This window comes from Pseudomonas sp. NPDC077186 (assembly GCF_044543505.1).
GTDB lineage: Bacteria > Pseudomonadota > Gammaproteobacteria > Pseudomonadales > Pseudomonadaceae > Aquipseudomonas.
This window is the reverse complement of sequence record NZ_JBITWE010000001.1, coordinates 1,289,804-1,347,141: the sequence shown is the minus strand read 5'-3', so window position 1 is coordinate 1,347,141 and position 57,338 is coordinate 1,289,804. Positions and strand designations below refer to the sequence as shown.

The 57,338-nt window shown below is 64.6% G+C and carries 46 protein-coding genes and 1 other RNA gene (2 of these 47 running past the window's edge); 18 read left to right on the top strand and 29 right to left on the bottom strand.

Translation table 11 applies throughout. The features are described from left to right. Positions 1–7,881: the 3' portion of a calcium-binding protein gene (locus ACIGKL_RS06350; RefSeq protein WP_397485837.1), read on the top strand. It extends 1,719 nt beyond the left edge of the window; the window shows 7,881 of its 9,600 coding nt (coding positions 1,720–9,600); the start codon falls outside the window, past its left edge; the stop codon is at positions 7,879–7,881. A 341-nt stretch (positions 7,882–8,222) separates the two neighbouring features. Here ACIGKL_RS06350 and ACIGKL_RS06345 read toward each other — a convergent pair whose 3' ends face one another. From ACIGKL_RS06345 to ribBA, 6 genes are all read right to left on the bottom strand, one after another. Continuing rightward, the gene (locus ACIGKL_RS06345; RefSeq protein WP_397485836.1) at positions 8,223–8,708 is read right to left on the bottom strand and encodes a flavin reductase family protein; all 486 of its coding nucleotides are present in this window, start codon (positions 8,706–8,708) and stop codon (positions 8,223–8,225) included. Positions 8,709–8,977: 269 nt separating this feature from the next. Beyond that, a complete protein-coding gene (locus tag ACIGKL_RS06340; protein WP_397485835.1) occupies positions 8,978–10,126 on the bottom strand; it encodes an ABC transporter ATP-binding protein in 1,149 nt (382 codons plus the stop codon). Between the two features lie 17 nt (positions 10,127–10,143). Then, positions 10,144–10,953 (bottom strand): ABC transporter permease, encoded by an 810-nt coding sequence (locus ACIGKL_RS06335; RefSeq protein ID WP_397485834.1) that lies wholly within the window; start codon positions 10,951–10,953, stop codon positions 10,144–10,146. Positions 10,954–10,956: 3 nt separating this feature from the next. After that, on the bottom strand, positions 10,957–11,802 hold the full coding sequence (locus ACIGKL_RS06330; RefSeq protein ID WP_397485833.1) for an ABC transporter permease: 846 nt from the start codon (positions 11,800–11,802) through the stop codon (positions 10,957–10,959). An 80-nt stretch (positions 11,803–11,882) separates the two neighbouring features. Then, positions 11,883–12,908 carry a polyamine ABC transporter substrate-binding protein gene (locus ACIGKL_RS06325; protein ID WP_397485832.1) on the bottom strand — a complete coding sequence of 342 codons (1,026 nt, stop codon included), beginning with the start codon at positions 12,906–12,908 and terminating at the stop codon, positions 11,883–11,885. A 368-nt stretch (positions 12,909–13,276) separates the two neighbouring features. Next, complete coding sequence (gene ribBA, locus ACIGKL_RS06320; RefSeq protein WP_397485831.1) at positions 13,277–14,386, bottom strand: bifunctional 3,4-dihydroxy-2-butanone-4-phosphate synthase/GTP cyclohydrolase II; 1,110 nt, start codon at positions 14,384–14,386, stop codon at positions 13,277–13,279. Between the two features lie 81 nt (positions 14,387–14,467). On the opposite strand from ribBA, the gene ACIGKL_RS06315 reads away from it, so the two are divergent. Beyond that, entirely contained in the window at positions 14,468–14,755 is a 288-nt protein-coding gene (locus ACIGKL_RS06315) for a DUF1330 domain-containing protein (protein ID WP_148118863.1), read from the top strand. 301 nt (positions 14,756–15,056) lie between these two features. Here ACIGKL_RS06315 and ACIGKL_RS06310 read toward each other — a convergent pair whose 3' ends face one another. The 8 genes from ACIGKL_RS06310 to ACIGKL_RS06275 all read right to left on the bottom strand — a co-directional run bounded on the left by ACIGKL_RS06310 (position 15,057) and on the right by ACIGKL_RS06275 (position 21,974). Next, on the bottom strand, positions 15,057–15,620 hold the full coding sequence (locus ACIGKL_RS06310) for an NUDIX hydrolase (RefSeq protein ID WP_397485830.1): 564 nt from the start codon (positions 15,618–15,620) through the stop codon (positions 15,057–15,059). A 4-nt stretch (positions 15,621–15,624) separates the two neighbouring features. Further along, positions 15,625–16,377, bottom strand: coding sequence for a GntR family transcriptional regulator (locus tag ACIGKL_RS06305; RefSeq protein ID WP_397485829.1), 753 nt, complete (start codon positions 16,375–16,377; stop codon positions 15,625–15,627). A gap of 95 nt (positions 16,378–16,472) precedes the next feature. Then, on the bottom strand, positions 16,473–16,862 hold the full coding sequence (locus ACIGKL_RS06300) for a carboxymuconolactone decarboxylase family protein (RefSeq protein WP_148118861.1): 390 nt from the start codon (positions 16,860–16,862) through the stop codon (positions 16,473–16,475). A 17-nt stretch (positions 16,863–16,879) separates the two neighbouring features. Then, the gene (locus tag ACIGKL_RS06295; protein WP_397485828.1) at positions 16,880–18,319 is read right to left on the bottom strand and encodes an NAD-dependent succinate-semialdehyde dehydrogenase; all 1,440 of its coding nucleotides are present in this window, start codon (positions 18,317–18,319) and stop codon (positions 16,880–16,882) included. Between the two features lie 227 nt (positions 18,320–18,546). Continuing rightward, positions 18,547–19,032, bottom strand: a complete 486-nt coding sequence (locus ACIGKL_RS06290; RefSeq protein WP_350424482.1) for a flavin reductase family protein — start codon at positions 19,030–19,032, stop codon at positions 18,547–18,549. Positions 19,033–19,044: 12 nt separating this feature from the next. Then, positions 19,045–20,526 carry an aldehyde dehydrogenase gene (locus ACIGKL_RS06285; RefSeq protein ID WP_397485827.1) on the bottom strand — a complete coding sequence of 494 codons (1,482 nt, stop codon included), beginning with the start codon at positions 20,524–20,526 and terminating at the stop codon, positions 19,045–19,047. Beyond that, positions 20,523–21,356, bottom strand: coding sequence for an alpha/beta fold hydrolase (locus tag ACIGKL_RS06280; protein ID WP_397485826.1), 834 nt, complete (start codon positions 21,354–21,356; stop codon positions 20,523–20,525). The genes ACIGKL_RS06285 and ACIGKL_RS06280 overlap by 4 nt, the downstream gene beginning before the upstream one ends. Before the next feature lie 27 nt (positions 21,357–21,383). Continuing rightward, entirely contained in the window at positions 21,384–21,974 is a 591-nt protein-coding gene (locus ACIGKL_RS06275; RefSeq protein ID WP_397485825.1) for an amino acid synthesis family protein, read from the bottom strand. 303 nt (positions 21,975–22,277) lie between these two features. Here ACIGKL_RS06275 and ACIGKL_RS06270 point away from each other — a divergent pair, with 303 nt between their 5' ends. The 4 genes from ACIGKL_RS06270 to ACIGKL_RS06255 all read left to right on the top strand — a co-directional run bounded on the left by ACIGKL_RS06270 (position 22,278) and on the right by ACIGKL_RS06255 (position 25,276). Next, positions 22,278–23,867: a BCCT family transporter gene (locus tag ACIGKL_RS06270; RefSeq protein WP_397485824.1), complete on the top strand. Its 1,590-nt coding sequence runs from the start codon at positions 22,278–22,280 to the stop codon at positions 23,865–23,867. A gap of 133 nt (positions 23,868–24,000) precedes the next feature. Then, positions 24,001–24,537 (top strand): tyrosine-type recombinase/integrase, encoded by a 537-nt coding sequence (locus ACIGKL_RS06265; RefSeq protein ID WP_397485823.1) that lies wholly within the window; start codon positions 24,001–24,003, stop codon positions 24,535–24,537. A 48-nt stretch (positions 24,538–24,585) separates the two neighbouring features. Then, a complete protein-coding gene (locus tag ACIGKL_RS06260; RefSeq protein ID WP_397485822.1) occupies positions 24,586–24,951 on the top strand; it encodes a type II toxin-antitoxin system RelE/ParE family toxin in 366 nt (121 codons plus the stop codon). Further along, positions 24,944–25,276 carry an XRE family transcriptional regulator gene (locus tag ACIGKL_RS06255; protein WP_397485821.1) on the top strand — a complete coding sequence of 111 codons (333 nt, stop codon included), beginning with the start codon at positions 24,944–24,946 and terminating at the stop codon, positions 25,274–25,276. Before ACIGKL_RS06260 ends, ACIGKL_RS06255 begins: the two co-directional genes overlap by 8 nt. Before the next feature lie 243 nt (positions 25,277–25,519). Here ACIGKL_RS06255 and ACIGKL_RS06250 read toward each other — a convergent pair whose 3' ends face one another. Further along, the gene (locus ACIGKL_RS06250; protein ID WP_397485820.1) at positions 25,520–26,329 is read right to left on the bottom strand and encodes a hypothetical protein; all 810 of its coding nucleotides are present in this window, start codon (positions 26,327–26,329) and stop codon (positions 25,520–25,522) included. A gap of 246 nt (positions 26,330–26,575) precedes the next feature. On the opposite strand from ACIGKL_RS06250, the gene ACIGKL_RS06245 reads away from it, so the two are divergent. After that, the gene (locus ACIGKL_RS06245; protein WP_397485819.1) at positions 26,576–27,901 is read left to right on the top strand and encodes a type II toxin-antitoxin system HipA family toxin; all 1,326 of its coding nucleotides are present in this window, start codon (positions 26,576–26,578) and stop codon (positions 27,899–27,901) included. Then, positions 27,902–28,168, top strand: coding sequence for a helix-turn-helix domain-containing protein (locus tag ACIGKL_RS06240; protein ID WP_003459718.1), 267 nt, complete (start codon positions 27,902–27,904; stop codon positions 28,166–28,168). A 94-nt stretch (positions 28,169–28,262) separates the two neighbouring features. On the opposite strand, the gene ACIGKL_RS06235 is transcribed toward ACIGKL_RS06240, so the two are convergent. Next, complete coding sequence (locus ACIGKL_RS06235; RefSeq protein ID WP_397485818.1) at positions 28,263–29,636, bottom strand: DUF6538 domain-containing protein; 1,374 nt, start codon at positions 29,634–29,636, stop codon at positions 28,263–28,265. Between the two features lie 114 nt (positions 29,637–29,750). Then, positions 29,751–30,107: a transfer-messenger RNA gene (gene ssrA, locus ACIGKL_RS06230) on the bottom strand. A gap of 131 nt (positions 30,108–30,238) precedes the next feature. Between ssrA and ACIGKL_RS06225 the strand changes: the two genes are divergently transcribed. After that, positions 30,239–33,154 (top strand): ATP-binding protein, encoded by a 2,916-nt coding sequence (locus ACIGKL_RS06225; protein WP_397485817.1) that lies wholly within the window; start codon positions 30,239–30,241, stop codon positions 33,152–33,154. 44 nt (positions 33,155–33,198) lie between these two features. Here the strand turns inward: ACIGKL_RS06225 and ACIGKL_RS06220 are convergent, their stop codons facing one another. The 3 genes from ACIGKL_RS06220 to ACIGKL_RS06210 form a co-directional block, all read right to left on the bottom strand. After that, complete coding sequence (locus ACIGKL_RS06220) at positions 33,199–33,444, bottom strand: hypothetical protein (RefSeq protein ID WP_021445945.1); 246 nt, start codon at positions 33,442–33,444, stop codon at positions 33,199–33,201. 74 nt (positions 33,445–33,518) lie between these two features. Further along, on the bottom strand, positions 33,519–34,739 hold the full coding sequence (locus ACIGKL_RS06215; RefSeq protein WP_397485816.1) for an RtcB family protein: 1,221 nt from the start codon (positions 34,737–34,739) through the stop codon (positions 33,519–33,521). A 49-nt stretch (positions 34,740–34,788) separates the two neighbouring features. Next, positions 34,789–36,624, bottom strand: a complete 1,836-nt coding sequence (locus ACIGKL_RS06210; protein ID WP_397485815.1) for a DUF4105 domain-containing protein — start codon at positions 36,622–36,624, stop codon at positions 34,789–34,791. Positions 36,625–36,762: 138 nt separating this feature from the next. On the opposite strand from ACIGKL_RS06210, the gene ACIGKL_RS06205 reads away from it, so the two are divergent. After that, entirely contained in the window at positions 36,763–37,089 is a 327-nt protein-coding gene (locus ACIGKL_RS06205; RefSeq protein ID WP_397485814.1) for a TraR/DksA family transcriptional regulator, read from the top strand. On the opposite strand, the gene ACIGKL_RS06200 is transcribed toward ACIGKL_RS06205, so the two are convergent. Continuing rightward, complete coding sequence (locus ACIGKL_RS06200; RefSeq protein ID WP_397485813.1) at positions 37,086–38,066, bottom strand: magnesium transporter; 981 nt, start codon at positions 38,064–38,066, stop codon at positions 37,086–37,088. The genes ACIGKL_RS06205 and ACIGKL_RS06200 overlap by 4 nt on opposite strands. A gap of 147 nt (positions 38,067–38,213) precedes the next feature. Here ACIGKL_RS06200 and ACIGKL_RS06195 point away from each other — a divergent pair, with 147 nt between their 5' ends. The 7 genes from ACIGKL_RS06195 (at position 38,214) to ACIGKL_RS06165 (ending at position 44,711) form a co-directional block, all read left to right on the top strand. Further along, positions 38,214–40,703 carry a Lon protease family protein gene (locus ACIGKL_RS06195; protein WP_397485812.1) on the top strand — a complete coding sequence of 830 codons (2,490 nt, stop codon included), beginning with the start codon at positions 38,214–38,216 and terminating at the stop codon, positions 40,701–40,703. A gap of 165 nt (positions 40,704–40,868) precedes the next feature. Then, the gene (locus tag ACIGKL_RS06190; RefSeq protein WP_397485811.1) at positions 40,869–41,198 is read left to right on the top strand and encodes a hypothetical protein; all 330 of its coding nucleotides are present in this window, start codon (positions 40,869–40,871) and stop codon (positions 41,196–41,198) included. 204 nt (positions 41,199–41,402) lie between these two features. Further along, entirely contained in the window at positions 41,403–41,897 is a 495-nt protein-coding gene (locus ACIGKL_RS06185) for a TIGR00645 family protein (RefSeq protein ID WP_021443600.1), read from the top strand. Positions 41,898–42,038: 141 nt separating this feature from the next. Further along, positions 42,039–42,344: a DUF6482 family protein gene (locus tag ACIGKL_RS06180; protein WP_397485810.1), complete on the top strand. Its 306-nt coding sequence runs from the start codon at positions 42,039–42,041 to the stop codon at positions 42,342–42,344. Then, positions 42,338–43,876 (top strand): cryptochrome/photolyase family protein, encoded by a 1,539-nt coding sequence (locus ACIGKL_RS06175; RefSeq protein ID WP_397486258.1) that lies wholly within the window; start codon positions 42,338–42,340, stop codon positions 43,874–43,876. The genes ACIGKL_RS06180 and ACIGKL_RS06175 overlap by 7 nt, the downstream gene beginning before the upstream one ends. Further along, positions 43,873–44,019, top strand: coding sequence for a DUF2256 domain-containing protein (locus ACIGKL_RS06170; RefSeq protein ID WP_397485809.1), 147 nt, complete (start codon positions 43,873–43,875; stop codon positions 44,017–44,019). Before ACIGKL_RS06175 ends, ACIGKL_RS06170 begins: the two co-directional genes overlap by 4 nt. A gap of 62 nt (positions 44,020–44,081) precedes the next feature. Beyond that, positions 44,082–44,711 (top strand): FKBP-type peptidyl-prolyl cis-trans isomerase, encoded by a 630-nt coding sequence (locus ACIGKL_RS06165; protein WP_397485808.1) that lies wholly within the window; start codon positions 44,082–44,084, stop codon positions 44,709–44,711. A 114-nt stretch (positions 44,712–44,825) separates the two neighbouring features. Here ACIGKL_RS06165 and ACIGKL_RS06160 read toward each other — a convergent pair whose 3' ends face one another. The 8 genes from ACIGKL_RS06160 to ACIGKL_RS06125 all read right to left on the bottom strand — a co-directional run bounded on the left by ACIGKL_RS06160 (position 44,826) and on the right by ACIGKL_RS06125 (position 56,823). Beyond that, positions 44,826–45,053 carry a hypothetical protein gene (locus tag ACIGKL_RS06160; protein WP_074675630.1) on the bottom strand — a complete coding sequence of 76 codons (228 nt, stop codon included), beginning with the start codon at positions 45,051–45,053 and terminating at the stop codon, positions 44,826–44,828. Positions 45,054–45,220: 167 nt separating this feature from the next. Further along, positions 45,221–48,268 carry a multidrug efflux RND transporter permease subunit gene (locus ACIGKL_RS06155; RefSeq protein ID WP_397485807.1) on the bottom strand — a complete coding sequence of 1,016 codons (3,048 nt, stop codon included), beginning with the start codon at positions 48,266–48,268 and terminating at the stop codon, positions 45,221–45,223. Between the two features lie 101 nt (positions 48,269–48,369). Continuing rightward, positions 48,370–49,503 (bottom strand): efflux RND transporter periplasmic adaptor subunit, encoded by a 1,134-nt coding sequence (locus ACIGKL_RS06150; protein ID WP_397485806.1) that lies wholly within the window; start codon positions 49,501–49,503, stop codon positions 48,370–48,372. 141 nt (positions 49,504–49,644) lie between these two features. Further along, positions 49,645–51,267, bottom strand: a complete 1,623-nt coding sequence (locus ACIGKL_RS06145; RefSeq protein ID WP_397485805.1) for a methyl-accepting chemotaxis protein — start codon at positions 51,265–51,267, stop codon at positions 49,645–49,647. 325 nt (positions 51,268–51,592) lie between these two features. Beyond that, a complete protein-coding gene (locus ACIGKL_RS06140) occupies positions 51,593–52,696 on the bottom strand; it encodes a DUF1513 domain-containing protein (RefSeq protein WP_397485804.1) in 1,104 nt (367 codons plus the stop codon). Between the two features lies 1 nt (position 52,697). After that, positions 52,698–53,759, bottom strand: a complete 1,062-nt coding sequence (locus tag ACIGKL_RS06135; RefSeq protein ID WP_397485803.1) for an imelysin family protein — start codon at positions 53,757–53,759, stop codon at positions 52,698–52,700. A 10-nt stretch (positions 53,760–53,769) separates the two neighbouring features. Beyond that, positions 53,770–55,182, bottom strand: a complete 1,413-nt coding sequence (locus tag ACIGKL_RS06130) for a di-heme oxidoredictase family protein (protein WP_397485802.1) — start codon at positions 55,180–55,182, stop codon at positions 53,770–53,772. A 303-nt stretch (positions 55,183–55,485) separates the two neighbouring features. After that, complete coding sequence (locus ACIGKL_RS06125) at positions 55,486–56,823, bottom strand: imelysin family protein (protein WP_397485800.1); 1,338 nt, start codon at positions 56,821–56,823, stop codon at positions 55,486–55,488. A 189-nt stretch (positions 56,824–57,012) separates the two neighbouring features. Here ACIGKL_RS06125 and ACIGKL_RS06120 point away from each other — a divergent pair, with 189 nt between their 5' ends. After that, on the top strand, positions 57,013–57,338 hold the 5' portion of the coding sequence (locus ACIGKL_RS06120; protein WP_397485799.1) for a LemA family protein. Its footprint extends 247 nt past the window's final position; the window shows 326 of its 573 coding nt (coding positions 1–326); its start codon is at positions 57,013–57,015; the stop codon falls past the right edge of the window.

Genomic DNA, 57,338 nt, shown 5'->3' with positions numbered 1-57,338 from the left:
CTTTACGGCGGTGAAGGCAATGATCTGCTTAAAGGCGGTGCCGGTGATGACCACTATTACTACGATGCAGATGGTGGTTACGACATAATCGAAGACCAGCACGGCAGTAACACACTGCATATATCGGGTAGCCCAGTGAGTAACCTTATCACTGTGGGCGACTCCACCTACGAATTTGAAGATGAATTGTGTAATACCTATCACCGTGGTGAGAATGGCGACCTGCATGTCTTGGTCAAGGGGGAGGTGGGCGGCCAGATTACTATTCGCAAGTTTTTCACCAGCGCTGGCTTTGCCAATAGCTTCAATATCAGTATCACTGATAAAGACCAATCTGTTGTCACGCCCCCTTCAGCGGGCAATGGGCATGAGGTTGGTAATGGTGTGCTGGGTACGGCCTTTTATATAAATCCCAATGATGGCTCTGTTAGTGAAGTCAATTACCACGTGGCCGCCACTTTGCAGGCGCGGGAGGATTCCAAAACCAAGAAGGATGATCTGGGTAATAGTCTGGATCAGTCTTTCTTAAATGATGATCCAATCATATTTGATGGGAATCTTTTCGGCTCGCAACTCTTTGAAGGTGGGCGCGCCGATGACGTACTTGTGGGGCATAACAACCGCACCAATGAGTTGCTTGGTGGCGCTGGCAGCGACCATATAGTGGGTGGCAACGTTGGGGACAGCCTCTTTGCTGAAGAGCGCGATAGTCTCGGCCATGGTGGCACGGGTAACGATTATGTTAAGGCCGGCAGCGGCGTTGATAGAGTCAGTGGCGGTGGCGGCAATGACACCATCTACGGTGGTGACGGAGGTGACGGTCTAACGGGTGGTTCGGGCCGCGACCAGATCTATGGTGAGGCCGGAAACGATATCATTTTGGGAGATGGTTACTTTAAATATAACGATGACGATCCATTCTTGAGCCATAGCATCCGCTTGCAGGCTGACTTTACTGCAGACAAGTCCTCCTATGATGACTATCTCGATGGTGGAGACGGCGATGACTGGATCAACGGTGAGGCAGGCTCAGACACCATTATTGGCGGCGATGGTAATGATCGCCTGATTGGTGATCGTGAAACCAAGGAGAATTATGCCAAACGCCATCAATATTACGTAACTGACTACGTAGAAATGCCCATCGAAATGCATGGCGATGATCTGATAATCGCTGGTCGGGGTGATGATTATGCAATTGGTGGCGGCGGTCACGACATTATTTTCGGTGGTGAAGGTAATGATTACCTGTTTGGTGATGTTGAGGATGGTGAGGACACCCTGCACGTAGGTAATGACACCCTGTTTGGTGATGAGGGTGATGACCAGTTGGTTGGTGGTGGTGGAGATGATTACCTCGATGGCGGCACAGGTAATGATCGGATCTTCGGAGGGACCGGTAATGACACGCTCGTGGGGGGCAGTGGTGATGACGAACTCCAGGGCGATGATGGCGACGACTTGATTTATGGCGGGGACGGAGAAGACAAACTCTGGGGCGCTGATGGTAACGATACGCTCGATGGCGGCGCTGATAATGACCGCATTTTCGCCGGCGAAGGAGACGACCTGATCCACGGCGGGGATGGCGATGACTCAATTATTGCTGGGCTTGGTAACGATACAATTTATGCGGGTGATGGCAACGATACCCTGTGGGGCGATGCCGGCAGTGACCATCTCTACGGCGGCTCGGGCGATGACTGGGTTCAGGATTTCTTCGGTTCCAGTGCCGATGATCGCAACCGTCTGAGCGGTGACGCTGGTAACGATACATTGATCTCCGGCGTTGGCCAGGATTCTCTTTTCGGCGGTGTAGGAGCCGATCACTTGCAGGCTGGCGCGGGTAATGATCACCTGTTTGGCGAGGGCGGAGATGATGTGCTGCTCGGCCAGGAAGGCAACGACGAACTCACCGGCGGTAAAGGTGATGATTATCTATTTGGCGGCTCCGGCGATGACGTTTATCACTTCGAAAGCGGCGATGGCGTGGACTATATCAGCGACAACTCGGGTGAGACTCGCCTTGTATTTGGCGCGGGTATTTCGCCTGCTTCGCTGCTGATTCAGCAAAGCCCGCACACGACCTATATCCACTATGGTGCTGACCGCATCAGCATGCCTAACACCTCGTTCCTGAAAATCAGCGAGGTGGCATTCGCCAATGGGCAAACTCTGGGCCTCAATGATCTGCTGCGTTTGATTGATCTGAGTAAGATCAAGGCGACACAAACTATCAGTGAGGTAATGGCCAGTGGGGCGTTCCAAGGCAATAGCCTTGATCACTTTGGCTGGTTTGGCGGCCAGTTGATGGGCGTCAATGGCTCTATTGCTGGCGTCGACCTTAACGATCCAGCTTCCTGGGTGGCGCTTGGTGCCGTCTCTCTAACCGGTCCGATGCTCTATTACAAGGATGCGGACGGAAAGGTGCTGAGCCCGATTATTGATGAGCAGGGCAATGCCAAAGTACCCGCTGGGGCCGTCACTGAGTATGTGATTTGGCCTGATGGTTCCATTTCTTCGAAGCTTGCCAATACAGCTGATGAGAACAGCTTGTTGAGTGACCCGAACGCACCCAAGCAAACGCCTGTCGGCGCTGCGGGTGACGCTTCCGGGGTCAATGCCGATGATGATGTCATTGATGGTACTGCTGCTAACGACACATTATCGGGCGGGACGGGTAATGACCTTATCCGTGGTGGCGAGGGTGATGACTCTCTCTCTGGCGGTGATGATCACGACCTGTTGTTCGGTGGTGCGGGTAATGACACCCTCAGGGGCGATGCTGGGGATGACATTCTTGATGGTGGTGCCGGGGATGATCTGCTTGATGGCGGCAGTGGCAACGACATCCTCGATGGCGGTGCAGGCAATGATCACCTCATCGGCGGAGCTGGTAATGACAAGTTGGTGGGAGGCAAGGGCAATGACACGATCGTGGGTGGGCTAGGCTCGGATACCTACCTATTTTCCAGGGGGGATGGAGCCGACACCATCGACAACGAAGATGCTAGCAATGGCCAGGATGTCATCATCTTTCAGGACGACATTAGTCCTGACCAAGTCTCGGCGAGGCGTCAAGGTGACGACTTACTGTTGCGGATCAAGGGAACCGACGACAGCCTGAGAGTGTTGGGCTACTTCGTTCAGGATGCGGGAACTTCAAGAGCGGTCGACCTTGTGCGTTTTACCGAATCAAGAGTGGTTTGGTCTATCGCCGATATCAAGCAGATGGTGTTGCAGGGTACCGAGGCCGCCGATGAGTTGACGGGCTATGACGCCAGTGCTGATTTGCTGTCCGGTTTTGCTGGGGATGACTTGCTCAGAGGGGGCGCGGGCGATGACACCCTGGTTGGAGGGGTGGGCAATGACACCCTAGAGGGTGGGCGTGGTAATGATACCTACGTCTTTACTGCTGGTGATGGGCAGGATCTGATTCGTGATTTTGCTGCCGAGCAGAACACTATCCGCTTTGAGGGGGCGTTGACAGCTGAGCAGCTTCGCGCCCGCAGGGTGGGGGCAGACTTGATACTGTCGTTTGCCAATGGTGACGACAGCGTTCGCGTTGAGCAGTTTTTCTCTCCTGGTTTGCCGCCGATCAGCTCTGTCGTGTTTGCCGGCGACCAGGTGCTCAGCGCCAATGATCTCAAGGCGATGGCGCTGCTGGGTACCGATGCTGATGAACAGCTGACGGGCTATGGCTCCGACGATGTGCTTGCCGGTGGTAAAGGCAATGACACCTTGCGTGGTGGTGCGGGCAGTGACACCTATGTGTTTGGGCTGGGGCATGGGCAGGACGTCATCATCAACGATGACAGTGCGCCCACCTCAGTTGATGTTATTCGCTTTGCAGCAGGCATTTCGCCTGAACAGGTTTCGGTGCGTAGGGCCGGACAAGATCTCCTGCTCAGTTACGGGACCAACGATCAGATAACAGTCAGAAGCTTTTTTGATAACGATGGCCTAAGCGGTATGGCCATTGATCGAGTGGATTTTGCATCTGCAGAATCTTGGTCGCGAGAGGACCTGTTGGCCGCAGTCTTGATCGGTGGCACAACAAATGATCGTATCGAGGCATATGTTTCGGACGACAGGCTGGTAGGTGGCGCAGGTAACGACACCTTGTTGGGTGGCGCTGGCAACGATGTGTACATCTACCATGCTGGTGATGGCAACGATGTGATTGATGACCTGAGTGGTCAGGACACGCTGCATTTGGTGGACTTGCACCTCAGCGATGTCCTCTTGCGGCGCGAAGGTAATGACCTTGTGCTGAGCATGCATGCATCGGGTGAGACCATTCGTGTTCTGTCACATTTCGAAGGCAATTCCAGGCATGGCGGCCAGAAAGCGTTGGAATTTGTTCGCTTCGCTGATGACACCGTTCTGAATAGTGAGGCTATTTCAGCCCGCGCTGTAGCGGGGACGACTGGGAACGATACGATCTGGGCGCACCCGGATGGAGGGTTGATCGAAGCCTTAGGCGGGGATGATGAAGTTCATGGCGCAGACGGCGCTGATGAGTTTCATGGCGGCGAAGGTAATGACATCCTGAATGGCAACTTTGGTATGGATACGCTCTACGGCGGCTCCGGCGATGATCTGCTGGATGGCGGCTGGGATGATGATGAGTTGCATGGTGGTGACGGCAACGACACCCTGCATGGCGGCGGTGGATATGACCGTCTTTATGGCGGTGCCGGCAATGACCAGTTGTACGGAGACGGTCTGCTCGACGGCGGTGAAGGTGATGATTACCTGGAGGGCACGGGTGAGCTTATGGGGGGGGATGGTAACGACACCCTTAAAGGCCTGGGCTTCGATACCCTGCAGGGCGGTGCCGGCGACGATCTGATTGAGGCGTATAGCAGTGCCTGGGATCAGGGCAGCAATGTCATCGAAGGCGCTACTGGTAATGACACCCTCTACGGCTCTTTCGGTGAAGACACCTATATCTTCAACCTCGGTGACGGTCATGATCTGCTGATCGAGCGTCGTGCAAACGAAGCCTTTAGCAACGTTGAGCCGACTGCCGATACCCTGAGCTTCGGTGAAGGTATTTCTGCCAGCGATTTGAGCTTCCACCGTCGTGGTCTGGACATGATTATCGAGCATGCCAACGGCACTGATTCGATTACCGTGCAGAACTGGTTTAAGGGGCCTAATGATCACTTCAAGCTTGAGCACTTCGTGTTTGTCGATGGCAGTGAGTTGAGCCAGGCCGAAGTTGAAGGGCAAGTAATCTGGCACGGTACCGCTGCTGCTGACAGCTTTATCGGTTACCGCGATCTCAATGACACCATGCGTCTTGGTGCCGGCGACGATAAAGCCTGGGGCCGTGCCGGTGACGATGTGATTTACGGTGAGGACGGCAACGACTACCTGGATGGTGAAGCAGGCAACGACACCCTCTACGGTGGCGCCGGCAACGACCAGTTGATGGGCGGTGCTGGTAATGACTTGCTGGTGGGTGGCAGCGGCGATGACAAGTATGTCTACAAGCTGGGTGATGGCGCCGACACCATCGATAACGCCGGTGGCGGCAATGATGGCGTGTTCTTCAGTGGCGGTATCGATGAAGCCCGCCTGACTTTCACCCGCGATGGCGACGATCTGCTGATTCTGGTGGATGAGGATGCCGAACAGTCGGTTCGCGTGTTGGGCCACTTCCTCGGTGGCGACAAGGCCATCAGTTATGTGCAACCAGATGGTGGATTCCTGATTGATGCGGCGCGCATTGCCCAGATTGTTGCCGCCGGCGATGTGCCGGGTGGCTTCGATACCCTGGTCGAAGGCACTGCTGCGGGCGAGCAACTGGTTGGCGGGCAAGGGCGTGATTTGCTGCGCGGCTTGGCCGGCAACGATACGTTGTTCGGCATGGGTGGTGACGACCAGATCGAAGGCGGCGACGGCAACGACTACTTGTCCGGAGGTAATGGCTCGCAGAGCGGTTCGGGTAACGACATCCTGAATGGCGGCATTGGTAACGACGTGCTCGATGGCGAGGATGGCGATGACCAACTGACAGGCGGCGCGGGTGACGACCAGTACTATTACCGTGCCAATGGTGGTGTCGATGTGATCGACAACAGCGGTGGTGGTTTCGACGGAGCGTTCTTTATCGGTATCGCGCGTGCCCGGCTGAGCTTCCATCGCGAAGGTGACGATCTGCTGATTTTGGTGGATGGCGATCTTGAGCAGCAGGTAAAAGTGACCGATCACTTCTTGGGCGGTGATCTTGCCATCGATTATGTTCAGCCCGATGGTGGTAGCTATATCACCACGGCTCAGATTGCCGGCCTGTTGACTGCGCTGCCTGATGGCGGCACCGGTGAGCCGGGCGATGGTGGCAATCCTGGTGATGGTGGAGAGCCGGGTGATGGCGGTACCAATCCAGGCGGCGGCGAGCAGCCTCCTGTTGCCGGTCTTGGTGGTGATGATGTCCTGACAGGCACTTTAGCCAATGATGTACTGATTGGTGGTGCCGGTAACGACACGCTGAATGGCGGCGTGGGTAATGACAGGTTGTTGGGCGGTATTGGCGACGATACTTACATCTATACAGCTGGTCAGGATGTGCTTGAAGAATTGGGTGGCATTGACACTCTGCGCTTCGCCAATGGCATTACCTTTAACCAGGTGGCCTCGGGCTTGGGCAAGTCGGGTAACGACCTCGTCCTCAAGGTGAATGGCAGCACAGCCAACCAGATCACCCTGAAGGACTTCTTCCTGGGTGGCGACAACCTGGTCGAGACCATCAGCTTCGAAACCGGTGGGCAACTGACTGCGGCGCAGATATTCGGGGCATTTGGTCTGGCTATGCCTACAGCGCCTGCGGCTGCGTTTGACACTGTTGTGCAAGGTTCCAGTGGTGATGATGCCGCACTGAATGGCACCGCTCAGCGTGATTTGCTGCAAGGCTTCAACGGCAATGACCAACTGTTTGGCGGTGCAGGCAATGATCGCCTTGAAGGTGGCAGCGGCAACGACACGCTCAATGGCGGTGCCGGTAATGACACCCTGATTGGCGGTCGTGGCGACGACACCTATGTGTTTGCGGCAGGTGGTGGCCAGGACGTTATCGATAACAGTGGTGGCGGCTTCGACACCTTGCGTTTCGAGGGTATTACCTTCAACCAGGTCTCCAGCGGCCTGATGAAGAGCGGTAACGATCTGGTGCTCAAGGTCAGTGGTGGCAGCGATCAGGTCACCCTGAAGAACTGGTTCCTGGGTGGCGATTATGTCGTTGATGTGATCAGTTTCGCCTCGGGCGGGCAACTGACTGCCGCGCAGCTGTTCGGCGCGTTTGGCCTGAGCAATCCTGATCCAGCAGGCTCGCCTAACTACCAGAACCTACCCGACGAGCGTGCCTTCGGCACGATTCTGGCGGGGCAGGCGGGCGATCAGAACATCATCGGCTCGTCCGATGCGGATCTGATCGATGGTGGTGCGGGTAACGACAAGCTGCGTGGTGGCAAGGGTAATGACTATCTGATCGGTGGTGATGGCAGCGACACCTACTACTTCGCGGCAGGAGATGGTCAGGACATCATCAACAACCTGTCCAATACTCCGGCTGACAACGATGTACTGAGTATCGAAGGCATCACCCGTGACAACCTTTGGTTGTCACGCCAGGGCGATAGCCTGGTGATTGATGTGCGGGGCTCGGAAGACAGCGTTACCGTGCAGGATTGGTATGCAAACTCGGCCCAGCGTCTGGATGCCGTCCAGGCAGGCGGCTCGACTTTGTACGCCAACCAGGTCGACAACCTCGTCAGTGCCATGGCCGCCTTCGGCGCGCCAGCTGGCGGGGAAATCAACCTGAGTCAGGTGCAGCGTGATCAGCTTAACGCGGTCATCGCAGCTAACTGGCAATAGGTTGCTAGAGCGATAGCAAATAGCCCGCCTTAATGGCGGGCTACTTGTTTGTGTTGGCTGTAAATCGCATATGAATGATCAGCGAGCTGTTGTTCAATACCCATGCAATTTGATGTTCAGGTGTCGTGCAATTGGGCGGTCAAGTCGAATGCAATTCGATGTTCAAATCAATGCAATGTCGCAGTTAGTTGTTGTGCCCCTGTAGGAGCGGATTTATCCGCGAAATTCGCGGCTGAAGCCGCTCCTACAAAGGCTGGGTCGGAGCATCAACACGTAACGGGAACATGGTCATAAAAAAGCCCCCAACCAAGGGGGCAAGACAAGCACACAACAGATAGATATCAGGCGAAGGCGGGCAGGGCGCCCATCTTGCCGCGGCAGTAGATCATCGGTTCGACGCGCTGCTGCGGCACGATCAGGTTCTGCACCGCGCCGACCAGGATGGCGTGATCGCCGCCTTCGTATTCGCGCCACAGCTCGCACTCGATGATGGCGGTGGCGTTGCCCAGCAGCGGGTTGCCCAGCTCGCTCAGCGTCCATTCGATGCCGCGGGCCTTGTCCTTGCCCTTCTTGGCGAAGGCATAGGCCTCGCTTTGCTGCTCGGCCGACAGCAGGTGGATGGCGAAGCGCTTGTTCTTGATCAGCTGCGGGTAGGAATCGGAGCTGTAGTTCGGGCAGAACAGCACCAGGGCCGGGTCGATGGACAGGGAGCTGAAGGCGCTGGCCGTCAGGCCGACGATCTGGCCATCGTCGTCCAGCGTGGTGATCACGGTGACGCCGGACGGAAAGGAGCCCATGACGAGTTTGTAGGTATTTGCGTCGATCATTTCGAGTACCTGCGTGACGTATCGGCTGCGACCGGCAGCGCTTTCGTGTCTGATGGTATACCATAATATGGTTCGCGCAAGCGCTATTTTCGGGTACTCGCAGCTCGCCCGATGCACGGCGTCTGGCGGCCTGGCCTCGTGGGGTGACGCGGAGTCGCCCGGGTTGCGCGCACCCGGCGAAACGGCGAGCAGCCGCTGCGCATGCGGCGGCGACAGGCAAAGAAAACCCCCGCGCTGCGCAGCAGGGCGGGGGCCAGGGGGAGTTTGCTTCAGTGCGCGCCGGCGGCCTTGCTCAGGTCGCTTTCCTGCCACTGGCTGTACACGCAGGCATCGGCTGCGGCCCAGCGCACCAGCACCGGGGCGCCGGTTTGCAGGGGCGGGGTGCTGCCGGACAGCTCCTTCAGGGTCAGCTGGCTGCCGCCCGGGGTGGTCACGCTGCAGGTCAGGCTTTCGCCGAGGAACACGGTTTCCGCGACCCGCGCCTGGATCTCGTTCCAGCCGGCCGGCCGCGGCGTCGCCCCGGCCTGCTCCGGGGTCAGCACCTGGGCCTTCTCCGGGCGCACCATCAGCAGCAGCTCCTGGCCCTCGGCGATGCCCGCGGTGGGCCGAACGGCCAGGGCCTGGCCCTCGAAGCTGGCCGCGGCGTGGCCCTGGGCCTTGATCTTGAGGAAGTTGGAGTTGCCGAGGAAGGAGGCGACGAAGGCGTTTGGCGGGTTCTGGTACAGCTCGTAGCCGCTGCCCAGGCCTACGATCCGGCCGTGGCTGAAAATGGCGATGCGCTGCGACAGGCGCATGGCCTCTTCCTGGTCGTGGGTCACATAGACGATGGTGATTCCCAGGCGCCGGTGCAGGTGGCGCAGCTCGTCCTGCAGGTCCTCGCGCAGTTTCTTGTCGAGGGCGCCGAGCGGTTCGTCCATCAGCAGGATGCGCGGCTCGTAGACCAGCGCGCGGGCGATCGCCACGCGCTGCTGCTGGCCGCCGGAGAGCTGGGCCGGGCGACGGTGGGCGAACTGCTCCAGTTGCACCAGTTTGAGCATGGCCTCGACCTGGCGCTCGCGTTCGCCGCGTTCCTGCTTGCGGATGTCGAGGGGGAAGCCGATGTTGTCGCGCACGTTCAGGTGCGGGAACAGCGAGTAGCGCTGGAACACCATGCCGATGTCGCGCTTGTGCGGCGGCACGTTGACCAGGGATTTGCCGGCGACCAGGATTTCCCCGCTGCTGGGCGTCTCGAAGCCGGCCAGCATCGACAGGGTGGTGCTCTTGCCCGAGCCGCTGGAGCCAAGGAAGGTAAGGAACTCGCCCTCCTGGATATCGAGGCTGATGTTGTTCACGGCGACGAAGTCGCCATAGTGCTTGTTCAGGTTGCGCAGGCTGACCAGGGGCGCCTGGCTCTGGCTGTCTTGGATCACGGCACTCATTGGCTTTTCCTCATGAATCAGGCGCTGGGTTCGTTGCGTCGACGCAGGGCGGCGGCGATCAGCATGATCAGCAGCGACAGGCCGATGAGCAGGGTCGACGCCACCGCGATTACCGGCGTCAGGTCCTGGCGCAGGGTGGTCCACATCTTCACCGGCAGGGTCTGCAGGCTCGGGCTGGCCATCATCACGCTCAGCACCACCTCGTCCCAGGACACCAGGAAGGCGAACAACGCGCCGGCAACCAGGCCGGGGCGGATGGCCGGGAAGGTCACCTTGAGCACCGCCTGCAGGCGCGAGGCGCCGCAGATCACCGCGGCGTCCTCGATCGACTGGTCGAACAGTTTCAGCGAATTGATGATCGAGATGATGGTGAAGGGCAGCGCCACTATCACGTGGCTGACCACGAAGGCGAACAGCGTGCCGGTGTAGCCCAGCTTGAGGAACAGGGCATAGATGGCCACGGCGATGATCACCAGCGGCACTATCATCGGCAGGGTGAACAGCGCGTAGAGCAGCTCGCGGCCGGGGAACTTGCCGCGCACCAGGGCGAAGGCGCTGGGCAGGCCCAGGGCCACGGCGCAGGCGGTGGTCAGCAGGGCGACCTTGAAGCTGGTGTAGGCCGACTCCATCCACTGCGCGTTGGCGAAGAACTGCTCGTACCATTTCAGCGTCCAGCCCGGCGGCGGGAACACCAGCCACTGCGACGAGCCGAACGACAGCAGCACGATGAACAGGATCGGCAGCAGCAGGAAGGCGGCGATGGCCCCGGTGACGAGGTAGAGGCCGGCGCGCAGGCGCGGCCCCATGGCGTTGGGCGACAGCAGCATGGCTTACCTCGCGGTACTGGAAGCCACCGGCGATTCCGGTTGCAGCTTCAGATAGGCGTAGAACAGCAGCAGGGTGATGGCGATCAGCAGCGCGGCGGCGGCGCTGGCCAGGCCCCAGTTGAGGAAGGACTGCACCTGCTGGACGATGAACTCCGGCAGCATCATGTTCTGCGCGCCGCCGAGCAGGGCCGGGGTGACGTAGTAACCGAGCGACATGACGAACACCATCAGGCCGCCGGAGAACAGCCCCGGCCGGCACAGCGGCAGGAACACCCGGAAGAAGTTGCGCCAGGGGCTGGCGCCGCAGATCGAGCCGGCCTGCAGCACCATGGGGTCGATGGCGCTCATGGTCGCCTGCAGCGGCAGCACGATGAAGGGGATCATGATGTAGCTCATGCCGATCACCACGCCGGTCAGGTTGTGCACCAGCTCCAGCGGCTGATCGATCAGGCCCAGGGCCATCAGCGCCTTGTTGAGCACCCCGGAGGCCTGCAGCAGCACCAGCCAGGAATAGGTGCGTGCCAGCAGGCTGGTCCACATCGACAGCAGCACGATGCTCAGCAGCCAGCGGCCCCAGCCGCGCGGCGTCAGGGTGATCGCCCAGGCCAGCGGGAAGCCCAGCAGCAGGCTGATCAGGGTGACCAGGCCGGCGACGGCGAAGGTATTGAACAGCACGCGGGCATAGGCCGAGTTGGCGAACAGCTGCTCGTAGTTGCCCAGCCCCGGCTCCGGTTCCAGCACGCCGCGCAGCAGCAGGCCGATCAGCGGGGCGAGGAAGAACAGGCCGAGAAACAGCAGGGCGGGGATCAGCTTGGCGGCTGGGCGCCAGCGCGAAGGGCTGCGATTCATGACGGCGGCTCGGTTGGCGGCGAGGCCGCCGGCGCTGGATGCGCCGGCGCCTGCCTGGGCCGACGAGTCGGCCAGGGGTTTCACTTGACCAGCCATTCGTTCCACCGTGCGGCGATGGCCGGGCCATGCTCGGCCCAGTAGGCGAAGTCGAGGGTGATCTGATCTTCAGCGTAGGCGGTCGGCAGGTTGGGGGCCAGGTCGGCCTCGAGCTGGGCGACGCTGCCGGTGTTGACCGGGGCATAGGCGGTGAGGTTGGCGAAGTCGGCCTGGCCCTTGGCGCTGGCCGCGTTGGCCAGGAACTGCATGGCCGCTTGCTTGTTCTTCGAGCCCTTGGGGATGACCAGGAAATCGGCCATCACCAGGTTCTGCTTCCAGCTCACCCCGACCGGCGCGCCGTCCTGCTGCAGGGCATAGATGCGGCCGTTCCAGAACTGGCCGAGGCTCGCCTCGCCGGAGGCCAGCAGCTGCTGCGACTGGGCGCCGCCGCCCCACCAGACGATGTCCTTCTTGATGCTGTCGAGCTTCTTGAAGGCGCGATCCAGATCCAGCGGGTAGAGCTGCTCGATGGCCACGCCGTCGGCCAGCAGCGCCAGTTCCAGCACGCCGGGGCTGGGCCATTTGTACAGGGCGCGCTTGCCCGGGTAGGTGGCGGTATCGAACAGCGCGCTCCAGTCCTGCGGCGCCTTGCCGCCGAGGCGGCCCTGGTTGTAGCCGAGCACGAAGGAGAAGTAGAAGGAGCCGACGCCGTGGTCGGAGACGAAACGCGGGTCGAGCTGCGTGCGGTCGATCACGCTGAAGTCGAGCGGTTCGAGCAGGCCTTCGCGGGCGGCGCGCAGGGCGAAGTCGGCTTCCACGTCGACCACGTCCCACTGCACGTTGCCGCTCTCGACCATGGCCTTGAGCTTGCCGTAGTCGGTCGGCCCGTCCTGCAGCACCTTGATCCCGGTCTTCTCGCTGAAGGGGGCGGCCCAGGCCGTGGTCTGCGCTTCCTGGGTGGTGCCGCCCCAGCTGACGAAGCTGAGGTTGTCGGCGGCGCTGGCCGCGCCTGCGCCGGCGACCATGAGTGCGGTGGCGAACACCGCGGTAGCAGTTTTCTTGAACACCATCTTGCTTGCCCTCGTTGTTGTGTTTGTACGCAAGCGGGCTTTGGCGGTGCCCGCCTTTCAGGGAGCAGTGGCCCACAAGGGGCTTTGTGACTGGCCTGCCGAGGCTGCTCAGGGCGGTTTCCCGGGGTGGGCAGCGTCGGCAAAATATCTCGGCCTACGGAATGTCATATTATGGTATTCCAAACTTTGTGCAAGGCCCAATCGCGGCGATTTTCGCGGCGCGTGCGGGCGCATCCCCGGCGGCCTGCCAGGGCAGTCGCCGGCGATGCGGGTAAGTGCTTGAAATAGAAAAACAAGCGCGCCGGGCACGGGCCGCCCGGGGCTGGCCGGAGGACGGCGCCGGGGCGGCGCCATCCGTCAGCTGGTGGTCATCCCTGGAACGGGATGCTTTCCACCACTTCCAGGTCATAGCCCGTCAGGCCGGCGTACTTGAGCGGCGGGCCGAGGTGGCGCAGCTTGCCCACGCCCAGGTCCTGGAGGATCTGCGCGCCGGTGCCCACCTCGGAGTAGATGCGCGATTGCGAGCGGCTGAACTGTCGGCGCGGCTGGGTCAGTTGCGGCACACGTTCGAGCAGCGCCTGCGACGACTCGTTGTTGGCCAGCACCACCACCACCCCGTGGCCGGCCTCCGCCACTTTCTGCAGGGCCGCCCACAGCGTCCAGTTCTGCGGGCCGGTGTACTCGGCGCCGACCAGGTCGCGCAGCGGGTCGATCACGTGCACGCGCACCAGGGTCGGCTCGTCGCGGCGGATCTCGCCCATCGCCATGGCCATGTGCACGCCGCCCTCGATGCGATCCTCGTAGGTCACCAGGCGGAAGGTGCCGTGCACCGTGGGCAGCTCGCGCTCGCCGATGCGGCTGACGGTGTGCTCGGTGCTCAGGCGGTAGTGGATGAGGTCGGCGATGGTGCCGATCTTGATGCCGTGCTGCGCGGCGAACTTTTCCAGGTCGGGGCGGCGGGCCATGCTGCCGTCTTCGTTCATCACCTCGACTATCACCGCCGCCGGGCTCAGCCCGGCCAGGCGCGCCAGGTCGCAGCCGGCCTCGGTGTGGCCGGCACGGGTCAGCACGCCGCCCTCGCGGGCGCGCAGGGGGAAGATATGACCCGGCTGGACCAGGTCGTCCGCGCAGGCGTCGGGCGCCACCGCGGCGAGCACGGTGAGGCAGCGGTCGGCGGCGGAGATGCCGGTGGTCACCCCCTGCGCGGCCTCGATGGAGACGGTGAAGGCGGTGGCGAAGGCGCTGCCGTTGGCCGGCACCATCTGCTCCAGGCCCAGGCGCTGGCAGTGTTCGTCGGTCAGGGTCAGGCAGATCAGGCCGCGCGCCTCGCGCGCCATGAAGTTGATCGCCGCGGGCGTGCATTTCTCGGCCGCCAGCAGCAGGTCTCCCTCGTTCTCGCGATCCTCGTCGTCGACCAGCAGCACCATCTTGCCTTGGCGGAAGTCTTCGATGATTTCTTCGATGGGGTTGAATGGCATGTCGGGGTCCCGGGTGTGGATATCGGTAGAAGTTTAATGGTATACCATAATACCGTATTAACCTAAGCCTGGACGACCGCCATGAAGGCCTACTGGATTGCCCACGTCGATGTCACCGACCCCGCTCAATACGCCGAATACACCAGCCGCGCGCCGGCGGTGTTCGCCCAGTACGGCGGCCGACTGCTGGCCCGCGGCGGCCGCAGCGAAGCGCTGGAGGGCAGGGCCACGCCGCAACGCAGCGTGGTGATCGAGTTCGAGTCCTATGAACAGGCGCTGGCCTGCTACCGTTCCGCGCAGTACCAGGCGGCCTGCGCCCATCGCGCGGGTGTCGCGCAGGCTGAAGTAATCATAGTCGAGGGAATCTAGGGCGGCCGCGGCCTGGCGGTAGCCCGGATGCAATCCGGGCTACCGAGGTGAACCGGCTCGTAGGGTGACGTGCGCACTGAGGCAGAGGGCTATCGCCGGTGCGCGCGGGCCTAGGCAAAAAGTCGTCATTCCCGCGCAGGCGGGACAGCAGCTTTATCGCTGAACAGCGCTTGCGCTGGCCCGAAGGGGAATAATCCGGAACCTTCGTAGTACCTGGGCTCCCGCCTTCGCGGGAGTGACGGTTAATGGCTTTTCAGAACTTTTCTAGGCGGCCCCGCGACACGCGGCGTGGCTTGGCACCTCAGCGGATAAAGTGCACCTTGCCGCAGTCGTCGTTGCCCATGTAGATGCCGTAGACGCCGGCCTGGCGCTCGTCGATATAGCGCTCGAGGATCTGCCGGATGGCCGGGTAATAGATGCTCTCCCAGGGAATCTCCTCGGGCGCGAAGAAGCGGTAGGCGAGGGTTTCCGGGCCGTGCTGGCCGCTAATCTCCAGGGCGACGGCGCGGAAGATGATGTACACCTCGCTGATCTTCGGCACGCTGAAGATGGAGTAGGGCGAGACGATCTCAGCGCGGATGCCGCTCTCCTCCCAGACCTCGCGCAGGGCGGCCTGCTCGGTGGTCTCGCCGTTCTCCATGAAGCCGGCCGGCAGCGTCCAGGTGCCCGGGCGCGGCGGGATGGCGCGCTGGCACAGCAGGTACTTGCCGTCCTGCTCGATGATGCAGCCGGCGATGACCTTAGGGTTCTCGTAGTGGATGTAGCCGCAGGCCGCGCAGATCAGCCGCTCGTGGGTGTCCCCATCCGGCTGCCGGCGGCTGAGGCCGGGGTCGCCGCATTGCGGGCAGAAGCGCGGGCTGGGCATGGCGTCAGCGTCCTATGCGCGGCTCTTGCAGCGCGATGGGGGTGACGAAGTCGCGCACCGCGCCCGGCTCGTCCTGCTTGGACTTGAGGTAGTCCAGCGCCACCTTGGCCGCGGCGCGCACGTGGTCCACCGAGGCCTGGTGCGCGGCCAGCGGGTCGCCGCTCTTGATCGCCTCGACCATGCGCTCCATCTCCTGGTTGCTGCTGCCGCGGCGGTTGCTCTGCGACACCGAGGTGGCGCGCAGGTAGCTGATGCGCGCCTGCAACTGGCGCAGCTGGGTCGCCGCGATCTGGTTGCCGGAGCCCTCCAGCAGCACGTCGTAGAAGCCCTGCACCGAGTCGAGCACCTCCTGCAGGTCGCCGCTTTCCAGCACCTTGCGGTTCTCCTCCAGGGCCTTCTCCAGGGCGCGGATGTCCTTGGGCATGGCGTTGAGCGTGAACAGCTGGACGATCAGGCCTTCGAGCACGCAGCGCAGCTCGTAGATGTCGCGCGCGTCCTCCAGGGTGATGATGGCCACGCGCGGGCCCTTGGCCCCGGCGAACTCCACCAGGCCTTCGGACTCCAGGTGGCGCAGCGCCTCGCGCACCGAGGTGCGGCTGACGCCGAGGCGCTCGCACAGGTCGCGTTCCACCAGCCGGTCGCCGGGCAGCAGTTGAAAGTTCATGATGGCGCCGCGCAACTTGTCCAGCACGATTTCGCGCAGGGTGACGGGGTTGCGATTGACCTTGAAGCTGTCGTCGAGAGGCAAGCGTTTCATGGGGTCCGCTCTGTTATGGCTGTCCGTAGGAAATAGCAAAAGAGCACCCGGTCGAGGAACCCGGTGCTCTCGGTCTAGCGCATGACACGGCCCCCTCAGTCCTTGGTTTCCGCGTCGGCCTCGGCGAAGGCTTCGCGGGCGATGCGGAAGCTGTCGACCGCCGCCGGCACGCCGCAGTAGATGCCGACCTGCAGCAGAATCTCGCGAATCTGCTCGCGGCTGAGGCCGTTGCGCAGGGCGCCGCGAATATGCAACTTCAGCTCGTGGGGGCGATTCAGCGCCGAAATCATGGCCAAGTTTATCATGCTGCGTTCTTGCAGCGACAAACCCTCGCGGCCCCAGACGTGGCCCCAGCAGTATTCGGTGACCAGCTCCTGCAGCGGCCGGTTGAAGTCGTCGGCGTTCTCGATCGACTTGTTGACATAGGCCTCGCCCAGCACCTGGGTGCGGATGGCCAGGCCTTTCTCGTACTTCGCGTTGCTCATGGGGTTCTCCTTCGCGGTTACAGGCCGCCCATCAGGGTGTACTTGATCTCCAGATAGTCCTCGATGCCGTACTTCGAGCCTTCGCGGCCGAGGCCCGAGGACTTGATGCCGCCGAACGGCGCGACCTCGGTGGAGATCAGCCCTTCGTTGATGCCGACCATGCCGTACTCCAGCGCCTCGCTCATGCGCCAGGCGCGGCCCAGGTCGCGGGTGTAGCAGTAGGCGGCCAGGCCGTACTCGGTGTCGTTGGCCAGGCGCACGGCCTCGGCCTCGTCGGCGAAGCGGAACACCGCGGCCAGCGGGCCGAAGGTTTCCTCGCGGGCCACCTTCATCGCGTCGTTCACCCCGGCCAGCACGGTGGGCAGGAAGAAGCCGTGGCCCAGCGGATGGCGCTCGCCGCCGAGCACCAGGCGCGCGCCCTTGGCCAGGGCGTCCTGTACGTGATCCTCGACCTTCTCCACGGCGCGCTGGTTGATCAGCGGGCCGAGCTTGACGCCCTCGGCGAAGCCGTCGCCGACGGCCAGCTCGGCGACGCGCTCGGCCAGGCGGGCGACGAAGGCATCGTGGATGCCGTCCTGCACCAGGAAGCGGTTGACGCACACGCAGGTCTGCCCGGCGTTGCGGTACTTGGCGATCAGCGCGCCGTCCACCGCGCGCTCCAGGTCGGCGTCATCGAAGACGATGAAGGGGGCGTTGCCGCCCAGCTCCAGCGAGACCTTCTTCAGGGTGGCGGCCGACTGCGCCATCAGCAGCTTGCCGATCGGCGTGGAGCCGGTGAACGACAGCTTGCGCACCGCGGCGCTGGCGGTCAGCTCGCCGCCGATGGCCACGGCGTCGCCGGTGACCACGTTGAGGATGCCGGCGGGAATCCCCGCCTGCTCGGCCAGGGCGGCCAGGGCCAGGGCGGAGAAGGGGGTTTCCGGCGCCGGCTTGACGATGCACGGGCAGCCGGCGGCCAGCGCCGGGCCGACCTTGCGGGTGATCATCGCGGCGGGGAAGTTCCACGGTGTGATGGCGGCGACCACGCCGATCGGCTCCTTGCTCACCACGATGCGCGCATCGCCCTTGTGGCTGGGAATGGTGTCGCCGTAGATGCGCTTGGCCTCCTCGGCGAACCACTCGATAAAGCTGGCGGCGTAGAGGATCTCGCCCTTCGCCTCGGCCAGCGGCTTGCCCTGTTCCAGGGTGAGCAGCTCGGCCAGCGCGTCGGCGTTGTCCAGGATCAGCGCGTGCCAGCGCTTGAGCAGGCCGCTGCGCTCCTTGGCGGTCAGCGCCCGCCAGGCCGGCCAGGCGCGGTTGGCGGCGGCGATGGCCTGGCGGGTTTCCTCGGCGCCCATGTTCGGCACGGTGCCGATCTGCTGGCCGTTGGCGGGGTTGAAGATGGCGCTGGTCGCGCCGTCCTGGGCGTCGAGCCAGTGCCCGTCGATATAGGCCTGTTGGCGCAGCAAAGCATTCATGGCGGCTCCCTTGAACGGTGTGAGCAACGAGCGCGGCGGCTCGCTGCGACGAATAAACGGGGCTCTGTACGAGTTAGCAGTCGAGCGCCCTGTAGGAGCGGATTGATCCGCGAAAATCGCGGCTGAAGCCGCTCCTACAGCAGCTAGATCGGCGCAGCGACAGCCAACTGCGACATGGCCCAAAAAGACCGCGACCGAGGGTGAGTGGGCGCGGTCGCAACCGGGTATCAGGCGATGGAGGGCAGGGCGCCGAGCTTGCCGCGGTGATAGACCATGGGCGTCACCTCCTGCTCGGGCAGGATCAGGTTCTTCACCGCGCCGACGATGATGGCGTGGTCGCCGCCGTCGTACTCGCGCCACAGCTCGCATTCGATGATGGCGGTGGCCTTGGCCAGCAGCGGGTTGCCCAACTCGCTCAGGTGCCAGTCGATGCCCTTGGCCTTGTCCTTGCCCTTGCCGGCGAAGGCGTAGGCCTCGGCCTGCTGGTCGGCGCACAGCAGGTGGATGGCGAACTGCTTGCTGTCGCGCAGCACCGGATAGGTATCGGAGGCGTAGTTGGGGCAGAACAGCACCAGCGCCGGGTCGATGGACAGCGCGCTGAAGGCGCTGGCGGTGATGCCGACTATGTCGCCGCCGGCGTCCAGGGTGGTGACCACGGTGACGCCGGACGGGAAGGAGCCCATCACTTCTTTGTAGATGCCGGGTTCGATCATTTCGCAGGTCTCCTAGCGCATGACGAAGGGGTCGGGCATGGGCGCCTGCGAGAGGTTGATCCACACCGTTTTCAGCTCGGTGTAGGCCAGCACCGAATCGATGCCGCTCTCGCGGCCGTAGCCGCTGTTGTGAAAGCCGCCGATCGGCGCCATGGCCGAGACCGCGCGGTAGGTGTTGACCCAGATGATCCCCGAGCGCACGTCGCGCGCCATGCGGTGGGCACGGCCGAGGTCGCGGGTCCAGATGCCGGCGGCGAGGCCGAACTGCGAGTCGTTGGCCAGCTCCAGGGCCTCGGCCTCGTCCTTGAAGCGGATCACCGAGGCGACCGGGCCGAACACCTCTTCCTGCATGATCTTCATCGAGTGGCGGTCGCACTCGAACAGGGTCGGCTCGTAGTACCAGCCCTTGGCGTCGATTGCGGGGCGCTTGCCGCCCAGGCGCAGGCGCGCGCCCTCGGCCAGAGCGTCGGCGACCAGGCCCTCGACCACGGCGAGCTGCTGCGCGGTGGCCATGGGGCCCATCTCGCTGGCGTCGTCCTGCGGGTTGCCGATGCGGATGCGCCGGGCGCGTTCGATCAGGCGCTCGACGAACTGGTCGTAGATCGCGTCCTGCACCAGCAGGCGCGAGCCGGCCACGCAGCTCTGCCCGGAGGCGGCGTAGATACCGGCCACGGCGCCGTTGATGGCGCTGTCCAGGTCGGCGTCGGCGAAGATGATGTTGGGCGATTTGCCGCCCAGCTCCAGCGACAGCTTGGCAAAGTTCTCCGCGCTGCTGCGCACCACGTGACGGGCGGTGGCGGCGCCGCCGGTGAAGGCGATCTTGCGCACCAGCGGGTGGCGGGTCAGCGCCGCGCCGGTGCTCGGGCCGAAGCCGGTGACCACGTTGACCACGCCGGGCGGGAAGCCGGCCTCGAGCGCCAGGCGGGCCAGCTCGAGGATGGTCGCCGAGGCGTGCTCGGAGGGCTTCAGGACGATGGTATTGCCGGCCGCCAGGGCCGGGGCCAGCTTGATCGCGGTCAGGTACAGCGGGCTGTTCCAGGGGATGATCCCGGCTACCACGCCGATCGGCTCGTGCACCGTGTAGGCGAACATCTCCGGCTTGTCGATCGGCAGGGTGCCGCCTTCGAGCTTGTCGGCCAGGCCCGCGGTGTAGTGGAAGAACTCCGGCAGGTAGCCGACCTGGCCGCGGGTCTCGCGGATCAGCTTGCCGTTGTCGCGGCTTTCCAGCTGGGCCAGGTGCTCCTTGTGCTCGGCGATCAGATCGCCCAGGCGGCGCAGCAGCTTGCCGCGCGCGCTGGCATTCAGCTTGCGCCAGGCCGGATTCTCGAAGGCGCGCTGGGCGGCCTGCACGGCGCGCTCGACGTCCTGCTCGTCGGCATCCGGCAGTTCGGCCCAGGGTTCGGCCAGGGCCGGGTTGAGGCTTTCAAAGGTCTTGCCGGACAGCGCATCGAGCCACTGGCCGTCGATGCACATGTGGAAACGGGCGAGTGTCATGCGACTATCCCCTCTGCTGGATTCCGTAGGGTCTGGGCCTGCTGCAGGAAGTTCAGCAGCACCTGGTTGACCAGGCGCGGCGATTCCACCGGCATCATATGCCGCTGCTCGGCGAGCACCGCGACCTGGGCGCCGGGAATGCGCTCGGCCAGTTGCCGGGCCATCTCCGGGGTCGAGCCCGGGTCCAGCTCGCCGGTGGCGATCAGGGTCGGCGCCTGGATGCTGCCCAGGTCGTCGACGCGGTACATGTCCTGGGTGGCAAACAGCTCGTAAGTGGTCAGGTAGCCCTGCGGATCGTTGCCGGCCAGGGTCTGGCGGATGGCCGCGATCTGCGCCGGGTTGGCCGCCTGGTATTCGCGGCTGAACCAGCGCGACAGGGCTTCCTCGGCGTTGGCGTCCGGGCCGTGTTCGGCGGCCTGGCGGGTGCGCTCGATGACCCCGGCGCGCTGCGCGGCGCTGCGGTTGAACACGCTGTTGAGAACCACCAGGGCATCCAGTTGCTGCGGATGGTGCAGGGCGAAGGCCCGCGCCACCAGGCCGCCCATGGAGAAGCCGATGACGCTGGCGCGCTCGATCTGCAGGTGCTCGAGCAGCTCGCGCAGCTGCTCGGCATAGCCGGGCAGGCCGGTGCCCGGCTGCGGGCGCGGGCTGGCGCCGTGGCCGAGCATGTCGTAGGCGATGACCTGGAAATGCGGGGCCAGACCGACGATCTGGCCGCCCCACATTTCCTTGTTCAGGCCGACGCCGTGGATCAGCACCACGGGGTGACCTTGACCGGTGGCCAGGTAGCTGGTGCCGGCGGGGGTGGATTTAGCGGTGAGCCGAATCATGGAAAGCTCCTGCGCGGGCCTTGAGGATCACTGCGCCTGTTCGGCGGCCAGCTCTTCCAGGTCGATGTAGCGGTTGCCGATGCGCGGGTGCAGGCGGCCACCGTTGGCGGCGCCGAGCACCACCACGATCTCGTCGGCGCGCGGCGCGTCCTCGATCTGCATTTCCAGGGTGATGTAGTGCGAGCGCAGGCCCTCGTCGTCCTTGTGCATCATCGGGATCTGGATCGAGGTGCCGGGGCCGCCGCGCTTGTTGGTGAAGCTCAGGTAGCTCTTGGCGTTGACCGCCTGGCGGTAGTGGTTGCCGAAGCGCAGGGTGTGGATCACCGCCGAGGCGTGCTCGATCTCGCCGTCTGCGCCGACCACCGCGGCCTTGCCGTAGGCCTCGATCTTCGCCGCGCCGCCGATGGCGGCAGTCAGGCGCTCGACCATCATGGCGCCGAGTTCGGAGCAGTGGGCCTTGATCTCCGGCTTGAGGTCCTCGACGAAGCCGCGGCCGAGCCAGGGGTTCTTGATCACCACGGCCAGGCCGACCATGGTCACCGGCTGGTCGCTGGCCTTGCCGCCTTCGATCAGGGTTTCTTCGATATAGCTGACGATCTTGCGGATCTCGAAACTCATGGATGTGCTCCTCTGCGCTGTGGGTAGGGGTGCGGGCTGGCACCGCTCAGTTGGTATCATGGTATACCATAATACGAGATGCGCAAGTCAAGCCTTGCGCTTTTCCCGCAACGCCCGTCGGACGGTGCCTGGCGGGGGAAGACCATTGATCGGCGACGTTTCAACAAGGCATTGAAATGGCGATTTGGTTGATGGTATACCGTAATACATCGCAAGACGATGCCGCCTGCCCGTCGCGCCTGCATGGCGCGGCCCGGCCCTTGCGACGTCCCATCGGTTCATTACAAAAACAAGGAGACGCCTGTGAGCGAACGTCCCAAGAACCACCTCGAACGCGTGTTCGCAGGTGTCAACCCGACCATGGCGATCGCCTCGCTCGCCATGGTCCTGGCCTTCGTCTTGTTCACCGTGAGCAACGCCGAACTGGCCAACGGCATCTATACCGGCGCCAAGGCCTGGATCGAGGGTTCGTTGGGCTGGTACTACGTGGCGGTGGTCAGCGCGGTGCTGTTCTTCACCTTCTGGGTCGGCTTCAGCCGCTTCGGCAATCTGCGCCTGGGCCAGGACGATGAACGCCCCGAGTTCAGCAACTTCTCCTGGTTCGCCATGCTGTTCAGCGCCGCGGTCGGCACCGGCCTGCTGTTCTGGAGCATCGCCGAGCCGCTGATGCACATGCAGGGCAACCCCTACATGGAAATGGCCGGGGTCGCCGCGGGCAGCGCCGAGGCCGCGCAGATCGCCCTGCGCATCACCATGTTCCACTGGGGCCTGCACGGCTGGTGCATCTATATAGTGGTGGGCCTGGTACTGGCCTACTTCACCTACCGGCATAACCTGCCGCTGACCATCCGCTCGGCGCTCTATCCGCTGCTGGGCGAGCGTATCCACGGGCCGATCGGCCACGCGGTGGACCTGCTGGCGATCTTCAGCACCCTGTTCGGCACCGCCACCACCCTGGGTCTGAGCGTGTCGCAGATGAACGCCGGGCTGAGCTACATGTTCGGCTGGGAAATCTCCACCACCAACCAGCTGCTGCTGATCGCCGGCACCTCGCTGGTGGCGACCTTCTCCGCCGTCTCCGGCGTGCGCCGCGGCATCCTCTGGCTCAGCGAGTGGAATATCCGCCTGAGCAGCATCCTCTTCCTGTTCCTGCTGCTGGCCGGGCCGACCGTGTTCCTGCTGGGCCTGTACGCCACCAGCATCGGCGACTACCTGGCGCACTTCATCCCCATGGGGCTGTGGACCGACGCCAACCCCGAGCGTCAGTGGCAAGGCTGGTGGACCATCTTCTACTGGGGCTGGTGGCTGTCCTGGGGCCCGTTCGTCGGCATGTTCATCGCCCGCATCTCCCGTGGCCGCACCGTGCGCCAGGTGGTGGTGGGCGGGATGCTGGCCTCCACCCTCGGCGCCTTCCTGTGGATAGTGATCATGGGCGGCACCGGCGTGTACCTGCAGCTCAACGGCGTCGACCTGGCCAGCGTGGCCAACAGCGACCTGACCATGGTGCTGTACAAGACCATCGAAGGCCTCGGCGTAGAGTGGGCCATCCTGCCCATGGCCGGCCTGGCGACGCTGATGATCGTCAGCTGGTTCGTCACCTCGGCCGATTCGGCGACCCTGGTGATCTGCACCATCCTCTCGATGGGCGACCACAACCCGCCGCAGCGCTACCGCATCATCTGGGGCCTGGGCCTCGGCGCGCTGGCCGGCGTGCTGCTGCTGGCCGGCGGCCTGCAGGGGCTGCAGGGGCTGCAGGCGGCGACCATCGCCGCGGCGCTGCCGTTCTCCCTGGTGCTGCTGCTGATCTGCTACTGCCTGGTCAAGGCGCTGCATCAGGAGGAGGCTGCGCTGCAGCAGGGCCGCGACCTGCGGGTAAGCGCCCGCACGTCCTGAGTACCGACTCGGGCCTGTCCACACCTGCGCGGCTGTGGGCAGGCCGTTTTCAGGGCGCTGCCTCGTCCCCGAACGGTTGCGATTCAGGGCTCATGCCGTCAAGTCAGGACAATACGCCAACCCGCTCGCCCTGATGAAGCCGCTCAAGGTGCAGGAGCGAGAGTTGTCCTGGCTACCCACCGAGCAAATCGGTGAGCTGCTGGAACAGATACGGCGCGGCTGCGACAACCCGCACGTCGAGATAATCGCCCTGATCTGCCTGGCCACTGGGGCGCTATGGCCTGAGGCCGAGAAGCTGAAACCGACCGGTCTACGCAAAAGCGTGATCACCTTCAGCGGAACCAAGAACGGCAAGGTTCGTTCGGTGCCGATCACTGCAGAGCTAGAAGCCAAGATCGTCAGGCACTGGAAGCAACACGGCCAGCCAAACTCGGCTATCACCTCGTTCCGCCGCGCCCTGGCCAGGACGACCATCCGCCTACCGAAAGGCCAGGCCGCCCACGCCCTACGACACACCTTCGCCAGCCACTTCATCCAAAACGGCGGCAACATCCTCAACCTGCAGAAGATCCCGGGTTACTTCAGCCTGGCCATGACCATGCGCTATGCACACCTGGCGCCGGATCATCTGCAGGATGCGGTACGCTTTGGCCCGCTCTCGTCTCTATGATTCAGATATTCCATTGATGGAATGTTTCTTTGGGGTTATATTTTCGCCATGACTTGGGATATTGAATACACCGACGAGTTCGGTGAGTGGTGGGAAAGCTTGTCTGCTGAGGAACAGGAGTCCGTTGCGGTGTCAGTCCGGCTCTTGGAGGCGCGAGGCCCGTCACTTGGCTTTCCACACAGCAGCGGAATCAACGGCTCTCGTCACAGCCACATGCGCGAGCTGAGGACGCAGCACGAAGGCCGACCATACAGAACCCTGTATGCATTCGATCCCAGGCGCTCGGCTATTTTGCTGATCGGTGGCGACAAGACTGGTGATGATCGTTGGTATGACATCAACGTTCCGCTGTCTGATCGACTGTATGACGAACATCTGGAACAGCTTCGAAAGGAGGGCTTGATAGATGGCTAAGAAATTTGCAGAGCTGCGCGCAAAAATGGCGCCTGAGGCTCAGGCCAGGGTAGAGGCCAAAGCCCAGGAGCTGCTTGCAGAGATGCCGCTTCATGAGCTGCGTCAGGCTCGTGGGTTGTCCCAGAAGGTGCTGGCTGAGGTGCTGCATGTACAGCAACCATCCATTGCCAAGATGGAAAAGCGGACAGACATGTACATTTCCACTTTACGTAGCCACATCGAAGCCATGGGTGGTCAGTTGGATGTCATTGCCCGGTTTCCCGATGGTTCGGTGAAGATCAGCAATTTTTCAGACATCGAAAGCGATCTTCTCCCGCAGGCCTAACGCTTCGACACCTTTTCGACACCCCAAAGAAAAACCCCTGACTTTCTCTAGGAAAATCAGGGGTTTATTTGGTGGGCCGGGGTAATCTGAATTGATATTTTATCCTATTGAAATATATAGGAAAATTCCGGTTTAATTTCTGCTTGGAATACCGTTTGGAATACCTGATGGCTGGATTTGAACTCAGGGTGCTGTAGCGCTTCCTGGAGGCTGATCCTGCTGTCTCTGCCGGCGGAGCGGCATTCAATCATCGGTGAGATACACGCCGGCGTCAGCTTCCATCCTCACCAGGTTCTCAATGATTTGAGCGCGTTTCAGGCCATGCGCTTCAGCTAGCGCATCGAGCTGGGCGATCACCGTTTTCGAGAGCATGACGTTGACCTGCTTCTTATCGGCGGCGCGCTCGTCGAATTGCTTACGACTCCATCGCCTCTTGATCTCTCGAATCATGGCCGTCCGTTCGTTGCGGCCTATATCTTCCTGGTCGAAGAACATCAGCAGCTCTTGGTGGCTGCTGATAGGAGGCTGTCTTGAAAATGACGTCAGGTACTTCTTCTGAAGCCACTCCCATGCGCAGGCGCATCGCTTCTCGCCGTCTTTTTTATCGGCGAACCACTCGAACTCGCTGTCCTTTGCTTTGTGCCTGAGCCAGTCCAGGTGAAGGAGTTCGACCTCGGATGCCTTCTCCGCAAGATCGACATCCCAAAGGTCGATCATGGCGATGAGGCGGTCCCTGCCAGTGAGGTGGACTAGGCCGCGAGGCAGGCGCAGGCCAGTCATCTGCTCAATCTCGCGGAGCAGCCACCGATACTGCCGTTCATCCTCTGCGATCCATTCCAGCTTTTCGTTTGGAAGCAGGAGCCGGTCCTTCTCTCGAGGGATACGGGACTGGAATAGCTTCTGATCCTTCAGGGATCGGGCTATCTCGTCACGCATGGTGAGGCCGTTGCAGGTTTTGAGATCAAGCCTGGCCTCTCTGTAGTAGTCGAGGTACAGCCACAGCCAGATGTCGTGGCGATGGTTTCGATGAGGATCTTGGAGCAGCTCGCTCACCTTCCGTCAAGAGCGCATCCAAAAAGACCCGGTGCAAGCGTTTCCAGTTGAGCAATATAGCTGGGTGCGGGTTCAAATCCCTGTTGGGGAGTTGAACGAAAGCAGCGTCCTCCGGAGCGGGAGCTGGTTCCGGATGTTGAGGCACTTTAATGCCTTATTCTGTGGGTAAGGCGATATTTTAGGCATTAAATTGCCTTTTTGTGTGTGTAGGTCTAGTATTTAGGCATTAAAGTGCCGGTGTCTGGTATGCACAATCTTACTCTACAGGTTTATACGGATGGCCAGTGGCGCAATGCCATGGAGGTCTGTTTCGAGCAGCCCGAGGAAGGGCTGGAGGGTACTTGTGCTTATGGCTACCAGCAGGGCTATCTGGTTGACTCCTTGGAGTCTGTCGGCAGTCGGCTGAATGTGGCTGTCAGTGCAGCTTACCCACTCGGCTGGGACTCCTGGCGAGATAAGAAGGCTCCAGCGTTTCTCTTCGACATCCTGCCATCAGGTGCAGCGAGACGCTTTCTACTGAAACGTTTGGGGGGGGGGCGGCCCGAAGGTCTCAATCTTGATCTCTACCTCCTTGGGCGTTGCACACCTGCGCCAATTGGAAATCTGCGTATCAAGGAGTCCGTCGAGGCGATTGCGGGCAGTCCTGTGCTCGGCTTTACGCGCGATGAGGTTATTAGTCGGGACTCGCGATTCCTGGAGTACGCGTATGAGCAGGGCGCAGCCATTGGCGGGGCGACAGGTGCTGGCGGTGAGGCCCCCAAACTGTTGCTGACTGAAGATCGGCAGGGCGCCTTACATCCAGATGCCGTGCTGCCAGATGCAGACGCCGCCCAGCACTGGTTTGTGAAGTTCGCGCGTAACAAAGCCAGTCAGACCGATCAGGACATCCTGCGCAGCGAGTACTGCTTCTATCGTGCCGTCCAGCAGCTCGGAATGGATACGGTTGCAGCTGAAGGGTTGGCATTGGAGGAGGGCAATAAGCCCAGTCTCTGGATGCATCGCTTTGATCGCGAGATTAGCCCCGCAGGGGTTAGCCGAACTGCCGTTGAGTCCATGTACTCGCTATGCGGTGTAACCGAGGCGGGTAGCTACATGCTGCACACGCACGTGCTGGGGAATCTGGTCGAGCTATGGCGAGCTGTTGGGCAGGAACAGCAGATCGGAGATCTGGTGTTTGAATACATGCGGCGTGATCTGCTGAACCAGATTCTCGGTAATTCAGATAACCACGGACGCAACACTGCGATTCTCCGATGCGAGCAGGGGGTTCGGTTGGCGCCAATCTACGACCTGGCACCGATGGTCATGGACGAGGAGGGGGTTACGCGTACGACGAAGTGGCCAAAGCACATCGAGCTTGCTGGAGAGGTCAACTGGAGAGCGGCCTGTGATGAGGTCGCAGAGTGGGTTGATGCCGATGAGCTGTTCCAACGATTGCGGTTGGCAGCTCAGGACTTCCTCGCGCTACCTGACTTGCTGAGTGCACAAGGGCTTCCCGATTCAACCATGAGTCATCCTCGTATAGCCCTGAGAAATCTCCAGCAGCGGATGCTTCAGTGGGGGTTGGTCTAAATGGACATTCTTGAGCGCAATCGCATTTTGAATGAGCTGCAGCAGCAGTTGGCTAGCGGCGAGATCACGATTGGAGGAGCAGTGCGGCGTCTGCGTAAGGAGGTGACTGGCTTGCAGCAGGCCAGATTTGCACAGATGTGCAAGCTGTCATTGCGCGCCTTGCGACAGCTGGAACTGGATGAGAGCAACCCGACGGTTCAGACGCTGAACAGTGTGTTTAATCCCTTTGGCATGCAGGTCGGCATTGTGCCGAAGACTCCGCGTTGAGCGGCGGCTGCATGCTGGTTCTTAAGGCTGGATGAGCGCTGGAGAAAACACATGGATTATTCATCGCTGCTCTCTAGGGTCACCCAGGCGGTCACTAGGGCAGGCGAGCTTCTAGTCGCAGAGTGGCAGCGTCCACATAACTAAGAAACCCCAGCTCGACCAGTCGAGGATGAATTGGCACTTGCCGAGCTTCGCCGGTCTTGATGCGCTTTGCCTCCGGTGCATCGACGGCATCAGCACAGAAATCGAAGCAGGGATGTCCGTCTACGACCCTAATGTCAGCGGTATCAAGCTGCGCTATCTCGTTCGTTCGAGCACCGGTGAAATAGCCTACCAAGGGGAGCCAGAACCAAAAGGGATACGCCTTGGTTCGCCCATCCGCGACCGGTCCCTTGTATATGTAGCCGGAAAAGATTGCCTCAATGTCATCATTGTTAAAGGCAACGCCGTCACGGCTTCGCTCGTTCTTCCTCTCCTCGACAGGCTTGATGATCACGTCATCTGGTCTGAATGTGGTCAAATCAAGGTAGCGAGCATGCGCTTGGATTTGCTTCATGAAAGCGATGAGGGCGCGAACGCGTTCGTGACCGGTCTGTTGCTCAGAGTCATCGGTCAAGATTTCAATCAATTGCGTCGGCGGGTCAATTGATGCGTCGGCGTTAGCCTTCGTCTTGCGGGCGTTGTCGTACGCGGCCTGCCAGTCTTTTTTGGTCAATTGGCAAACGGGTTTGTGTTGCGTCAGGACGGTCATAACCCGGGCGAGGCGCTCCCTTTCCGCAAGAGTACCGCCGTGGTTCGCCTGTCCACCTTTTGACGAGGTGTCAGCCCTGTCGCGTTCCAGTTGGTGCTCCCATACCTGATAGAACGTCCAGTCGGCCATTGCTGGGTCGTAGCTCGGAACTGCTTGGGGCGTATCTACAGCGCCGTCACGGACTGGACGGAGGCTCCTGAGTACCAGCTCATCCCGCAGCTTCGGCAATACAGCCCGTAACTCGGTTGGTTGATAGGGCTGAGAGAGCTCCAGCAATTGCTTAGCCAAAGCCTCTTTTTCTTGCGGGACTGGTCGGCCATAGGCCCCGGTCAACAGGCGCTCCACCTCTCGGCGGCGTTGGCGAGCCTCGATTTCCTCGTCCGAAAGAATGGGGTCAGCGGGCCGGCTTTCGTCTTTGGGGCTGGAAAAGTCAGGAAAAAGCCCCTTCATTTCAAGCTCCATGGCTTCCAGGTAATCGGCCTCGGTTAGACCTAACTCGTCACGCTCTAACACACAAATCACCTTGTCAAAGGCCGCTTCAAGGCGAGCAGCATACTGTCTGGCGCGTTTTTGAGCCAAACGATGACTGTCGGTTCTCAGGGTGCGCCTGACCTCACGCTGTCCCTTGAATAGGGGGCGCAGCGGGCGCGGAATGACCATCCGGAAGTAAAACGTTCCGTGGCGATTAATGGTTAAGAAGGAGGGAGATGGTTTCATGCTGGGCACCGGATGATGCCCCACACGAATGTGACATCTCAGTGTCACACCAGCCCGTTAGGGCCGGTGGACCTGAGCACATTGGCTTAAAAATCAAGCCGCTGTGTAAGGATATGGTGGAACCGGGGGGATTTGAACCCCCGTCCGCCAGCTCTCCGCTATCGGTTCTACATGCTTAGCCATCTCTACTGAGTTAACTCCGCGCGGCCCGAGTGGCAGGGCGCTTGGAGCGAGCTGTATGAGTTTTAGCCGTTACGTCTACAGCGAACTTGGCGGCGATCCTGTTCTATATGACTGACCAAATCTTCGGGTTTACAGGCATCCCCTAGGGTCAGCTGGCGCCCTTAGGCGGCCAGAGCGTAGTTGTCGTCGTTGGCAACTATGAAGTTGTGGCAGCGGATTTACGAGAACTGTCACCTACTCGGCATGCCCCTCAAGTTTCGTTACCGGCGTCGAATCCTAATCGGCCCCAAAACCTTCGTGGTTACAGCTAGGATGCGGAGTGTACGGCAAAGGTTCCACAACGTCGACTGCGGATTCCAGCGCGGGAAGCTATGATGGCGCCTTGCGTCCCTCTGCGCGCCCTAAGGAAAGGAGTCGTCATGCCGAGTTCTAGCCGCTACCCCCTGCGTCAGTGGATCTGGCGGGCCTTCGTGCAGAGCGCGCTGATCCCGTTGATTCTGGTGGAGTCGGTGCTGATCGCAGTGTACCTGCTGAGCAACCAGGCGATCCGCGACGCCCAGGTCGGCCATCTGCAGGAGGCGGCGGTGAAGGACCTGGCCAGTGCCGCGCTGCGCGAGGGGCAGATCGTCGACGGTCGCCTGCGTTCGATCGAATCGCTGGTTCAGGTCTACCGCGATGCGACCCAGGGTGCGCTGCTCGACACCCGCTTCCAGGCCGACGAGCTGGAGCGTCAGCGCCACGCCAGCACCGACAGCGGGGTGTTCTACACCCGCAGCGACGACGGTCGCGCCGCCTCCTTCTACGCCAACAGCACGCCGCCGGCGCAGCAGGATCACGCCAAGGTCATGCGCCTGTCGCAGGTCGACCCGCTGATGCGCTCGATCCAGCAGGCCAACCCGCTGGTGGCCGCGCTCTACTTCAACAGCTGGGACAGCTACAACCGCATCTACCCCTGGTTCGACACGCCGGCGCAGTATCCCCATGACATGGTTATCCCGGACTACAACTTCTATTACCTCGCCGACGCCCAGCACAACCCCGAGCGCAAGACTGTGTGGACCGAGGTCTACCTCGATCCGGCCGGCCTCGGCTGGATGATGTCGGCCATCGCCCCGGTCTACCGCGGCGATTTCCTCGAGGGCGTGGTCGGTCTGGACATCACCGTCGGCCAGGTACTCGGCGAGATCGCCGAGCTCAACGTGCCCTGGCAGGGCTACGCCATGCTGGTCAGCCACGACCACAACATCATGGCGCTGCCGGCCGCCGGCGAGCTGGATTTTGGCCTGCGCGAGCTGACCCATTACTCCTACGACGAGGCGGTACGCCGCGAGGTGCTCAAGCCCGAGGACTTCAATCTGGCCAAGCGCGAGGGTATGGAGCCGTTGCTGCAGGCGATGAACGAGGGCCGCGGCAACGTTCAGGAGGTGCTGCTCGGCGGGCGCAAGCAACTGGTGGCCTGGAGCGAGATTCCGCAGACCGGCTGGCGCCTGTTGCTGGTGGTGGACGAGGAGCAGATCTTCCACGACACCAATCAGCTGGCCGAGCGCTACCAGCAGATCGGCTACCTGCTGATCGCCGGCCTGCTGGCCTTCTATCTGCTGTTCTTCGCCTGGATGTGGTTGCGTTCGCGGCGTCTCAGCGACCTGCTGGCGCACCCCATCGCCGATATCGTCGAGATGGCCGGCAGCCTCGGGCAGGGCAACTACCTGCCGGCGGCGCCGGACAGCCGGATCGCCGAAGTCAGCCGCCTGGCCGATGCTATGCAGCAAGCCGGGCGCCAGTTGCAGGCCAGCGAGCAGGAGCGTCAGGAGGCGCAGAACATCCTCCAGCTGGTGCTGGAAAGCACCACCGAGAGCCTCTGGCAGATCAATGCCCGCGATCTGACCATCGACCTCAGCGAACGCTTCGTGCGGCGCTTCGGCCTCGGTGCGCGCCACCTGAGCCTGAGCGAGTTCAACCAGCGCGTGCACCCGGACGACCTGGAACGCCTGCGCCACCTGCGCAAGCACTTCGCCGAGAGCGGCGACGAGCATTTCGACGCCGAGTACCGCTATCTCGACTGCCAGGGCCAGTACCTCTGGTTGCTCAGTCGCGGCAAGGTGCTGGAGCGCGACGCCAAGGGCTGGCCGCTGCGCGTGGCCGGTACCCATGTCGACATCACCCGCCTCAAGCAGGTGCAGGAGGAGTTGCGCCACGCCAGCCTAGAGGCCCTGGCCGCCAGCCAGGCCAAGAGCCGCTTCCTGTCGAGCATGAGCCACGAGCTGCGCACGCCGCTCAACGCCATCCACGGTTTCGCCCAGCTGATCGAGATGGAGGCGCAGGACAAGGCCGATGCCAAGCTGGAGAGCGACTACGCCCACGAGATCGTCAACGCCAGCCGCCACCTGACCTCGCTGGTCGACGACATCCTCGACCTGTCGAGCATCGAGAGCCGCCGTCAGCAGCTGCAGCTGCAGCCGCTGGAGATCGGCGGCCTGCTGGCCGGTTGCGCTGAGCTGGTGCAGCCCGAGGTGCAGCAGCGCCAGCTGCAGCTGCAGGTGATGGCGGCGGCCCAGCCGCCGCTGTTCGTCCAGGGCGACCCGCGCCGGGTGCGGCAGATCCTGCTCAACCTGCTGTCCAACGCGATCAAGTACAACAGCCCGCAGGGCCTCATCCGCATGGGCTACGAGGTGCGCGCCGACTGCGTGCGGCTGTGGGTCGACGATACCGGCCCGGGGCTCTCCGAGGAGCAGCAGGCGCAGCTGTTCCAGCCGTTCCAGCGCCTCGGTCGGGAGAGTTCGAACATCCCCGGCACTGGCATCGGCCTGGTGCTCTGCCGCGAGCTGGCCAGCCTGATGGACGGCGAGATCGGCGTGCGCAGCGAGCCGGGCGTGGGCAGCCGTTTCTGGCTCGATTTGCCCAGTGCCGCGCGGCCGGACGAGGCCGACGCCGACGCGCCGACGCAGTCGACGCAAGGCGAGCGGCGCCTGGTGCAGGTGCTGTGCGTGGAGGATCACCCGGCCTGCCTGAAGATTCTCCAGGAGGCGCTGCGCGAGTTCGCCGAGGTGCGCGGCGCGGGCACCCGACAGCGCGCGCTGGCCGAGTTGCAGGACAGCGAGCCGGCGCTGTTGCTGCTGGATGTCGACCTGCCGGACGGCAACGGCCTGGAGATACTCGACGCCATGCGCGCCGAGCCACGGCTGCGCGAGGTGCCGGTGCTGGTGATCAGCGCGGTGGCCGACCAGGCGCTATTCGAGGAAGCCAGGGCGCGCGGGGCCTCCGCCTGCCTGAGCAAACCGGTGGATCTGCAGGAGGTACGGCAGCTGGCGCTGGAGCTGCTCTATACCGGCTACTAGGCAGCAGTGCTGCAGGCGCCTACAACCAGCAGGGGAGTCGGCGACTACTCGCTGGCTTCCAGCAGATTGATGGCTTCGCCCAGCACCTTGACCGATTCGCTGTGGTTGCCGGCCTTGTGCAGGGCTTCGCCTTCGGCGCGCAGTTCCTGCACCTTGGCCAGCACGGCGGGGTCGGCCGGTGGGTCGCTTTGCAGCATGGCGTCGATCTTGGCCATGTCCGCCGGGCAGTGCATCGCCCACAGGGGCGCACTGAGCAGGGCGGCGGCGAAGAAGGCGGTTAGGCGGCGCATGATGGCTCTCCAGAACGGTGCGGTGGGACTTTCAGTATAGGAAGCCGTGTCGCGGCGTCATCGCCGCCGGTCACTCAACCCTTCACGCACAGCAGCTGGCGCAGGCTGTGCACCACCTCGACCAGGTCGCGCTGGGCCGCCATCACCGCCTCGATGTCCTTGTAGGCCATGGGGATTTCGTCGATCACGTGCTTGTCCTTGCGGCATTCGACATGGGCAGTGGCGCGCAGCTGGTCGGCCAGGTCGAAGCGTTTCTTCGCCTGGCTGCGGCTCATCACCCGGCCGGCGCCGTGGCTGCAGGAGCAGAACGCCTCGGCATTGCCCAGGCCGCGCACTATGTAGCTGCGCGTGCCCATGGAGCCGGGGATGATGCCCAGCTGGCCTGGCTGCGCCGACACCGCGCCCTTGCGCGTGACCAGCACCTCGCGGCCGAAGTGGCGTTCCTGCTGCACGTAGTTGTGGTGGCAGTCCACCGCCTCCAGCTGCGCCTCGAACGGCCGGCCGAGCACCTGGCGGGTCGCCGCGATCACCGCCTGCAGCATCAGCGCACGGTTCTGCCGGGCGTAGTCCTGGGCCCAGCCGACTGCCTCGAGGTAGTCGGCGAAATGCCGGCTGCCTTCCTCGAAGTAGGCCAGGTCCTTGTCCGGCAGGTTGGCCAGGTGCTGGCGCATGTCGGCCTGGGCCAGCTCGATGAACAGGTTGCCGATGGCGTTGCCGACGCCGCGCGAGCCGCTGTGCAGCATCAGCCAGACGCGGTCGGCCTGGTCCAGGCAGAGTTCGATGAAGTGATTGCCGCCGCCCAGGGTGCCGAGGTGCACGCGGTGGTTGCTCTGCTCCAGGCGCGGGTGCTTGGCGCAGATCGCCCGGAAGCGCCCGGCCAGTGTCTTCCAGGCTTGGTCGGTGGTGGCCGGCACCTGATCCCAGGCGCCGACGTCGCGCTTGCCGAAGCTCTTGCCGTGCGGCACCGCGCGCTCGATGGCGCCGCGCAGGCGGTGCAGGTTGTCCGGCAGATCCGTGGCGCGCAGCGAGGTGCGCGCGGCGATCATGCCGCAGCCGATATCCACGCCGACCGCGGCGGGGATGATGGCGCCGAGGGTGGGGATCACGCTGCCGATGGTCGAGCCCTTGCCCAGGTGCACGTCCGGCATCACCGCCAGGTGCTTGAAGATAAAGGGCATCCGCGCGGTGTTGAGCAGTTGCCGGCGGGCTTCGTCCTCCACCGGCACGCCGCGGGTCCAGAGCTTGATCGGCTTGCCGCCAGGGACTTGCAGCAGCTGCGGGCCGTGGTCGTGCATGGCTGGGTTCCTGCCTGGTATGACCGCTCTATTGTGCGCCTGCCGGCGCTCAATAGTGATACCAGCGCAGCTCCAGCTTGACCTCGTTGACCGGCGCGGCGAGCTGGCTGAACTCGCGCTGGGCGCTCAGGCGCAGGCCGAGGTCGGTGCGCACCTCCCATTGCTGATTGAGCGACAGGCGACGGCGCACCTCGCCGTTGTGGAAGTAGTCGCCGGCCGCCTCCAGCGTCAGGTTGCCCAGCGCGTTGCGCCACAGCAGACCGGTGTTGAAACCCAGCGCCGGGGCGACGAAGGCGGCGAAGTCGCGGTTGTGCTCCAGGCGCGCGGTGGCCAGGGCGAAGCCCAGGGTATCTGCGCCGAGTTGCCAGGTGGCGCCGCCGCCGCCGCCGATATGCGCCACCAGCGGGCTGTCGCCGTCTGCGCCGAGTACCCGCTCCAGGCCGCCGCCGACCTGCCAGGACCAGGGCTGGAGCAAGGCGTCGCGCGGCGTCAGCGAGCGGATGTTGGCCAGGTCCAGGCGCTGCACTTGCCAGTGGTTGCCCTCGTACTGGCGCAGCTTGAGCTGGGCGATCTCGATCTGCGCGCCTAGGGGGAAGCCGTCGAGGTTGTCGTTGAGGTCGTGGTAGGCCATGCGCAGGCCGTATTCGGCGAAGGCGCGGTTCTCGCGGCTGCCGCCGGCCAGCTGCCAGGTGCGCGACTGGTGGCCCTCCTCGGGCAGTAGCGGGCGTTGCAGCGCCAGCGGTGGCGGCGGGTTGCGGTTGACCGCACCGAGCAGCTGGAAACTGCGCTCGGCGGTCTCGTCCGTGCGCGCCTCGCCGCTGGCGCGGTAGCGCACCAGGCGGAAGGCGGCGTCCTGGATCAGCGCGCGGCGCTCGCTCGGCAGGCTCTGGAACGGTGCCGCTCCGAGCTGCGCGGAGTCGCCGGCCAGGCTCAGCACCCAGTGCTTTTCCTCGGCGTCCAGCGGCTCGGCGCGACCCAGCAGTTCGCGCTCGCGCGAGGGGCGGTAGTCGATGCGTTCGATCAGTCCGGCGTCCTTCACCGCGCGCACGGTGTCGGTGGGGATGGCGGTGATCGGGAAGTGCTCGGTCAGCTCGATGCCGGGGCGGGCGATCTCCAGCAGTTCGAGCAGGCGGTAGGAGCAGTTTTCGTCGAAGAAGAAGTAGTCGAAGCGCACCTGCTTGAGTTCCCACACGTGCTCGACCATGCGCCCTGTCTCCTCGGGGCTGAGGTTGAGGCGGTATTCCCACAGGTCGCGGTTCTCCAGGCGGCTGTACTCGCTGAGTTTCTCGCGGTAGGGCACCAGGGCGAACAGCCCGGGATAGCCGCCCATCAGTCCGCGCCAGGCGTAGAGGATGCTGTTGTCGTCGCCCTCGATAAAGGCGCCGAAGTTCAGCGCGTAGCTGAGCAGGGCGGTGTTGTGGCTGTCGACGTCGGCCTGGTCGATGCGCAGCAGGGTGTGGCCGAACATCGACGAGGGGCTGTTCAGATAGGCGGCGGGGAACACCAGCACGGTGCTGTGCGGATTGACGTCGGCGAACCAGGCGCGGTACTCGGCGCAGTCCGGGCTGGGCAGGTCGTGCAGCGCCAGGCGCTCCTTCAGCCAGCGGGTGCGCGCCGGGTAGACGCACTGCGGGTGGCGGTCGCCCAGTTCGGCCGGCTGGTACAGGGCCGCGAGCGTGGCGGCCAGCTCCGCGGCCGGATCGCTGGCGCCAGCCTCGGCGAGGAAGAAGGCCTGGTCGTCGACGTAGCTGCGCCAGCCGCCGAGCTTGCCGGTCTCGTAGTGGCCGAGGGCGATCCAGTAGGGATCGGCGGCGAGTTGCTCCGGCGAGGCGGCGGCCAGGGTGGTGACGGAATACAGTGCGAGGGCGGCGAATGTCCGTTTCAAGGTCGCTGTTCTTCTAATAGTGGCGATGGCCGAGCTTTGGCCAGGCGCGTGGCGGGTGTCAAGGCGGCGCTTGCGCGGTTGCCGTGCAACTTGGCCGGCAGCGGCCACACTTAAGTCATAGCCTCGAGGAGTTGCATCATGACCGCCCACGACACCGCCGCCGTGCTCGACGCCCTGCTGGCCGAATACGGCGCCCGCGCCAACGCCATTCGCCGCGACCTGGGGCGCAGCCATTCGGCGGATTTCGCCGAGCAGGCGCAGCAACGGCAGAACGACGAGGTGCTCGAGGCGCTGCTGGCCGAGGCCGAGGCCGCCTTGCGCCAGGTCGGCCTGGCCAAGCAGCGCCTGGCCGAGGGCCGCTACGGCGAGTGCCAGCGTTGTGGTGAGCCGATCGAGGCCGGGCGGCTCAAGGCGCTGCCCGCCGCGGAGTTCTGCCTGCGCTGCGCCGATCGCCCGCAGCGTTAGAGCAGCCAGGCCGCCAGGCTGAAGTAGAACAGCAGGGTGCACAGGTCGGTGATCGCCAGGGTCAGCGGTCCGGCGGCGATTTTCGGGTCGAGCTTGAGCGCGTGCAACGCCGCCGGCACGCTGAGACCGAGCAGGCAGGCGGCGCACAGCGACAGCAGGATGCTGGCGCCGATGATCGCGCCGGTCCAGGCCTCGCCGCGCCAGAGCCAGACGATCAGCGCCACCAGGCTGCCGCAGGTGACCCCCAGCAACACGGCGGTGGGCAGTTCGTGGCGCAGGCTGCGCAGGTACCAGACAGGGTTCGGGCGCACGCTGCGTAGCGCCTGGATGGTCACCGACATCGACTGCATGCTGACGCTCTCGCCCAGGCCCAGCACCAGGGTGAGGAAGAACGCCAGCACCAGGCTCTTGGCCAGGGTCAGTTCGTACAGGCTGGCGAGCAGCGCGCACAGGGTGCCGCTGGCGATGGTCGCCAGCAGCCAGGGCACGCGCAGGCGAAAGGCCCACCAGGGCGAGGCATTGCTGACCTGGGCGACGTGAAAGCCCAGGGTCTCGAACAGGGCGTCGGCCTGGTCGCGCTGGCGCAGGTCGTAGCTGTCCTCGTTGAGCAGGGCGATATCCACCAGGCCGCTGAGGCGGCCTTGCGCGTCGACCACCGGCAGGGCGAGGAAGCGCCGCTGGATCAGCAGCTGGCAGGCCTGGAGGATGCTCGCCTGTTCCGGCAGCGAGATCACGTCGCGATCCATCAGGTCGACCAGGCGCGCGTCCAGCGGCGCGGTGAGCAGGCGCCGGCTGGGCAGCACGCCGATCAGGCGCTGGGCGTCGTCGACCACGTAGAAGTAGATGATGCGCTCGCCCAGGCCCTGTTCGCGGATGTTGTCCAGCGCCTGGCGCACGCTGAGCTGGTGGTTGAGGGCCGCGTAGTCGCGCCGGGCGACATGCAGAACGGGTAGATGCAAGTGGCTGACGCTGGGCATGCAAGAGCACCGAATGCTGGATTGCTGGCAGGTTAGCGGCTCGGGCGAATTTTCGCCTGAGCTGAATCAAGCCTTGATCGTGATCGCGCAGCAGGCCCAGAATCACTCCCATGTTGCGGAGATTTCCGCCCGCTATAAGGATCGCCAATGTCCAAGCGTAGCCTCGATGCTTTGCGCCTTGCCCCCGAGTCCCTGACCCGTCCCTTCGCCCCCGAGCAGTTCAACTTCACCAGCACCGACGACCTCGAGCCCTTCCGTGGCGTGCTCGGTCAGGCTCGCGCGGTGGAGGCCCTGCAGTTCGGCGTGGCCATGCCGCGCCCCGGCTACAACGTGTTCGTCATGGGCGAGCCGGGTACCGGACGCTTCTCCTTCGTCCAGCGCTACCTCAAGGCCGAGGCCAAGCGCATGGAGACCCCGGCCGACCGGGTCTACGTCAACCATTTCGACGAGCCGCGCGAGCCGCGCGCGCTGGAACTGCCGGCCGGCACCGCCGGCGATTTCATCGCCGACATCAACCAGTTGATCGACAACCTGCTGGCCACCTTCCCGGCGGTGTTCGAGACGCCCACCTACCAGCAGAAGAAGAGCGCCATCGACCGCTCCTTCAACAAGCGCTACGACCAGGCGCTGGACGTGATCGAGAAGCTGTCGTTGGAGAAGGGCGTGGCCCTGTACCGCGACAGCAGCAATATCGCCTTCACCCCGATGGCCGACGGCAAGGCACTGGACGAGGCCGAGTTCGCCCAGCTGCCGGAAGCCGAGCGCGAGCGCTTCCATGCCGACATCGCCCTGCTCGAGGAGCGCCTCAACGAGGAGCTGGCCAGCCTGCCGCAGTGGAAACGCGAGTCGAGCAACCTGCTGCGCCAGCTCAACGAGGAGACCATCACCGTCGCCCTACAGCCGCTGCTGGCGCCGCTGTCGGAGAAATACGCGGAGAACGCCGGGGTCTGCGCTTACCTGCAGGCGATGCAGGTCAATCTGCTGAAGACCGCGGTCGAGCAGCTGGTCGACGTCGACAAGGCCGACCCGCAGCTGCGCAAGCTGCTCGAGGAGCAGTACTGCCCGAGCCTGGTGGTCGGTCACCACGCCAACGGCGGTGCGCCGGTGGTGTTCGAGTCGCACCCGACCTACGACAACCTGTTCGGCCGCATCGAATACAGCTCCGACCAGGGCGCGCTGTACACCAGCTACCGCCAGCTGCGCCCCGGCGCGCTGCACCGCGCCAACGGCGGCTACCTGGTGGTGGAGGCGGAGAAGCTGCTGGGCGAGCCCTTCGTCTGGGAGGCGCTCAAGCGCGCCCTGCATTCGCGCCAGCTGAAGATGGAGTCGCCGCTGGGCGACCTCGGCCGCATCGCCACCGTGACCCTCAATCCGCAGGTCATCGCGCTGCAGCTGAAAGTCATCATCATCGGCTCGCGCCAGCTCTACTACGCGCTGCAGGACCACGACCCGGACTTCCAGGAGATGTTCCGCGTGCTGGTCGACTTCGACGAGGACATTCCCCTGGCCGAGGACAGCCTGGAGCAGTTCGCCCAGCTGATGAAGACGCGCACCTCGGAGGAGGGCATGGCGCCTTTGACCGGCGCGGCGGTGGCGCGCCTGGCCACCTACAGCGCGCGCCTGGCCGAGCACCAGGGCCGTCTGTCGGCGCGCATCGGCGACCTGTTCCAGCTGGTCAGCGAGGCCGACTTCATCCGCCACCTGGCCGGCGAGACGCTCACCGACGTCGGCCATATCGAGCGCGCACTGAAGGCCAAGGCCACCCGCACCGGGCGTGTTTCCGCGCGGATCATCGACGACATGCTGGCCGGCATCATCCTGATCGACACCTGCGGCGCCGCGGTCGGCAAGTGCAACGGCCTGACCGTGCTGGAAGTGGGCGACTCGGCCTTCGGCGTGCCGGCGCGCATCTCCGCTACCGTCTATCCCGGCGGCAGCGGCATCGTCGACATCGAGCGCGAGGTCAGCCTGGGCCAGCCGATCCACTCCAAGGGGGTGATGATCCTCACTGGCTTCCTCGGCAGCCGCTACGCCCAGGAGTTCCCCCTGGAGATCTCCGCGAGCATCGCCCTGGAGCAGTCCTACGGCTACGTCGACGGCGACAGCGCCTCGCTCGGCGAGGTCTGCACGCTGATCTCGGCGCTGTCGCGCACGCCGCTCAAGCAGTGCTTCGCCATCACCGGCTCGATCAACCAGTTCGGCGAGGTGCAGGCGGTCGGCGGGGTCAACGAAAAGATCGAAGGCTTCTTCCGCCTGTGCGAGGCGCGCGGCCTGACCGGCGAGCAGGGGGTGATCATCCCGCATTCCAACGTCAGCAACCTGATGCTCGACGACCGTGTGCTGCAGGCGGTGCGCGCCGGCCAGTTCAACGTCTACGCCGTGCGCCACGTCGACGAGGCGCTGAGCCTGCTGGTCGGCGAGGCGGCCGGCCATCCGGACGAGCAGGGCCGTTTCCCCAAGGGCAGCGTCAATGCGCGGGTGGTCGAGCGCCTGCGCGAAATCGCCGAGATCGACCTGGAGGAAGACGGCAAGCACGCCGAGGCGGCCAAGGCCAAGGCCGAAGCCGAGCCTGTCGCCGCCAAGCCGGCCAAGGCGCCACGACGCAAGAAGGGCGAAGGCGAGGGCGCGGCGGGCTGAACAAATCTTGCACGATTGTCCCGGATCGCCCGGGACAGCCGTGCCGGCACCGTTGTTCAGCCGTCATGCACAGAGTTATCCACAGAATGCGGGGATAACTTTGGCCTTCACAGTGCGGCCGCTCGGGGTGTAGGCTGAAGCCTGGATTCCGCGAGGGTCGCCGCCATGCCGCGTAGCCTCTGCCTTACCCGCCAATGCCTGGGCCTGGTCACCCGTATCGAATGCGTGATCCGGCCGCTGGCCGGGGAAAACGGACTTTGGACGCTGCTCTGCGCCGCCGGCATGTCCGGCGCGCAACCCTCGGCGATCAAGGCACAGGGCCCGTTCTACGGGCCTTTCGTCGCCGAAGGGGTGCTCGCGTCGATCGCCGAGAGCCTGGCCCAGCAGGGCTATGCCGAATGCCTCGAACCGCCCATCTGGCGCCTGCACTTGCAGGCCGAACTGCGGCGCCTCAACGGCGAGCGCTGTCGACCCACCGGGCGTTATCAGTTCTAGCCGGAAACCTGAGGGTCATATCTGCGCGGCTTTTGTACAGCGCCTGCCAGGCCCCTGGCCATGCCCCGTCGCGCCCTGCAAGGCGCCATCGCCCACAGCTTTATCCACAGAAAGCGTGGATAACTGCCGAGGCCGTCGCGCGCTTTGTCTGGCGCGGGCGGCTGGGTATACTCGCGGCCAGTTTTGACCCTGCAGTGAGTCCCTATGGAACGCCTCATCGAAAACGCCATGTACGCCTCGCGCTGGCTGCTGGCCCCGATCTACTTCGGCCTGTCGCTGGCGGTGCTGGCGCTGTCGATCAAGTTCTTCCAGGAGCTGTACCACATCCTGCCGCAGATCTTCACCCTCGCCGAAGCCGACGTGATCCTCAAGCTGTTGTCGCTGATCGACATGGCCCTGGTCGGCGGCCTGCTGGTGATGGTGATGCTGTCCGGCTACGAGAACTTCGTCTCGCGCCTGGACATTCGCGAAGGCACCGAGAAGCTCAGCTGGCTGGGCAAGATGGACTCCGGCTCGCTGAAGATGAAGGTGGCCGCCTCGATCGTGGCTATTTCCTCGATCCACCTGCTCAAGGTGTTCATGGACGCCAAGAACTACGACCTCGAATACCTCAAGTGGTACGTGATCATCCACCTGACCTTCGTCGGCTCGGCCTTCGCCATGGGCTATCTGGACAAGCTGACCAAGTACGACGGCTGAGCCGTCCCCGGAGCTCCAGCGCCGCCCGGCCGTTGCAAAACGGACGGGCGGTTTGCTTTCTGCCTTGTGCTTTTATCTTCTTGTACAAAAATTGTATTTGAAGTGATTTTTGTATAGCTTTGCCTGCGCGAGGAGAGCCCCATGAACCTGCACGACCTGTCCAGCCACGCCCACGCCGGGCACATCGACGAGCTCAACCTGATCTCCATGGAGGGCGGCATCTACCTGCTCGAAGCGCAGATGGACGGCCGCGCCCACCCGCTCAGCGACAGCCAGGGCGCCACCCTGCACCTGCGCTCGGTGGAGCATGCCCGCGACCTGCTGCATGAGCTGCCGAAGGTGCCGTTCAACCTGGTGCACGCGGTGGTGCACGACGAGATGTGCGGCATGCCGGCCGGCAGCCAGGACTGCCTGAAGGTGCCGATTTCCCTGCGTTCCAGCTGGTGACGGCGCGCCGCCTGGCGCTGGTGCTCGGCGACCAGCTCAGTTTCGACCTGGCCAGCCTGCAGGGGCTCGATCCGGCGCAGGACGTCGTGCTGCTCGCCGAGGTCGCGGAGGAGGCCGGCCATGTACCGCACCATCCGCAGAAGATCGCCCTGATCTTCAGCACCATGCGCCACTTCGCCGCGGCGCTGCGCGAGCGCGGCCTGCGCGTGCAGTACGTGCACCTGGACGATGCCGACAACAGCGGCTCGCTGCCCGGCGAACTGCTGCGCTGGGCCGAGCAGCTCGGCGCCCAGGAAATCCACCTCACCGAATGCGGCGACTGGCGCCTGGAGCAGGCCCTGCGCCACTGCGGCCTGCCGATTCACTGGCATGTCGACCAGCGTTTTCTCTGCAGCCGCGAGGCGTTCGCCGCCTGGGCCGGCGGGCGCAAGCAGCTGCGCATGGAGTACTTCTACCGCGAGATGCGCCGCCGCAGCGGCCTGCTGATGAACGGCGACGGCACGCCGCTGGGCGGCGCCTGGAACTTCGACGCCGACAACCGCAAGGCCCTGCCGCGCGGCGTGCGCCCGCCGCCGCCGCTGCGCAGCGCTCCCGACGCGATCACCCATGAGGTGCTGGCGCTGGTGGCCGCGCGCTTCTCGCACCACTACGGCAGCCTGGCAGCCTTCGATTACCCGGTGACCCACGCCGAGGCCGAGCGGCTCTGGGCGCATTTCCTCGCCCATGGTCTGGCGGATTTCGGCGACTACCAGGACGCCATGGCCAGCGGCGAGCCCTTTCTCTTTCACGCGCGCATCAGCGCCGCGCTGAACATCGGCCTGCTCGACCTGCGCCGCCTGTGCGCCGACGTCGAAGCCGCCTATTGGGCCGGGCGCGTGCCGCTGAATGCGGCGGAGGGCTTTATCCGCCAACTGATCGGCTGGCGCGAGTACGTGCGCGGCATCTACTGGCTGCAGATGCCCGACTACGCTGAGGGCAACGCCTTCGGCAACAGGCGCGCGCTGCCGGCGTTCTACTGGACCGGCAACACCCGCATGAACTGCCTGCGCCAGGCCATCGGCCAGACCCTGGAGCACGCCTACGCCCACCATATCCAGCGGCTGATGGTCACCGGCAACTTCGCCCTGCTCGCCGGCATCGCGCCCAAGGCGATCTGCGACTGGTACCTGGCGGTGTACATGGATGCCTTCGACTGGGTCGAGCTGCCCAACACCCTGGGCATGGTGATGCACGCCGACGGCGGCTACCTCGGCTCCAAGCCCTACTGCGCCAGCGGCCAGTACATCAAGCGCATGTCCGACTACTGCGGCGGCTGCGCCTACAAGGTGAGCGAGAGCAGCGGCGAGTCGGCCTGCCCGTTCAACGCGCTGTACTGGCACTTCCTTATGCGCCACCGCGAGCGGCTGGAGCGCAACCCGCGCCTGGGCATGGTCTATCGCAACCTGGCGCGCATGGACGAAGCCAGGCAGCAGGCGCTGTGGGACTGGGGCGAACGCCTGCTGGCCCGCCTGGATTCCGGGCAGATGCTGTGAACAAGCGCCAGTTGCCGGTGAAAAGCTGCGCGGTCTGCGGGCTGCCGTTTACCTGGCGCAAGAAATGGGCGCGCTGTTGGGACCAGGTGCGTTACTGCTCCGAGCGCTGCCGACGCCGCCGTTCCACCAGCATGGGCGCGTGACGACGGGCCGCGCTTCTGTGCTAGTCTGGCCGGCCTTTTTGCAGCCCCAAGCGGAGCCTTTCATGTCCGAATTCACCTTCAGCCCCGATCTGTCCTCCGACGAGGGCCGCGTCAGCTACGGCATCGGCCGCCAGCTCGGCGGTCAACTGCGCGACAACCCGCCGCCCGGCGTCGACCTGACGGCCATCCTCGCCGGCCTGACCGACGCGTTCGGCGGCCAAGCCAGCCGCGTCTCCGAGGCCGAGCTGGGCGCCAGCTTCAAGGTCATCCGCGAAATCATGCAGGCCGAAGCTGCCGCCAAGGCCGAAGCCGCTGCCGGCGAAGGCCGCGCCTACCTGGCCGAGAACGCCAAGCGCGAGGGCGTCACCGTGCTGGCCTCCGGTCTGCAGTACGAAGTGCTGGTGGCGGGCGAGGGCGCCAAGCCGTCGGCCGAGGACCAGGTGCGTACCCATTACCACGGCACCCTGATCGACGGCACCGTGTTCGACAGCTCCTACGAGCGCGGCCAGCCGGCGGAATTCCCGGTCGGCGGGGTGATCCCGGGCTGGGTCGAGGCGCTGCAACTGATGGGCACCGGCAGCAAGTGGCGCCTGCACGTGCCGAGCGAGCTGGCCTACGGCGCCCAGGGCGTCGGCAGCATCCCGCCGCACAGCGTGCTGGTGTTCGATGTCGAGCTGCTCGATATCCTGTAAGGCATCGCGGTATCGGTGCGCACAGCGCACCCTACCTAACGAAAACGGGGCGCCCGATCAAAAGGGCGCCCCGTTTCGTAGGGTGCGCCGTGCGCACCGAATGGCGGTTTTGACTCAGGGCCGCAACGCTCGCGCATAACAGTAGAGGAACAGGCTGCGCACCAGCTCCTTGAGCACTATGGGCTCGCTGGAGCTGAGTTCGTGCAGGTCGAGGTCGCCCTGGTCACGCAACTCGTCCAGCGCCTCTTCTTCGAGCATGGCGCAGACTTCCCCGGTTTCGCGGTTGAGGATGCGCAGGTAGGGATGCGGGCGGTCCAGCCAGGCATCGATCAGGTAGGTCATGGCAGTCTCCTTGGCCGTCTTTACGCAATCGAGAATAATTCCTATTACGTAAATAGCAAGGGTTAATTGCGACCTTTTGTCGTTTGCCCATCGTAGGGTGCGCTGTGCGCACCACTTTCGATAGCCTGAAGAGTCGGTGCGCACGGCGCACCCTGCGGCGGCACTGCTCAGTGTGCGGGTAAGGCCTGCGGCTCGGTATCCGGCTTGGCCAGCAGGCTGTAGACGCAGGGCAGGACGAACAGGGTGAACAGGGTGCCGACGCTCATCCCGGTGGCGATCACCAGGCCGATGTCGAAGCGGCTCACCGCGCCGGCGCCGCTGGCGAGGATCAGCGGCACCATGCCGAACACCATCGCCGCGGTGGTCATCAGCACCGGGCGCAGGCGGATCGCCGCCGCTTCCTCGATGGCCTCGCGCAGCGGCAGGCCCTTCTCATGCCGCAGCTGGTTGGCGAACTCGACGATGAGGATGCCGTGCTTGCTGATCAGACCGATCAGCGTCACCAGGCCGACCTGGGTGTAGATGTTCATGGTCGAGAAGCCGAGGAAGATCGGCACCAGCGCGCCGCAGATCGACAGCGGCACGGTGACCAGGATCACCAGCGGGTCGCGGAAGCTCTCGAACTGCGCGGCCAGCACCAGGAAGATGATCGCCAGGGCCAGGGCGAAGGTGACGAACAGCGCGCTGCCTTCCTGGATGTACTGCCGCGAGGCACCGGCATAATCGAAGCTGTAGCCGCGCGGCGCCTCCTCGCGGGCGATGGCGGTGATGGCGTCGATCGCCTCGCCCTGGCTGACGATGGGCACGCCTTCGATGATCGCCGAGTTGAGTTGCTGGAACTGCTTGAGCTTGGTCGGCCGGGCGCGGTCGCTGAGGCTGATCAGGGTGCCCAGCGGCACCATGGCGCCGCTTTCGCTGCGCACGTGGTAGCTGTCCAGCCAGCCCGGGTTGTCGCGGTAGGCCCGCTCAACCTGGGCGATCACCTTGTAGCTGCGCCCGTCGATGGTGAAGCGGTTGATCTCGCCCTCGCCGAGCAGGCTGGCCAGGGTGGCGCCCAGGTCTTCCATGGACACGCCCATCTGCGCGGCTTTCTCGCGGTCGATGTCGACCACCACTTCCGGCTTGTCGAAGGCCAGGTCGATATTGAGGAAGGCGAACTTGCCCGACTCCAGCGCGCGCGCCTTGATCCGCTCGGTCACCTGCAGCAGCGACTCGTAGTCGTTCGGCGTGTTGATCACGAACTGGAACGGCAGGCCCTCGCCGGTGCCCGGCAGCGACGGCAGGTTGAAGCCGAAGATCTGCAGCCCGGGGATGTGGTCGAGCCGCGCCTGCACCTCCGGAAGGATCTCCATCTGCGTGCGCTCGCGCTCGTTCCAGGGCGTCAGCAGAAAGCCGCCGATGCCCGACTGCACGCCGTCGAAGCCGTTGATCTGGAACGAGGAGTAGTACTCGGGAAAGGTCTTGAAGATCTCCACGAACTGATCGGTGTAGGCGTTGACGTAGTCGAGGTTGGTCGGCTGCGGCGCGTTGGCGAAGAGGAACACGATGCCCTGATCCTCCTCCGGCGCCAGTTCGCTCTCGGTAAAGCTGAGCAGCAGCGGGATCAGCGCCATGACGATCAGGCCGAACACCACCACCACCGGGCGGGTGTCGAGGGTGCCGTGGAGCATCTTCTGATAACGCTGCTTGAGGCGGTCGAAGATCAGATCCAGGCGATGGGCCAGGCCCGAGGGGTTCTCGTCGTGGCGCAGCAGCTTGGCGCACATCATCGGCGACAGGGTCAGGGCGACTATGCCGGAGATGATCACCGCGCCGGCCAGGGTCAGGGCGAACTCCTTGAACAGCGCGCCGGTCAGGCCCTCGAGGAAGCCGATGGGGGCGTACACCGCGGCCAGGGTGATGGTCATCGACACTACCGGCACGGCGATCTCGCGCGCACCCTCGATGGCCGCATCGAACGGCGTCTTGCCCTCCTCGATATGGCGGTGGATGTTCTCTACGACGACTATGGCGTCGTCCACCACCAGGCCGATGGCCAGCACCATGGCCAGCAGGGTCAGCAGGTTGATCGAGTAGCCCATCAGCTGCATGAAGAACAGCACGCCGATCATCGACAGCGGGATGGTGATCACCGGGATCAGCACCGAACGCAGCGCGCCGAGGAACAGGAACACCACGACTATGACGATCAGCACCGCCTCGAACAGGGTCTTGACCACCTCGTCGATGGACGCCTGGATGAACAGGGTGGCGTCGTAGGCGATAGCCACCTCGAGGTTCGGCGGCAGCTGCGCCTCCAGCTCGGGGAGGATGCCGCGCACCTCCTTGATCACCTCCAGCGGGTTGGCGCTCGGCGTGCCCTTGATGGCGATGTACACCGAGGGGATGCCGTCGAACGAGCTGATCGAGTCATAGTTCTCCGCGCCCATTTCCACCCGGGCGATATCGCGCACCAGCACGCGGCTGTCGCCGAGCGTCTTCACCGGGATGGCACCGAAGGCCTCGGCCGACTTCAGGTCGGTGCTGGCGTTGATGCTGGTGACCACGTACTGGCCCTTCACCTCGCCGGCGGCGGAGAGGAAGTTGTACTTGCGCACCGCCTCGTTGAGGTCGCCGGCGCTGACGCCGTAGGCGGCCATCTTCACCGGGTCCAGCCACAGGCGCATGGCGAACACCTGGTTGCCGAGGATCTGCGCCTCGGCCATGCCGGGCAGGGTGGCCAGCTTGGGCTGGATCACCCTGGAGAGGTAGTCGGTGATCTGCGGGTTGGACAGCTCGTCGCTGTAGAAGCTGACGTACATCAGCGCCGAGGCGTCGGCCGCTTCCTTGGACAGCACCGGATCCTCGGCGTCCTGCGGCAGCTGGTTCTTCACCTCGTTGGCCTTGGCCAGCAGTTCGGTGAACAGGCGGTCGGTGTCGGCGCCGATGCGCGCGTAGATGGAGATGGTGGACAGATTCTGCTGGCTCGACGAGGTCATGTAGTCGATGCCTTCGGCGCTGGCCAGGCTCTGCTGCAGCGGCTGGGTGATATAGCCCTGGATGGTCTCGGCGTTGGCCCCGGGGTAGGCGGTGGTCACCGTGATCAGGGCGTTCTCCATCTGCGGGTACTGGCGGATGCTCAGCTTGCCGAAGGCCTGGAAGCCGAGCAGCACGATCAGCAGGCTGACCACTGTGGCCAGCACCGGACGGCGGATAAAAGGATCGGTAAAAGCCATAAGGATTTCCTTGGCTGTTGTCATCGGTAGGAGCCGGCATGCCGGCGAGATCCGGGTTGGGACAGATCGCCAGCAAGCTGGCTCCTACGCGTGTTGACGGGTCAGTTCGCGTCTAGTTGCAGCGCCGGATCTTCGACCAGCTCGACATGGACGCCGTTATCCAGCTTGAGCTGGCCGGCTGTCACCACCTGCTCGCCGGCTTGCAGGCCCTTGAGAATCACCACCTGGCCGGCGCGGCGCTCGCCGGTCTCGACGAAGCGCCGCTCGACCGTCAGCTGCGTCTTGCCCTCGGCATCCTTGACCGGTTGGCCGTCCTCGTCCTGCTGTTCCTGCACCACATACACCGAGTTGCCGTAGAGGGTGTAGGTGATGGCGGTTTCCGGCACCAGGATCTGCGGCTGATCATCCGGCAGCAGCACCTCGAGGTTGGCGAACATGCCCGGCAGCAGCTTCTCCTGCGGGTTGCTCAGGGTGGCGCGCACCTGCAGGTTGCGGGTCTCGTTCTCCACCTTGGGGTTGAGCGCGGCGATCCGGCCCTCGAAGGTCTCGCCCGGGTAGGCGGCCACGCCGACCAGCACGCGCTGGCCGACCTGCAGCAGCGGCGCGCGCTGTTCGGGCAGGAAGAAGTCGACGTGCAGGCGCGACAGGTCCTGCAGGGTGGCGATGGCGGCGCCGGGCGAGAGGTAGTCGCCGGTGTCCACCTGGCGGATGCCGATGGTGCCGGCGAAGGGCGCGAGCACGCGCTTCTTGTCCAGCTGCGCCTTGAGCTGGGCGACCGTCGCCTCGGCCTTGAGCAGCTCGGCGTTGAGGCGGTCGAACTCGCTCTTGGAGATGTTTTGCCGGCTGACCAGGCTGCGGCCGCGCTCGAATTCGACCCGCGCCAGGCTGCGCACCGCCTCGGCGGTGGCCAGGTTGGCGCGTTCCACTTCGCTGTCGAGCTGGATCAGCGGCTGGCCGAGGGCGACCTTCTGCCCGGACTCGAACAGCACTGCGCTGACGATGCCGTCCACCTCGGCCGACAGATCCACGCCCTGATAGGCCTTGAGCGTGCCGATGGCCGGCAGGCGACCCTGCCAGGGCTGCTCTTCGGCACGGCTGGCGGACACCCTGATGGCCGGCGGCGCTGCCGAGAACATCTGGATCTGCTGGTAGATGGAGAGGCCTTTGTAGGCGGCGAGGGCGAGCACCACGACGAGTACCGCGCCGAGCATGATGAGCATGCGACGGAGCAACATATTCCGTTTCCTTGGCAAGCAGGTAGGGCCTGGGAATAGGCAAGAGAGGCACCTTAGTGCCAGAGCCGGGCGCTGTCAAAACCCTGTGGGACGGGTGATTGCAGGGTGCTGGCACTTCCCTGTGCCGCAGTTGGAGAGGTTTCAGGAGCCCAGGCGGCGGGTCACCTCGCCCAGTTGCCCGGACAGGTTGCGCAGGTTGTGGCTGGCGGCCTGGGTGCGCTCGACGTTCTCCTGGTTGGCGCTGGCGATGGCGGTCAGTTCGGTGAGGTTGCGCGAGATGTCCTCGGCCACCGAAGTCTGTTCCTCGGCGGCGGTGGCGATCTGCCGGTTCATGTCGCGGATCGCCTCCACCGCGCCGGTGATGCGCTGCAGCATGGCGCCGGCCTCGGTGACCTGGGTGACGCCCTGGTCGCTGCGCTGCTGGCCGCTCTCGATGGCGCGCACGGCGTTCAGCGCGCCGGTCTGCACGGTATCGATGATCTGGTTGATCTCGGCGGTGGATTCGGCGGTGCGTTGGGCCAGGGTGCGCACTTCGTCGGCGACCACGGCGAAGCCGCGGCCCTGTTCGCCGGCGCGCGCCGCCTCGATGGCGGCATTGAGCGCCAGCAGGTTGGTCTGCTCGGCGATGCCGCGGATCACCTCCAGCACCTTGCCGATGCGCCCGCTGTCGGCCTCCAGGCGGCGGATCACCTCGGCGGTGTTGGCGATCTCGCCGCGCATGTCGGTGATGGTGGCGATGGTCGACTGCATCACCTGGCCGCCCTGGCGCGCCGAATCGTCGGCGTCGTCCGCCGCGTGCGCCGCCTCGGCGGCATGCCGCGCCACCTCCTGGGCGGTGGCGGACATCTGGTGCATGGCGGTGGCGACCTGGTCGGTGCGCTCGAACTGCTCGTTGACCCCCTCGGTCATGCGCGAGGCGATGGCGTTCAGCTCGCCGCTGGCGTTGTCGAGATTGCCGCTGCTCCGGTGCAGGCTCTCGGTGGTGCTGGCGAGAAAGTCGCGCAGGGTGTTGGCGGCTATCGCCAGCATGCCCAGCTCGTCGGCGCGCGAGGTCTCCACGCGCTGGCCGAACTGGCCGTGGCTGAGCTGATCGACGTGGGTGATCAGGTGGCGGATGGGGATGATCAGGTGGCGATTGACCAGCCACAGGCTGAACACCCCGATCACCAGCGCGGCGGCCAGCATCAGCAGGGTGCCGCTGAGGATGGTGCGCTCGGCGCTGGCGTTGATCTGTTCGGCCTGGCTCAGGCTGCGCTGGCGCAGTTGGTCGACCAGCGCGCTCATCTGCTCGCTGGCGGCGCGGTCGATGCCCTTGACCGCGGCATCGCCGGCCTTGGCGTCGGCGCCGGCGGCGACGAAGGCGTCGCGGCCCTTGCGGTAGTTGGCGCCGAGGCTCTGGTGTTCGCTGCGCAGGCGTTCGACCTGGGCCTTCAGCGCCGGCTCGGCGGCGGCGACCTGGATCAGCTGGCCGAGGGTGTCCTGTACCTTGCGCTCCTGCGCCTCGAACTGGCTCCAGTAGCGCTCGAGGTTGGCGCTGTCCTGGCCGCGTAGCAGCACGTTCTTCCATTCCTGCACCTGGATCTTGAACTCGACGTTGGCCGCGTCGATCAGCCGCGAGGCCTCCAGCGGGCCATCGAGCAGGCCGCGGTAGGACTGGATGCCGCCGGAGAGGAAATTGAAGCAGGCCAGCGCGGTGATCAGGATCAGCGCCAGGCTGCCGCCGAGCAGAGCGAGAATCTGTGCACGCAGGGATTTTTGCAGCATGGGAGTCATGCCTCGGAGGTCGAACGTTGGGAAGCCAGCCGGAAGCAAGCGCGTGGCGGTGGTGTCGATTTCCCTATCGCTCAGCTGCTCCGCCGCCGGGAGCAGGTGGCTGAAGTATAGGTCGGCCACGCAGTCGCGGCCCTTTGCAGGTTATGACGTCTTGATGACGTTTAGATGACAGTTGCGCGTCTGTTTGCCGTTGCTCGCGCGGAGGCGGGGGAGGCGTTTCGCCTTGCGGGGCTCGCGGTGCCCCAACCGCTGGCGCGGATGGCCCGGATGCCATCCGGGACGCGGTACGCCCGCGTCCCGGGTCGACCCCAGGGCGTCAGGCCAGGCGCAGGTGGTTGTCCCACAGCCCGGCCGGCAATTCCAGCGCCTGGGCATTGATGCGCTCGCCGCGGCAGTCGTACAGGCGGCAGCGGCCCTGGCCGGAGCTGACCACGAAGCCCTCGGCCAGCGCGCCGACCCCGGCGCAGTCGGCCAGCGGCACGTCCAGGCGCAGCGCGGCGCTGTCCAGGTCCCAGATGAAGAAGCGGTTGCCGCGCGGGGCGGTCAGCGCCAGCAGGCGCAGCTCGCTGTGGATCGCCACGCTGGCGCTGTACTGGTGCATCGCCAGGCGCTGCGCCTCGCCCAGGGGGAAGGGCTGGAAGGCCTGGCCGGGGCGTTTGATCGCCAGCAGCGGCGCCGCATCCTGACTATCGCCCATATATTGCTGGCCGCTGACCACGGTGCCGTCGCTGGCCACCGCCAGGTGGCGCACGCTGTTCTGCCGATCGGCCAGGCGTTCGCGGCTGACCAGGCTGCCGTCGCGGCGCATCAGCACCAGGCTGGCGTCCATGGCGTCGAGGTTCATCTCCACCCGGCTTTCGGCTTCGGTGCGGATGCCGCCGTTGGCCACCACCAGGGTTTCGCCGTCGGGCATCCACAGCAGTTGGTGCGGGCCGACGCCGTGAGTCGGGTGCTCGCCATTGCGTTCAAGTCGGTTGCCGATCAGGCGGTAGACCCCGAGTACGCCGCGGCCGGGCTCGGTGGTGTCGTTCTCGGTGGTGTACAGCCAGTCGCCGCCCTGGTGGAACACCGCGTGGCCGTTGAAGTGACGGCCGGCCGGCGTGGTCAGGGTCTGCAGCAGGCGACCGTCGCGGGTGTCGATCAGGTAGCTGGCGGTGCTCGGCCGGCGGCCGACGAACAGCGCCAGCGGCAGGCTGGGGTGCGGCACCACGTCGTGGCAGCGCTCGCTGACCTGGGTGGCGAAGGCACGCTCGCCGTCCAGGCGGTAGCCGACGGCGTAGTGGCGGCCGTCGCCGTCGTCGCGGGCAGACAGCAGCAGCGGCTGGCCATTCGGGCCGAACAGGGTCCAGCCGGCGAAGGCGCCGGTCGCGGCGCCGACGCCGAGCAGGGCGCCCAGGCCGAGCAGGGTTCTGCGTTGCATGTCAGTCCCCGTCGTGGGCGTTGAAGCCGATCTGCACGCCGAGGGCCTTGGCCAGCTCGCCTTCCTGCAGGCGGTGCAGGCGACCGAGGCTGTCGTACAGCTCGTTCAGGCTGGTGCGGCCGGCTTCGTCGGCGAGCAGCTCGCCCAGCGGCTGCTCCAGCGCCGCCAGACGCTGGCGGGTGTCCTGATAGGCGGCGTCGATGCGGCCGACCAGCTCGGCCTGGTCGCTGCCGAGCAGCGACTGCAGGCCGTCCTTGTTGCTGCCGTGCCACAGCTGTTCGGCCGTGGCCAGTGCGGCGCCGAGGTTGGCCAGGCTGGCGGCGCTGCGCCAGGCTTCGGCCTGGTAGGGCTGGGGGATGCCCTTGCTCTGCCGGCCCATGGGCGCGCCGAGCTTCTTCTTCAGGCCGTCGAGGGCACCGACCTGCACGCGTAGCAGCTCGGCAATGGCCTCGTTGGCGTCGGCATAACGTTCGTTGGGGAATTTCTTCAGCTGCGCGGCCATGCCCTGTTCGGCCTGCCACTCGCCGAGAATCTCGCCGGCCAGCGCCTGCTGGTGGTTGCCGATGGCCTGCAGCAGCGGACAGTAGCGGGCCTTCTGTTCGGCCTGGCCGAGGTCGAGGCCGGGGTCGAACAGCAGGTATTCGTAGGCACTCAGGCCCTGCACCACCACGCTGGCGCTTTCCACGTCGGCCTGGCTCAGTTGCGGCTTGTTCTTGAGCAGGGTCTCGACCTGGCGCTGCACCAGGTTCTTCTTGTCCGGCCAGAACTGGATCTGCCAGGCGCGGTTGCCTTCGGCCAGCGGTCCGACCAGCAGCGGTTGCAGGCCGGCCCAGGCGCTCTGCGCGCCGAGGAAGGCCTGGCGCGCGCCCGGCAGGTCGGCATCGCCGGCGCAGAAGGCGGCGGCGCTGGCGGCCAGTTGGCGGTCGGCCTCCTGCCAGCTGTTGTAGGCCGGCAGCAGCACACCGTCGGCCAGCGCCGCGGCGACCTTGGCATTGGGCTCCTGCTGGCCGCAGCCAACCAGGGCCAGGCCGAGCAGAGAAGCGATCAGGCTCTTGTGCAGCATCTCGGGCTCCTTATAGGGAATTGAGAAAGGCGAGCAGCGCGGCGCGCTGCTCGGCGTCGAAGCTGAGCACCTGCTGCTTGGCCGCCTCGGCCTCGCCGCCGTGCCAGAGGATGGCTTCCAGCAGGTTGCGCGCGCGGCCGTCGTGGAGGAATTGGCTGTGGCCATTGACCGTCTGGGTCAGGCCGATCCCCCACAGCGGCGGGGTGCGCCATTCGCGGCCGCTGGCGAGAAACTCCTCGCGGCCATCGGCCAGGCCCTCGCCCATGTCGTGCAGCAGCAGGTCGGTATAGGGACGGATCGTCTGGCTGGCCAATTCAGGCTCGGCGGCATCGGCCGCGGTGGTGAAGCTCGGCGTGTGGCACTGCTGGCAGCCGGCCTGGTGGAACAGGTTCTTGCCCGCGAGCACGGCGGGCGAATCGACGTCGCGGCGCGCCGGCACGCCGAGGTTGCGGCTGTAGAACAGCACGCTGGCGAGAATGTTGTCGCTGACCTCCGGCTCGCCGCCGTGGGGCGCGGCGAGGCAGTCGGCCTGCACGGCGCTGCAGTTGTCCTGGGCGACCAGCGCGCTGGTCAGGCCCATGTCGCCCGCGAAGGCCTCGGCATTCTGCTGATTCAGGTTCGGCTGGCCGGCTTTCCAGCCGAAGCGGCCGAGCACGCTGCGCTGCAGCTGGCGATCCCAGACCCGGTTGGGGCGGCCGGAGATGCCGTCGCCGTCCGCATCCTCGGGGTCGGCATTGGCCAGGATATCCGCCTCGGCGATGGCTTCGAGCAGGCCCAGGCCGATCATCGGCGGTGCCACGCGCGCGGAGAAACGGGTGTCCGGGTGCAGGGCGCCATAGCCGAGCTGGCTGATCTGCAGCTCGGGCTGGCGCAGCTCCACTAGGGTGCCGTCGGCGAAGGTCACCGGCACGCTGGTGTAGCTCAGGCGTACCTTGCCTTCGGGCGCCACGCCGGGGTTGGCCATGTCCTGCAGCTGGCTGCCATAGGTCGGCTCGGGAATCACCCCAAGACGCTCGATCAGCTCGGCCTGCGCCGCATCGTGGGGCAGCGACAGGCGTACCAGCAGCGAGGCGGCGCTGGTGGCACCGGCGGCCGGGGGATGGCCGCGACCGTCCTTGATATGGCAGTTCTGGCAGGCGTTGGTGTTGAACAGCGGGCCGAGACCATCGCGAGCGGTGGTGGTGGCCGGCGCCACGACCCAGGGGTTGCGGAAGAAACTGTTGCCGACGGCGAAGTCCAGACGGCGACTGGGCGCCAGGTTGGCCGCGGGCATGGAGAAGGCATTGTGGTCGTACTGGCGCACGCTGGCGGCGCCGGCCGAGAGCGCCTCGCCGGGTTCGGCGGCGGTGAAGCGCGGTTGCTGATCGCAGGCGGCCAGGGCGAGGGCCAGCAGGGGCAGCAAAGGGCGCGGGAACGACAGCATCGAAGAGTCCGGAGCGTGAAACGGGAGGGGGCTAAGCTTAGCAGGCTAACGGAGCTTAAATAAGATGGATTTGCGTTGTCTTTACAGCTTGGCCGAGGCGGTGGGGGAGGGGATGGGTTGACGGAGCGTAGCCCGGATGCAATCCGGGAAATCCTGGCCCGGCTATCCCCGGATTGCATCCGGGCTACGGTCTGTTTGGGAGAGGGGGATCGGCAGGGGCGGCCGTTTGCCCTCTCCCGCCCTTCGGCACCCTCTCCCGCAAGCGGGAGAGGGTTATCGGAAGGCCGCGAAGCGGCCGCTTTTTTAGAACTCGTGATCGGCGGTGTCCGGGTTGAGGTCGCCGATGCCCAGCTTGGCGGCGGCCTGTTCGATGGCGCCGGTCTGCTTGACCAGGGCGGCGATGGCGTCGCGCACCAGTTGCTGGCCCTCGGCGTTATCGGCGGCGATCAGCTGGTCGAAGTGCTGGTCGTTCTTCTCGGCGCTGTCGACCAGGGCCTGCAGCTTGGCCTCGCTGGCCTGCAGATCGGCCTTGAGGGTGGCGTCGGCCTGGGCGTCGATCTTGGCCACCAGTTCGGCCAGGCTCGGGCCGCTCAGGGTGCTGCCGTCGACCTTGCGGTACTCGCCGAGGTAGACGTTGCGGATGCCCTTGCCGTTGTAGAAGTGCGAGTTGTGGGTGTTGTCGCTGAAGCAGTCGTGCTCGTCTTCGGTGGAGCCCGCTTCCAGGGCGACCTTCATGCGCTCGCCGGCCAGCTCGCCGAGGGACAGGCTGCCCATGCCGAACAGCATCTTGCGCAGGCCATTCTCGGCCGAGTCGGCCAGCAGCTCGCTGCGGTAGTTGCCTTCGACGCCGTCTTGCCACTGCTCGACCATGCTGTCCAGGTCGCTGACCAGCAGCTCGGTGGCGGCCTTCAGGTAGGCGCGACGGCGCTCGCCGTTGCCGCCGGTGGCGCCTTCGCCGACCAGGTAGTCGGTGTAGGGACGTGCGCCGGCGCCGGGGTTGGTGCCGTTGAGGTCCTGGCCCCAGAGCAGGAACTCGATGGCGTGGTAGCCGGTGGCGACGTTGGCCTCGGAGCCACCCAGCTCGTTCAGGCTGGCCAGCAACTCGGCGTTGATCTCGCTCGCGTCGATCTTGTCTTCGCCGACCTGGAGCTCGCTGTTGGCGACGATATTGGCCTGCGCGCCGGGGTTGCCCAGGGCGTGCTGGTAGTCGGCGGCGACGTAGTCGATCAGGCCTTCGTCCAGCGGCCAGGCGTTGAGCTGGCCTTCCCAGTCGTCGACCACGGCGTTGCCGAAGCGGAACACCTCGGTCTGCATATAGGGTACGCGCGCGGCCAGCCAGGCCTGCTTGGCGGCGTTCAGCGTGGCTTCGCTGGGGTTGGCCAGCAGGGCGTCGACGGCGCTCTGCAGGGCTTTGCCGGTGCTGGCGGCGTCGCTGAACACGGCCAGGGCCAGATCCGCGTAGTGCTTGACCACGGCCTTGGCCGCCGCCTCGTCGACCTTGGTAGCGGCGACCGGAGCGGCGCTCTCGCTGCTGGCAGCCGGGGCCGCCGCTTGGCTGGCGGGCGCTTGGTCGTCGCCGCAACCGGCGAGGGAAATGGCGATGGCCAGCAGGCTGGCGGAAGCCAGGGGCATACGAATCATGGCGGGGTCCTTTGCATGTGCGGAATGTGGATGGTACGCAGGGGTACCTGGAAAACCGCAACATAATGCAAATGTTTCGCATTATGTGTAAAGGCCATTATGCGTCGCCGTGCGGGATATCGCTGCCGCCGGGCGCCGCTGCCGCTAGAATGCCGACACCGATTCGCAGTTCTGCATGGAGAAAACTGCATGAGCCTGACCGCCGTGATCCTGATCGTCGTCCTCGTCCTGCTCGGCGCCTACGCGGTGTCGCTGTACAACGGCCTGGTGCGCCTCAAGCATGGGGTGAGCAAGGCCTGGTCGAACATCGACGTGCTGCTCAAGCAGCGCCACGACGAGCTGCCCAAGCTGGTGGAGACCTGCAAGCAGTACATGCAGTACGAGGGCGCCACCCTGGAGCGGGTGATCGCCGCGCGCAGCGCCGTGGCCAGCGCCCGCGAACAGCACGACGTCGGCGCCCTGGGCAAGGCCGAAAGCGGCCTGCGCGCCGGCCTCGGCCAGCTCTTCGCACTGGC

What these genes read in the sequence shown, in the direction of transcription:
- ACIGKL_RS06345 (WP_397485836.1), bottom strand. Translation starts at nt 8,708, where the DNA reads ATGATCGACGCAAATACCTACAAACTCGTCATGGGCTCCTTTCCGTCC.
- ACIGKL_RS06340 (WP_397485835.1), bottom strand. Translation starts at nt 10,126, where the DNA reads ATGAGTGCCGTGATCCAAGACAGCCAGAGCCAGGCGCCCCTGGTCAGC.
- ACIGKL_RS06335 (WP_397485834.1), bottom strand. Translation starts at nt 10,953, where the DNA reads ATGCTGCTGTCGCCCAACGCCATGGGGCCGCGCCTGCGCGCCGGCCTC.
- ACIGKL_RS06330 (WP_397485833.1), bottom strand. Translation starts at nt 11,802, where the DNA reads ATGAATCGCAGCCCTTCGCGCTGGCGCCCAGCCGCCAAGCTGATCCCC.
- ACIGKL_RS06325 (WP_397485832.1), bottom strand. Translation starts at nt 12,908, where the DNA reads ATGGTGTTCAAGAAAACTGCTACCGCGGTGTTCGCCACCGCACTCATG.
- ribBA (WP_397485831.1), bottom strand. Translation starts at nt 14,386, where the DNA reads ATGCCATTCAACCCCATCGAAGAAATCATCGAAGACTTCCGCCAAGGC.
- ACIGKL_RS06315 (WP_148118863.1), top strand. Translation starts at nt 14,468, where the DNA reads ATGAAGGCCTACTGGATTGCCCACGTCGATGTCACCGACCCCGCTCAA.
- ACIGKL_RS06310 (WP_397485830.1), bottom strand. Translation starts at nt 15,620, where the DNA reads ATGCCCAGCCCGCGCTTCTGCCCGCAATGCGGCGACCCCGGCCTCAGC.
- ACIGKL_RS06305 (WP_397485829.1), bottom strand. Translation starts at nt 16,377, where the DNA reads ATGAAACGCTTGCCTCTCGACGACAGCTTCAAGGTCAATCGCAACCCC.
- ACIGKL_RS06300 (WP_148118861.1), bottom strand. Translation starts at nt 16,862, where the DNA reads ATGAGCAACGCGAAGTACGAGAAAGGCCTGGCCATCCGCACCCAGGTG.
- ACIGKL_RS06295 (WP_397485828.1), bottom strand. Translation starts at nt 18,319, where the DNA reads ATGAATGCTTTGCTGCGCCAACAGGCCTATATCGACGGGCACTGGCTC.
- ACIGKL_RS06290 (WP_350424482.1), bottom strand. Translation starts at nt 19,032, where the DNA reads ATGATCGAACCCGGCATCTACAAAGAAGTGATGGGCTCCTTCCCGTCC.
- ACIGKL_RS06285 (WP_397485827.1), bottom strand. Translation starts at nt 20,526, where the DNA reads ATGACACTCGCCCGTTTCCACATGTGCATCGACGGCCAGTGGCTCGAT.
- ACIGKL_RS06280 (WP_397485826.1), bottom strand. Translation starts at nt 21,356, where the DNA reads ATGATTCGGCTCACCGCTAAATCCACCCCCGCCGGCACCAGCTACCTG.
- ACIGKL_RS06275 (WP_397485825.1), bottom strand. Translation starts at nt 21,974, where the DNA reads ATGAGTTTCGAGATCCGCAAGATCGTCAGCTATATCGAAGAAACCCTG.
- ACIGKL_RS06265 (WP_397485823.1), top strand. Translation starts at nt 24,001, where the DNA reads ATGAAGCCGCTCAAGGTGCAGGAGCGAGAGTTGTCCTGGCTACCCACC.
- ACIGKL_RS06260 (WP_397485822.1), top strand. Translation starts at nt 24,586, where the DNA reads ATGACTTGGGATATTGAATACACCGACGAGTTCGGTGAGTGGTGGGAA.
- ACIGKL_RS06255 (WP_397485821.1), top strand. Translation starts at nt 24,944, where the DNA reads ATGGCTAAGAAATTTGCAGAGCTGCGCGCAAAAATGGCGCCTGAGGCT.
- ACIGKL_RS06245 (WP_397485819.1), top strand. Translation starts at nt 26,576, where the DNA reads ATGCACAATCTTACTCTACAGGTTTATACGGATGGCCAGTGGCGCAAT.
- ACIGKL_RS06240 (WP_003459718.1), top strand. Translation starts at nt 27,902, where the DNA reads ATGGACATTCTTGAGCGCAATCGCATTTTGAATGAGCTGCAGCAGCAG.
- ACIGKL_RS06235 (WP_397485818.1), bottom strand. Translation starts at nt 29,636, where the DNA reads ATGAAACCATCTCCCTCCTTCTTAACCATTAATCGCCACGGAACGTTT.
- ACIGKL_RS06225 (WP_397485817.1), top strand. Translation starts at nt 30,239, where the DNA reads ATGCCGAGTTCTAGCCGCTACCCCCTGCGTCAGTGGATCTGGCGGGCC.
- ACIGKL_RS06220 (WP_021445945.1), bottom strand. Translation starts at nt 33,444, where the DNA reads ATGCGCCGCCTAACCGCCTTCTTCGCCGCCGCCCTGCTCAGTGCGCCC.
- ACIGKL_RS06215 (WP_397485816.1), bottom strand. Translation starts at nt 34,739, where the DNA reads ATGCACGACCACGGCCCGCAGCTGCTGCAAGTCCCTGGCGGCAAGCCG.
- ACIGKL_RS06205 (WP_397485814.1), top strand. Translation starts at nt 36,763, where the DNA reads ATGACCGCCCACGACACCGCCGCCGTGCTCGACGCCCTGCTGGCCGAA.
- ACIGKL_RS06200 (WP_397485813.1), bottom strand. Translation starts at nt 38,066, where the DNA reads ATGCCCAGCGTCAGCCACTTGCATCTACCCGTTCTGCATGTCGCCCGG.
- ACIGKL_RS06195 (WP_397485812.1), top strand. Translation starts at nt 38,214, where the DNA reads ATGTCCAAGCGTAGCCTCGATGCTTTGCGCCTTGCCCCCGAGTCCCTG.
- ACIGKL_RS06190 (WP_397485811.1), top strand. Translation starts at nt 40,869, where the DNA reads ATGCCGCGTAGCCTCTGCCTTACCCGCCAATGCCTGGGCCTGGTCACC.
- ACIGKL_RS06185 (WP_021443600.1), top strand. Translation starts at nt 41,403, where the DNA reads ATGGAACGCCTCATCGAAAACGCCATGTACGCCTCGCGCTGGCTGCTG.
- ACIGKL_RS06180 (WP_397485810.1), top strand. Translation starts at nt 42,039, where the DNA reads ATGAACCTGCACGACCTGTCCAGCCACGCCCACGCCGGGCACATCGAC.
- ACIGKL_RS06165 (WP_397485808.1), top strand. Translation starts at nt 44,082, where the DNA reads ATGTCCGAATTCACCTTCAGCCCCGATCTGTCCTCCGACGAGGGCCGC.
- ACIGKL_RS06160 (WP_074675630.1), bottom strand. Translation starts at nt 45,053, where the DNA reads ATGACCTACCTGATCGATGCCTGGCTGGACCGCCCGCATCCCTACCTG.
- ACIGKL_RS06155 (WP_397485807.1), bottom strand. Translation starts at nt 48,268, where the DNA reads ATGGCTTTTACCGATCCTTTTATCCGCCGTCCGGTGCTGGCCACAGTG.
- ACIGKL_RS06150 (WP_397485806.1), bottom strand. Translation starts at nt 49,503, where the DNA reads ATGTTGCTCCGTCGCATGCTCATCATGCTCGGCGCGGTACTCGTCGTG.
- ACIGKL_RS06145 (WP_397485805.1), bottom strand. Translation starts at nt 51,267, where the DNA reads ATGCTGCAAAAATCCCTGCGTGCACAGATTCTCGCTCTGCTCGGCGGC.
- ACIGKL_RS06140 (WP_397485804.1), bottom strand. Translation starts at nt 52,696, where the DNA reads ATGCAACGCAGAACCCTGCTCGGCCTGGGCGCCCTGCTCGGCGTCGGC.
- ACIGKL_RS06135 (WP_397485803.1), bottom strand. Translation starts at nt 53,759, where the DNA reads ATGCTGCACAAGAGCCTGATCGCTTCTCTGCTCGGCCTGGCCCTGGTT.
- ACIGKL_RS06130 (WP_397485802.1), bottom strand. Translation starts at nt 55,182, where the DNA reads ATGCTGTCGTTCCCGCGCCCTTTGCTGCCCCTGCTGGCCCTCGCCCTG.
- ACIGKL_RS06125 (WP_397485800.1), bottom strand. Translation starts at nt 56,823, where the DNA reads ATGATTCGTATGCCCCTGGCTTCCGCCAGCCTGCTGGCCATCGCCATT.